The organism is Snodgrassella sp. (genome assembly GCF_024103505.1).
Lineage (GTDB): Bacteria > Pseudomonadota > Gammaproteobacteria > Burkholderiales > Neisseriaceae > Snodgrassella > Snodgrassella communis.
Genome location: NZ_JAGGIJ010000012.1, coordinates 1 through 43,558 on the forward strand (window position 1 = coordinate 1; position 43,558 = coordinate 43,558).

A 43,558-nucleotide genomic window follows, 5' to 3' on the forward strand; every position below is an offset into this window, starting at 1 on the left:
TTAAGTTTACCTTACCCCCTAAAAAAGTTGTATGAATTAGTGTAGCCTATCCAGTTTTTTATAGATAGGAATAATTGATGCGTGAAAATTTAATAGGTCATTGTCACTGGGACATATTAGGATTGTGCCCAGGAAAGAATGAATTCTTTAAATCTTTTATTATTGATGTAGAGGATAGCAATCAAAAAAACAATCTGTATATCACTATTGTAGTTTTTAGGTTGGATACTTTTGAGGCTTATTCATATTTTTATATTGATGCTGTTAATAAAAATAAAAAAGACAAAGAAGAATGGTATATTAAAACACATGAATACCTTAAACAGTTAGGTAGACCAGTTGACTGGCAAAAACCGCATCGCTACTGCATTGCTCGACATGCATTTATAATTTTAAGAAATGAAAAATTTAAAATAGATTTAGAGAAAAATAAGCTAAATAGCAATGATATTTATCGTTATACGCTAATCTCCCAATTTAAAGAGGCTGCATTCATAAAAAAATTAAATAGGTTGTCTGATGAAGAAAAAATTCAACTATTTACTTTGAAAGATTGGGAAATAAAACTAAAAGATAAAGAATTAAGTAATTACAGTAGAAAAGATATTTTATTTAATATTCATAGGCGAACATATTTGTATAAAAGATTATTGGATAAAGAAAAATTTAAACAATACTATATAGAATACAATAAAAAAATAGATCAGCTTTATGGTGAAAATTAGATATGGTAATGATTTTGTCAGGGAGGGATGGTTATATTAGCTCATACACTTTTTAGTGGGTAGTAAGATTATAATTTGAATTTTGTTTAATTAAGGATATTAAAATTTGGGTATCGGTAATGGAAAACTGTGGCCATCATTTTTTAAACAGTGATTATATTGGGGACTGTTGCAGTTGTAGGTGGGTGATATGAATGATAATGGAACCATAGGGTGTAGTAGCCGGAGGTATTGTCAAAAAATAGATTTATATTGTGCTTATTTAAAGCAATGGTAGAGCCAACGCGAAATATGGATCAAGAAAGGCATCAGAATGCAGCAAAAGCAGCTTATTTCTGGTTAAGCCAAGGTTTAACTTTACGTGGGATATTTGAACCAGCAATAGAAACTGGTCAGTGCAAGTATAATATAAAGATATAATTAACCTTTAAACTTGGATTGTTTTTGCAATCTATGTTTTTTATGGAGATGAAATATGAAGAAAATAATGTATATTTTTTTTGAGAAACTAAAAATTTATACAATAAATTTTGTAATATTTTTTTTACTGATAAAGATTTTTTTATATTTAATTTCATATTACGATATGAGATATGCGGATAAAGAAACTCTACATGGTGATTTTACTATAGTTGTATTTGATGATGAGACTTTTTATCCATTAAACTTAAGTAAACTTAAGGATTTTCAAAAGGAAGATTTTTCTTTTATTTCTGAAAAGAAAGTTGATCGTAAGGAATGGGATGCTGGTGATGATACGCCGTCAAGCTTTTCATATAGTATAAAGAAAATCGAAAATGGTCATCAAATTGAAACTGAATTTAAAGATCCAGAGAGAACTGTCTGGTCTACTTATCAAGTTGTGAATAATAATATAATACCTATAAAGTCAAGATTAGATACTTTTGATTATATAGTGCTGGCGATGCTACTGGCTTTTTTGACAATCTATGGATTAAATTACATTTGGAAGTGTTTTAGGATTAAATTAAGAGTTAATTAAGCTTTTATTTATGAAATTTAGTTATATGGGCCTTATTTGATTAGTAATATGATTTAATTAATCTTTTTTAATTATAAATAGCAGAACTTGGCGATGTCGTTATTTTTGGAGATTGTACTTTTCAAAGATGCTGGTACTGGGCTGTTATACAACTGCTTTTGTGATTATGATGAGTAGAAAGGATGATATATCCAAGGTGTTGGATAGGGTTGAATGACAGGGTGGTTACATACTCTTGCCATTCAGGTCAATATTTGATGGAGATATGGCTAATTAAGGAAAGTATATGAATTATGCTGCTGGTGGAAAAGTTGAATTAGGTGATGTAGTCACTTTTGGTGGAGGACTTGAAGGAATCATTATATGTTGTTTTGATACAAAAGAATATTTTCCTGATTTTGAGTACGAAACATTTACTGATGTATGTAAATCGGGGGTTATGATTAAGACATATGGTGGTGGGTTAGTCCATTATTCATATGCTGATTACGACTTGATTTTATTAAGCAGAGCTGATTCTAAGCCATAGGATTGAATAAGAATGATCGAATAGAAGTGATATATGGCTAGGTTTTATTATTTGATTAGAATGCTAGGTGATTAATATTAATTGAAATTTATTTAAGTATGGAGTTAAAATGAATTATCCAAATGGTGATGAAATAAGGGCGGGAGATAAACTTAGTTTAGAAGGAGGGATGACTGGTATAGTATTATGTTCTTTTGATTCAAAAGATTATCTTCCTGAATTTAATTATGAATCATGGATAGATATATGTAAAACTGGAATAATGGTAGATACTGATGTTGCCGGTTTAATTCATTATTCTGCACCAAACCCTGAGTTTAAATTATTAGAAAGAAAAAGGTTTTAATAGATTAAAGGGATGTATTTTTTAGTTAAAAATTAAATATAATTATCCTGCTATTTACTATATTGCGGGATAGTTTTTAAATGTTTGATTTAAAGTTGAAACTTTAGCTATAACGCCGCAGTGCGACTGAGTAAAGTCAGCAATACCAGCGGAGAAATAGCCAGCTACCAGTACGACCCGTTTGGCCGCCGCATCAGCAAAACCATAAACGGCAAGAGCATCTACTATATCTATGGCAGCGATGAGCTAATAGCTGAACAGGATCAGAATGGCAAAATGTGGGTAATGTTTGATTGGAAGCCAGATAGTGGCTGGGTCGCCAGCCTCTTGTGGCAGGCTAATCTGGGCGAAAGCCAGACACTGAAACCAGCTATCATTACCTGATAACTGGTCTGCTGGGCACGCTGTAACAGGCGATAAACGGTAATAGAGAACGGAGCTGAAAAATCAATAGCGTTGCAAATAATCTGATAATGATGAGCTGATACTTGCTGAGTCTCTACGGCGATGCCGCGACCGGAGGGCATACAATTCATTCCGTGATTGGGATGCGCAGACTGGGCGGTAAAGCCAGAGTGGTATGATAAGGTTGGCGGATAGAATAAGTACTTATGGTTATGCAGATGGGAGTTTGCTGTTGTACGGGCTATATGGTTTATCGTATTGGGGTTGTGTACTGAATAAATCTAAAAGAGGTTATACACAGGGAGCTGAATGAGGTGCTAAAGTGATATCTGTAATGGATGCTGCGACTAGTAGTGCTGTAGGTATCGCTGTGGGAGAAAGATTAAACAAAGCTGGATATACCTTGGTATTGTCTGGTGTGGGAACAGTTAGCTGTGGCGTAACAGACGCGGTAATAGGAGAGGCTGTAGGCAGTGCTATAAAACCGATAGTGATTGGGGGATAAAGGGTATTGCCGTTGGACTGGGAGGGAGCTTGTTTTAGATTATGGTTTTATTGATGGGGACGAGGAAAATTGCGAAGAGTTTGAAGAGCAATGAGGCTGTATAGTTAGGGAGATGGGCTGAGAAAGGTGTTTGGAAGAAGCTTTACTCAGTGGAAATAATGGATTTAAGTTTTGGATTTGCGGAAGAAGGCATTGGGAAGACAATGACTGCTAAGGGGTACTTATATGATAGAAAATCAAGTAGTTGCTCAAAATATTAGTGATTTGCTTTTAAAAACAACGCGTGAGTTAGATGAATCATTATTGCAGGTACAAGAGTGTTGTTCTGAAAACGAATTTATTGCTTATCGTAAGGTTGTTGCTCAATTGATGAGTATTATATATTGGGATGTTTTAAAAAATATATATATCAGACACCCGCATCTTAAACCTAAAGAACTTGATTAATTAAGATTTTTATGTAAATAAGTTTAGGTTTAAAGGCTGGCCAAAAATATGCCATTATATAATGTTATGACATGGTTTTATATTGGTTAGGTTTAATTGTGTGTTTATAGTTTGACTAGTAGATTTTTTAGCTGGAGGAAATTTGGCTAAGATTATATGTAACAGATATTAATCCAGTTAAGCAGTATGATTTTATGTTATAGGGGTAGGGTTATCGATATAGCTATTTATTATAATGGGTTGTGTTATTTTTAATTGATTTTCTTTGTAAATTAATGGAGTGATGCATGTGTAATAGATATTTAAATCACAAATATTGGCAATTAGTACCTGTGCGTGTAGGAAAAAATGAATATTTTGAAGCATATACTATGGATGTAGACGATGTTGATAATGGCATTAAAGTCGCTATTGTTGTTTATAGATTAGATACTCTTGAGGCTTATTCTTTTTTTGACTTTTATATTGAAAAACCGGATAAGAAAGAATGTGTTATCAGAGCTGATAACCATTTGAAGCAGTTAGGTAGACCTGTTGACTGGAAAAGCCCTCATCGTTTTTGTCTGGCTCGGCATGCATTCAGGATTTTAAGAAATGAAAAATTTAAGACTAATCTGGATAAAAATAAACTGAGTAATGAATATATTTATCGTTATATGACTATTGCCCGATTAAGAGAAACTGTATTAATAAAAAAATTAAATTTTTTGTCTGACTATGAAAAAATTCAATTATTTACACTCAAACAATGGGAAATAGACATTAAAGATTGGGAAATGGATAACTATAGTGGAAAAGATACTTTATATGCAATTTATAGAAGAACATATCTTTATAAACGTTTGTATGATAAGGAAAGGTTTAGAGATTATTATTTAGAATATAATCAGTTGATTGATGAGCTTTATGGTAAAGGTTAAATACGTAGGTAATTTGGCTAAGTGGAATGGCTATGTTGGGTTTTACGATTTTCTGGTGGGTAGTTATATTTTAATTGAGTCTTTCTGGTTAGTATTGTGGTTTGAGTAGCGGAGCATCTATTATGTAAAGGGCTACGGCGATTAGGATAAATGATGTATCAATGGAGACAGTAAGGTTATTGTCTAAATTGCTTTTGGGAACTGAGGGGCAATTATCTCAAGTTGAATATAAAATGCTGAAAAGAGCTGTGTGGATGATAATCGGGGAACTTCAGGTAAATATTTTAGACCTGATATATGAGCAATATCCGGAACTAAGTGATATTGATTAGTTTTATTGAGATAGCTATTTAGAGTGGCAATGGATATATTTGGTATATATCTGAAATTATTAAGAAGATGCTGTTCTGGTATCTGTTTGTATGTGCTGTTTGTGAAAGTATGTGCCAGTGAAAAAAATAGGCTATGGTAGTTGCTGATGTTGTAATAATAAGATGCTCAGGTGTAAATGGATGGCGTGATTGGTAAATTGATTGGCATGATTTTTAAGTTAAACATGTTTTGTTTACTATGGTGTTGAGAGGTATTAATGGAAGCTGGCTCTGTAAGTTTTATTTTCTTGATTGTAGAAGATGGAACAAGATTGGAAGAACAAGGTGAATTTATTCTGGAAGAGGAATACTACTATTTTAAATTTAGGGATAATGATGAGCTCAGGGAAAAGGTAATGGCAAAAATAGATTTTCTTAAGCAACAAAACCAACAAATTATTGTTCGGCAGCATAAGAAAGTCAGGAAAGTATTACTTGGTACTAGAAAATTTTGTTCGATAACAACTAAAGTAGATGGTGTTTTCGATGGTGTTTCAGATAGTGGTTGTGAACTGGCCTATTCATTATTTTATACAGATAGTCTGAAAAATGCGGCAAGGTTTGCGCAGGGTGATGAGGTTAGGTTGGATTATTATGATTATGGTAATGATTATCTGGCCAAAGCAATGGAGATGATGTAATGGGGTGGTTTGTGGTTGATATGGTTAGTACTACGTTAGCTACAGAAGATAATAAACAGCAGAAGGATTTTTCTATTGATGAGGAATTCCTTTTAATTCATGCAAATAGCAGAAGACAGCTTTATCGGCAGATAAAAAAGAATGTGAGCTTGGCTAACGGAGCTGGATGTGCATTTTTTAATTCGGAAACTCGAAGAGAAATTAATAATGATTCTTCTGGTGCATATGAAAGATGTTGGTATGGTGATGGTCTCGGGGTCTGTAAAGTATTGGGAATAAGGAAAATATTGCCTTTATCGTGGCAATCTTCTCGAAGGAACGATAAGGAGATGATACCTTTTGAGGACGGAGATTTGATTATAAGTTCTCGGTATAAGGTAAAGTCATTTGATGAGGTGAAGAGATTGTTGAATGGGGAGGTTGTTAAGTTTATTTATTTAAATGATGAAAATATCAATTTAGCCGGAAATAAGAAATTTAAATATTTGTATTTATCTAATAATGAAAATATGGATGAGTTATGAATGAATGGTTATTTTTAAGATTTGCTGGTAGGGATATTGCAATTTTTTATTTATGAGCTTTAGGTTGTGGTTATGTTTTGGGCTGTGATGGATTTGCTTTATAAAGTTTATGTTGTTGGATAAAAAATTTAATTTGATATGTTGTGCTTATGATGAAATACGGGATTAGAATGTGTTGTAAATGTTCTGGGGTATTTTAATGGCAAGATCTGCTTATAGTAAGAAGAAAGAGGATATTGAGTTTCAGTATCGGGAGCGATGTCGAAATCTGCCGGAAGATAAGTTGATTGCTTTGCTGGGTCATAATGATTTTATGCTGGCGATGGAAGCTGCAAAAATATTACAGCTAGAGGGTGGGCGTAGGGTTATTAAGCTGGCTCAGATGGATTGTTCAGATGGTAATTATAAGCGCAGAGCATTAGCTGCTTTTATTTTAGGCCAAATCAAGTTATCTACGTTTGAGGAAAAAGTATCTCTTGAAATACTTGGTCATTTAGCTTTAACTGATAAATCTGTTTTAGTCCGCTCTTATGCGGTGTCGTCTTTCGGACATCGTTGTCGCCGGAATAATAAAAATGCCGGTTTGTTATTGGAATTGGCTAAAAATACGGTATTGGATAAATCTGTAAATGTGAGAGAAAGTACGGCTTTTGCTTTATCAACTTTTGATAGTAAGGCATCAATACCGTTGTTAATCAAGCTATTGAGCGATAGTCATAGCTCAGTAAGAGGTTGGGCTGCATTTGCTGTTCATATGAACGGATATGATTCTCCTGAGGTTAGAAACTGTTTGGTTTTATTGTTGCAGGATGGTGATTTTGATGTTCGCTTGGAGGCTATGGTTGGTTTGGCTAAGTTGCGTGATAAGCGGGTAACTCAGGTATTGATGAATGAATTAGGTAAGGAACCGGTATATGATGACTTGGTTGAGGCAGCAGGAGATTTGGGTGATATTGCTTTATTGTCTGTGCTTTATAAATTAAGGGATGAGTTTGAACCTTTCGATGAGTTGAATACTTCGATTGAAATTTTGGAAAATTTAAAATCAAAATTATAAGTTTTTGAAATATGTTTGATATGAGTATTTTATTTGGCATGAATTCTGAGATTTATGTTTACTGGTGCGATAAAGGGATAGTATTTGAGTCGCTTTGTTTTAAAAATTTTGATATTGAATAGGTTAATATTTTCTGCTCTTATTCTGTGGTTGTACTCTTAGGGCTATTTATAAGTCTGATACTGTTGCATCAGGCTGATTTCTGTGCTGATATAAATGGAAATATTTTGCCGGTATGGTTTGGGTTAGCCATACGCCATTATCGGCCAGATAGAATTTATAGCCTGCTTGAAACATGGTTAAAGCGTTTATTTGCAAAATAATGGGTTTTCCATGACGCGCGCCGACTGTGGCTGCGGTTTCGGCATTGGTAGACAGATGTACATAATGACGGCTCCCCGGTAGCAGCCCTTGCTGGTTTATTGAGTTTAAGAATCTTGTAGCTGTACCGTGATATAGAAATTCAGGGGGTTTCTGCTCGCTATATGCTATATCAACCTGTTTGGTGGAGTGTCCTTGCGCTGCGCGGATGTTCTGGCCATTTTCGGAAATGGTGAAACGTTTTTTATCGCTGGTCTGTACTATTTGGTCAATTATTTCTCTGTTTAATGTTTCTCCGTGTAGATTTGCCTGTTTTATTAGGATATCGATGTTTACCCACCCATCTGGATTTAGGGTAAGACCTATGGCTTCGGGCTGGTGTCTTAATATGTAGCTTAGAAATTTACTGGTCTGGTTGGTTTTGTTCGTCATTTTGGTTTTCCATTTGTTGATGTTACTGATATTGATTTTATTGCGGAGATAATACATGCTTTGACAAGTGGCAGCCATATGCAGATGCTGCAATGTGTTTCGGATATTGTTAATGATGATAAGAAGTTTATGCGGTATGTGGATTCATATAAACGGGAATATCTGCAATTTGCTCTGGCTTTTGGGATGAGTTCAATCAGTGGTGTTATGAACGGATAGATGTGTAGTTTATTTGGAGTTGAATGAACAAATTATGTGACTGCGGGTGAGCTATGTTTATAGAACATAAGGTTTTATTGAAATACAATAATTGTTTATGTCGAGCAAATATTATTGAACGATTAGATGAGCACCAGTTTGCTGTGGTGACGCTGGATCATATTTATGAAGATAATGTGATTAAGAATATATTAGATCAGAAAAAATATTATTCCGAACAGGTTATTGCGGAAATAGACTCGCCTTTTCTGGCGTGGTTTCCTTCTATACAAGATGCACTGGATGATTTTTTGGATGGTGAATGGTAAATGATTCAGTTTAAATGGTTATAAGGTGGGTGGATGTTTTGTATGTAAAACGGGCTGAGGTTGATAAAATCCCTCGGCCCGTTTGTTGTTAAGGAGGTTAAGGAATGAGTACGGCTCTGCCTTTGATTTGCCCTTTAGAGAGTTTGTCGTATATTTCCAGGGCTTGAGACAAGGGATAGGTGGTGTATTCGATGTCGATAAGGCCTTTTCTTTTCAAATCCAGTACTTCCATCAGTTCGACGCGTGAACCCCAGTAAGGAGTACAGAGTGATGCGCCCCATGGCTGGTTCATGCAGTGCCAATCGAGTTTGCCGCCTCCCAGTCCGACTACTGTCCAGTCTCCGTTTAAGCCAACTGTTTGTGCACCTAAGGCCAGAGTTGGATTATTACCTACAAAGTCGAGTACAACGGCACATTTTTTGACGCCAGTGATGTGGGTAATTTCTTCGACGATGCTATTGGTGTCTCTATCGGTACGGACTACGTAATCTGCACCGTATTTTTTGGCTAATTCCAGTTTATCGTCAGCAATATCACCCGCAATAATGGTGGCAGAATATACTTTTTTCAGGATTTGTACGGCCATATGTCCTAAACCGCCAATACCTATGACGAAGACGAAAGATGAGGGTGTTATTTTGCTGCTGGAACGTTTGATTGCATGGTATGGGGTTAGTGCTGCATCGGAAAGGGGGGCAACTTGTTCTGGTTGCAATTCATGCAGAGGAATCAGTAAACGACTCGACGGGACAATCATGTATTCGGCCATGCCGCCATTGGTACCCAGACCGCCACCGAGAATGGGGGATTCGGACTGGTGTTCACAGTAGTTTTCCATGGATTGCTGACAGGGTGCGCAGTGGCCGCAGCCCCATGGTCCATAGACCATGACGGCTTCGCCTATTTGAAAGTCTGTAACTCCTTCGCCCAGCTCAGCAATCCAGCCGGCGTTTTCGTGCCCGAGGGTAAATGGTGGTGCTCCATCAGGTATGCCCATATGAATCAGGTGTAAATCGGAATGACAAACACCTGCTGCGCCGATTTTAATTAGTATTTCACCAGCTTTGGGTTTTGGTTTTTCGATTTCGTCTATCCGTATATCGTTTTTGGCATGTAGTCTGACGGCTTTCATGGTTTCTCTCTTTCATCTTATTGAGATAGGTATGTAGATAATTAGTTAAGCAATTTCTTTAATTAAAGTCAAGTATTGAATAATTTTATTAGTTATATTTAATGTGTTCACTATTGACAGATGGCGGTTAATTATTTTGATTGCTTGTTAAGCAGATGTTTTGGTAGGAGTTGAATAAAGACAGGGCTGCCGGATAAATCCGGCAGCCCTGTCTAATTGGTTTTGTTTATTTTCTTGCAATGATTATGAGTTAATGTTGATAACCTTTATTGTATTTTTTCTCCAGCGATGAGAAGAACCAGCTTAGGGCTATGGTCATAATCAGGTAAATGATGGCAATTGTGTAAAGTGGGGTGTCGTAGGTAAGGTAACGTCCGGCTGCGGCTCGGGCGGCAAAGGCGAGCTCGGCAACGGCGATGGCTGAAAGCAGGGAGCTGTCTTTAAGTAGGGTGATGAATTCGTTCCCAATCGGTGGCAGCATGCGGCGGATGGCTTGGGGCAGGATGACGTAGCGCATGGCTTGTGTGTAGCTGAGACCAAGGGAGCGAGATGCTTCAAACTGGCCGCGATCAATTGATTGGATGCCTGCGCGGAAGATTTCGGTGATGTAGGCACCAGAGTTAACGGAAAGTGCCAGTATACCGGCAATGAGTGCACCATAGTTGCGGCGCAGTTCGATGGCGAGATCGCCGCTGATAATCAGGCCGTCGGTGGGGTTGATAAGGAGCGGAAACCAGACGAAGTACCAGATGAAAATCTGTACGAATAAGGGTGTGCCACGAAAGATGGTGACATATAGTAGTGAGATCTGCCGCAATACCCATACTAGGGCTCGCACGGGTAAGCCGCCTTTTTCTATGCGGATTACGCGGGCAATGGCACATATTAGGCCAAGTAAGGTGCCCATCAATGTGGAGATTAAGGTGACGCCAAGGGTGGTAAGTGCGCCGTAATAAAACATTTCGCGGTATTCGTAGATGATGTCGAAACGAAAGGCCATTGTGTTACCTAATGTGGTTTTTGAGATGTTGCATGCAGTTGGCTGTGAGAAGCCTTAGCGCTAAATAACCGCTATTTTAGCAAGAAATGCTGTTTTATCTGTATGAAATTTGTTTGCTATTGAGAATAAAGCAGATTTGCAGGTTGATGGGGTGGGAAAATGCTGATTAATTACGCTGGCTAAGGTTGGCTGAAATGTTTACAATGGTGCGTTTTATTATTTGATTCATTCAAGAATTGTATGCAAGTTTGGTTGGGGAGCGGGCAGCAGCCGGATTGGTCTGGCGGTACGGCAGTAACAATCGGTAATTTTGATGGGGTGCACTGTGGGCATCGGCATATTTTACTGCGTTTACGTCAGGAAGCCTGTCAGCGCGGGCTTGGTTCGGTAGTAATGATATTTGAGCCGCAACCTCAGGAGTTTTTTGCGCAGCAGGCAGGGAAAACTTTGCCTTTCCGGTTGACGCCTTTGCGCGATAAGTTGAATTTGCTTGCTGCAAGTGGTTGTGTGGATGCGGTATATGTGTTGCGGTTCAATCAGCAGTTTGCATCTATGCAGCCGATGGATTTTATCAGGCAGATGCTGATGAAACAGTTATCTGCGCGCTATTTGCTGGTGGGTGATGATTTTCGTTTTGGCGCACACCGCAGTGGTGATTTTGCTTTGTTACAGGAGCAGACTAGTTTTGTAACGGAGCGTACGCCATCTGTGCTGGTTGAGGATGTGCGTGCATCCAGTACGGCGGTACGGATGGCGCTGGCAGCTGGTAATCTGGCTTATGCGCGGTTGTTGCTGGGACATGACTATACGCTCAGTGGCCGGGTGAAGCATGGTGCTAAGCTGGGGCGTGAGCTGGGTTGTCCGACAGCCAATATACATTTGCCAGCTTTGCATTATGCGCTAAACGGGGTGTTTGTGGTGGATGTAGTTGGTGCTTTCGGGCGTAAGCGGGGCGTGGCCAGTTTTGGTAAAAATCCAACGGTATCTGCGGGTAGTCAGCAGAAGCTTGAGGTGCATATTTTTGATTGTGCTGATGATTTATACGGGCAACGTTTACAGGTGCATTTTTTGCACAAGTTGCGTGATGAGTTGAAGTTTGATTCGCTGACGGCGTTGCAGGCGCAGATTTTTGCTGATATGGATGCGGCGCGAATATGGCAGGCTACCTGAATTGCCAGATGGTGTTTGGGTGGCCGTAAAAAATTGTTGAATTGTATTGTTATTGTATTATTAGATAATTAGATATATTTTGAAGAGAAGGTCATGACTGACTATAGTAAAACTGTAAATTTGTTGGATACGCCGTTTCCGATGCGCGGCAATCTGGCTAAGCGTGAAGGTAGCTGGCTGAAATCATGGTATGAGCAAAAGCGTTATCAGAAGCTGCGCAAGCTGGCTGCCGGACGGCCAAAGTTTATTCTGCATGATGGCCCTCCATATGCCAATGGTGATATTCATATTGGTCATGCTGTGAATAAGGTGTTGAAGGATATTATTATTCGCAGTAAGACGCTGGCCGGATTTGATGCGCCTTATGTGCCGGGCTGGGATTGTCATGGTTTGCCGATTGAGCTGATGGTAGAAAAGAAGCATGGCAAGAATATTCCGGCAGCAAAGTTCCGTGAGTTATGCCGTGAGTATGCGCACGAACAGATTGCGCGGCAGAAACAGGATTTTATGCGTCTGGGTGTGCTGGGTGACTGGGAACATCCTTATCTGACTATGGACTATCAAACTGAGGCAGATATTGTGCGTACTCTGGGCCGGATTCAGCAGGGTGGTTATTTGTACCGTGGTGAAAAACCGGTGCAGTTCTGTCTGGATTGTGGTTCTTCTTTGGCGGAGGCCGAAGTAGAGTATAAGGATAAGGTGTCTTTTGCGATTGATGTGGCGTATCAGTTTAAGGATAACGCTGCTGTGGCGCAGGCTTTTGGTTTAAATGAGGTATTGGGTGAAGCTTATGGTGTTATCTGGACGACAACGCCATGGACTTTGCCAGCCAGTCAGGCAATTTGTGTAGGGCCGGAGGTGGTTTATCAGTTGGTTGATACGCCTAAAGGTAAGCTGGTGCTGGCTAAGGAGCTGGCAGAAGCTGCTTTGGGTCGCTATGGCTTTGGTGCTGATGATACGGCGGTACTGGCTGAGGTAGCTGGGCGGAAGCTGGAAAATCTGCATTTGAATCATCCATTTTTGGATCGGGATATTCCGGTGTTGCTGGGTGAGCATGTGACTACTGAGGCTGGTACAGGTATGGTACACACGGCACCGGCGCATGGTTTGGATGACTATTTTGCCTGTCTGCGTTATGGAATTCAGTTGTATAACCCGGTGAATGCTGAAGGACGCTATATCAGTGATGTGCCACGCGTGGCTGGTATGACGGTCTGGGAAGGTAATCCGGTGGTGATTGACTGGGTGGCTGAAGAGGGTAAGTTGCTCTCTAACGGTAAAATTACGCATAGTTATGCGCATTGCTGGCGCCATAAAACGCCTTTGATCTATCGGGCAACCGGTCAGTGGTTTATCGGTATGGATAAGGATGGTGCTGATGGTAAAACGCTGCGTAATAAGGCCATGGATGCGGTTGATGCAACTGAGTTTTTCCCTGCTTGGGGTCGTGCACGTCTGGAGGCGATGATTGAAGGGCGTCCGGACTGGGTGGTATCTCGTCAGCGTTACTGGGGTACACCGATGGCGTTTTTTGCGCATAAGGAAACTGGCCAGCTGCATTCGCGTTCAGCTGAGTTGCTGGAAGAGGTAGCTAAACGGATTGAGCAGCACGGGATTGAGGCATGGTTTGCGCTGGACAAGCATGAACTGTTGGGCGCAGATGCAGACGAGTATGACAAGTTGCCGGATACGCTGGATGTATGGTTTGATTCTGGCAGTACTCATTATGCGGTATTGCGCCAGCGTCCAGAGTTGGCTTGGCCGGCTGATTTGTATCTGGAGGGTTCGGATCAGCATCGTGGCTGGTTCCAGTCTTCGTTGCTGACTGCCTGTGCTACGGTTGGCAGTGCTCCGTATAAACAGTTGTTGACTCATGGTTTTGTGGTGGACGGTAATGGGCAGAAAATGTCTAAATCTGTGGGCAATGTGGTCGCACCGCAAAAGGTGAATGACAGTCTGGGCGCGGATATTCTGCGTTTATGGGTGGCATCTACGGATTATTCTGGTGAGCTGGCAATTTCTGATGAAATTCTGAAACGAGTTTCTGAAAGCTATCGTCGCTTGCGTAATACGCTGCGCTTTTTGCTGGCCAATCTGAGTGATTTTAATCCGGATACGGATGCTGTGGCTGTTGCTGATATGCTGGAACTGGATCGTTATGCTCTGGTACTGGCACAGCAGTTACAGGAGCGTGTGGCTGGTGATTATTTTGCTCGCTATGCATTCCATTTTGCGGTACAGGATATTGTGCATTTCTGTTCTGAGGATATGGGTGCTTTCTATCTGGATATTCTGAAAGACCGTTTGTACACGATGCAGGCTGATAGTCATGGCCGTCGTAGTGCGCAGACTGCGCTGTATCATATTACGCGTAATCTGGTGTTGTTACTGAGCCCGATTCTTTGTTTTACTGCTGAGGAAGCATGGGCGGTATTGACAGGTGATGATGAGGACAGTGTGCTGTACCATACTATGCATGTGTTCCCGTCTATGGCAGAAGCTGAGGTGGCTGGGCTGATGCAGAAATGGCAGGCGGTGCGTGCGGTACGGGATACGGTGAATGGGGCAATTGAGTCGTTGCGTGCTGACAAGAGTGTTGGGTCTTCATTGCAGGCAGATGTAGCTATTCGAGTGCCGGCGCAAATGCTGCCTTTTGTAAGTGCGCTTGGTGATGAGCTGCGTTTTGTGCTGATGGTGGCTAAGGTAACGGTGGAGGAGGGCGCTGAGCTATCCGCTACTGTGACTGTGGATCAGGGCACTAAATGTGAACGTTGCTGGCATTATACGGATGATGTTGGTACAGACCCGCAGCACCCGACTATCTGTGGTCGTTGTGCGCTTAATATTGATGGTGCTGGTGAACAACGGCTGTATGCTTGATGCAGGATGATGGCTCTTTTGTTGCCAGTTATGCTGGTATGATTTGAATAACTCAGGCGTGGCAGATTTGGTCGGTCACGCCTGTTGTAGTTTTGGGTAAGGTTATGCAACGTAAAAAAATGTTTTTGTATGGTGCAATTATCATTTTGGGTTTGATAGCTGATCAGTTGTCGAAGTATATGATTTTGCAGCATGTGCAATATTTGGAAAGAATGCCGGTCATACCGGGTTTTTTTGATTTGACTTTGGTGTACAACCCGGGTGCAGCATTTAGTTTTCTTGCTGATGCGGGTGGCTGGCAAAAGTTCTTTTTTATGGGATTGGCGCTGATTATCTGTATTTACTTGCTGCAAGCTATTATCCGGGATGAATTCGGGGCGATGGGCAAGTTAGCTGCTGCGCTGATTATCGGAGGCGCTATTGGTAATGTAGTTGACCGGCTGGTGCATGGGCATGTGGTTGATTTTCTGCTGTTCTACTACCATAATTGGTTTTATCCGGCATTTAATGTTGCTGATAGTCTGATTTGTGTTGGGGCGGTGTTGCTGGTGCTGGAAAGTATTTTTCATCAAAAGAGAAAGGCAGTCTGATTGATTTGTCTGTGGTGAAATCGGCCAGATAACGGAAAGTTTAATGAGTAACAAGAAGATTTTGCTGGCCAATCCGCGTGGATTTTGTGCTGGTGTTGACCGTGCTATCAGTATTGTGGAACGGGCACTGGAGGAATATGGTGCACCGATTTATGTACGGCATGAAGTGGTACATAATAAGTTTGTGGTCGATAATCTGCGCAATAAGGGTGCAGTATTTATTGAAAATCTGGATGATGTGCCGCCGGAAGCAACGCTGATTTATTCGGCTCATGGTGTATCGCAGGCTGTACAACAGGAGGCGGTGGCACGTGGTTTTCGCATTTTTGATGCTACCTGCCCTTTGGTGACCAAGGTACACAAGGAGGTGTCACGGCTTGATGAGCAGGGCTATCAGATTGTGATGATTGGACATAAAGGCCATCCCGAGGTTGAAGGGACGATGGGGCAATTGCCGCCAGGTGCGATGTTGCTGGTGGAAACAGTGGCTGATGTGGCCGGTTTAGAGGTTCGTAATGAGGACAAGCTGGCACATGTGAGCCAGACAACGCTTTCGGTTGATGAAACCAGTGGGATTATTGCTGCGTTGAAACAGCGTTTTCCTAATATTAAAAGTCCGCATAAAGAGGATATTTGTTATGCAACCACTAATCGTCAGGAAGCAGTAAAGAAGCTTGCTGCGATCTGCGATGTGGTAATTGTGGTGGGTTCTCCCAATAGTTCGAACAGTAATCGTTTGCGTGAGGTTGCAGCTTTACTTGGTGTTGATGCTTATATGGTTGACAATGCCGGTTGTCTGCAAACGCAGTGGTTCAGCGGGAAGCAGCGGGTAGGCATTACTGCCGGTGCTTCTGCACCGGAGGTGCTGGTGAATGATGTTGTACAGACTATTGTTTCTTGGGGGTACCCAACAGTGACTGAGGATGCCGGTGTGGAGGAAAATATTATGTTTGTGCTGCCGAAAGAACTGCGTAGTTCATCATGAGTACGCTTGTTTTATCCGGTAAGGGTGTGTGTCAGCGCGCTCATGATGATGGCAGGATGCTATTGCAGGATATTGATTTTCAGCTTATGGCTGGCGCGCGTGTGGCTATCAGTGGTGCATCAGGGGCAGGAAAATCGGTTTTTTTGCGCACAATTTCCTTGCTGGATTTACCTGCTGCGGGTACGTTGTACCGTTATAATCAGCCTGTGCGCTTAAATGCACGCTGTATTGCGCAGCATCGCAGCCAGATTGCCTATGTCCGGCAACAGGCTATGCTGATTCCGGGAACTGTACGCGATAATTTGCGGCTGCCTTTTACTTTGCGTTTTTATCAGCAAAAGCAATTCCAGCCAGATTATGTGCAACAAGTATTGCAGAATTTGGGCAAGGATGAAAATTTTCTGGAGCGTGATGCAACGGATTTATCTGGTGGTGAAGCACAATTGGTATGTTTGCTGCGCATATTGCAGTTAAAGCCACCGGTTTTGTTGCTGGATGAACCGACCGCTTCGCTGGATGAAGACTCTGCCCGTGCGGTACAGAAACTGGTTAATCAGTGGCAGCAGGATAATCCTGAGGCTGCTTATATGTGGATTTCGCATAGTGAGCAGCAGGTGATGGAAGTAGGCGATGAAATCTGGTATCTGGATGCTGGTAGGATTACTCATACCCGAAAATCAGCACAGGCTGGGAGGTAATGATGCAAGGGGCTAATGATATTAGTATTGCGGAATTGGCTTTGGCTTCGCTACTGATTCTGGTGAGTGCCGGTGTTTCATTATGGCTGAGGCTGGGTCTGACCAAGCGTATTTTGGTGTCGGCAGTGCGGGCTGTGGTGCAATTATCGATTGTTGGTTTGCTGCTGAAATGGATATTTGCGGCTAATCAATGGTATTGGGTACTGCTGATTATTGTTGTCATGACTGTGATAGCCGGTTTTTCGGCGCGTTCGCGTGGGAGCTATGTTTATCGTGGTCTGACGCGGGATGCTTTATCTTCGGTTTGGCTGGCTTCGTGGCTGAGTGCGGCAGTAGGGCTGTATGCGGTGCTGCATATTCAGCCGTGGTATTCACCGCAATATGTGATTCCTATTTTAGGCATGGTGCTGGGTAATTGTTTGACGGCTGTAGCTTTGTGCTTGGATCGGTTAACGCAGGATTTACGCCAGCAACAGGCGCGGGTTGAAGTGATGCTGTGTATGGGGGCAACAGGCTGGGAAGCGTATAGGGATACTGCGCGCTCGGCGGTAGTGGCCGGTATGTTGCCAACGATTAATCAGTTAAGTGTGGTAGGGCTGGTAAGCCTGCCGGGTATGATTACCGGGCAGATTCTGGCCGGTGCTTCGCCGGATCAGGCAATTCGTTTTCAGTTGCTAACTATGTTTCTGATTTGTGCTGGTTCGGCTGGTGGCTGTTTGTTATGTGCGGTGTTGGTCTATCGCCATGTATTTAATCGCTGCTGGCAGTTTTGTAGCTGGCGTTTGCAACGCCGAAAAGTGGAAAAGGTTTAGGTTTTCCAGTTGGATAAGCTGGTTAGCTATAATGTCAGATAAATATTCTTTATTGTTAATCTAAACTCTAATTGATTAGTTTTTGCAGGGTAAGTAGTGCACAAAATATGCTGTAATTTCGATTTTAGTTTCCATTTTTAGAAGTTAGTTGTTTAAAGCACTGATTATTAGTTTAGTCAGTGCCATTTATTTTGTTGTTAAGTGTTATCCGTCAAGTTTAAATAGTTAATTTGTAGCTATAGTCTAATAAACTGATTATTTGTTCGAATGGTACCGAACCGTCTAATAATATTGTAAGCCAGTTATTTTTATTCATATGATAAGCTGGAAATAATCCGGAACTATTTTTTATGGTAGAAATTAATTCTGGATCGGATTTGATATTGATTATTTCCACTTTGTCATTAGTGTTAATGCCTAATTTATTTTTCTCAACTACCATAATTAAACCAAACCATTTACGATTACTCTTGTGTCGAAGTACTTTATAATCAGGAAATTTCTTAAACGGATGATCAATTTGAATATCAGTCAATGTTTGGGTGTATTCAATTAATCTGTTTTTAAGGCTCATGATTATTTCCTTTTTTCAATTCACTAAAGCTAATGTTTACTCCGTAGAATGGCTAATCGGTTTGGCTGCAAATAGTTGAGTGCTGTTGCCAAGATTAAGTTGTTGCTGGCATTGTGGTGGTTGGATGTAGTTAGACTCAGGCGGTCTCGTCAATCCATGCTTGCTGAATTGCTTCAAGTATGCGTTCGCCACAGTGTTCAGGTTTGTCATTAAATTCTGGTAAGGCCAGTATCAGTTCGCGCAATTGGGTAAAACGAATGTTGACAGGGTCAATGTCTTCGTGGCGGTCTGCCAGTTCTTCGGCAATGCGGTGTATATCAGTCCATTTCATGGTGTAAATCTGTATTGATGCGGATGATTGGCAAGGGAATATAAAGTTTCAGGGTAGTTTACCGATACGGTTTAATTTTAATGCTCTTCACGCGCGTGGTTAATGGTGTATTTGGGAATTTCAATTGTGACGTCATGGTCAGCCAGTCTTGCCTGACAGCTCAGGCGTGAATCTGCTTCCAGCCCCCAAGCCTGATCCAGTAAATCTTCTTCCTGTTCGGTTGGTTCAGGCAGGCTGTCGTATCCTGTTCGAATCAGAACATGACAGGTTGTACAGGCACAGGATTGCTCGCAAGCGTGTTCAATTTCAATATCATGCTCAAGTAATGCATCACAAATGCTGGTTCCTGAGGGAATGTTGTCTAATACTTTTCCTTCAGGACAGAGTTGAGGATGAGGCAGTACAGTAATTTTGGGCATGGTGGTTCCGTATTTCTAAATAATGCAGGCGTGGCTGGTTTTAAGAAGTGCAATTAGCCACGCCGAGGTTGGTATTAAATCAGTCTTTGAGCTTTCAATACAGCGGTGATGCCGTCATCAGCTTCTACGCGCTGATAAAATGCATTCAGGTTATGGTATTGGCTCAGGTCAATTTTACATCTTTGCGCCCAGCGCATTTCTATATAAACGTAAACATCGGCAATACTGATGCTGTTCCCGGTTAAGTAATCCTGTTGTGCCACAACTTGATCAATTCCAGCAAACATTTTGGCTACTGCATCACAGGCATTGGTTTTAAGCTTGTTTTGTGCTTCTTCGCCCTCAATCATTCTGGCTGCACCAAAAATAGGTTTGAATCCTGAATGTAAATCACTATTGGCAAAAGCTAACCACTGACGTGCTTTGGCACGGGCTTTAGGATCATTGTTGGCTGCGACACCATAAATACCTTTGTCGGGCGCAAGGTCATTAATGTAATCGATAATGGCTATGTTCTGGCTAAGTGCCCAGTTACCGTCTGTAAGTAAAGGTACTTGGCCTTGTGGATTCAAGGCCAGATATTGTGCCGATTTAACGGTGTCGCGACCTACTTCTTCAGCAGTGTATTGCAGCCCGCTCCATTGCAGGGCCACATGTGGGACGAATGAACAGGTACCAGCTATGTAATATAGTTTTAACATTTTGTTATCTCCTATGTATAGGCAAACATTTTGATGTGTCTGCGGGAAAATCTCAGATTTCACTGACGTTTTTGCCTTGTAGGGCGCGCTGAATATTGCGGTTCATGCGTCTGGCCGCAAACTCATCAGTTGCGTGACTCAGGCTATGTATGGCATCGCGGATATCCTGTGCATGGCCATGCTTAATCTGGTGTTGGGTTTGGTCAAGTGCTGTCTGAATGGCCTGCTGTTCTTCGCTGCTGAGTAAATCAGCATCCAGTGTCAGGGCGCTACTAACCGCTGCAATAATGCTTTCTGCTTCTACTGTGGCCTCAGCACGGGCACGCTGTTGGGCATCTGCCTGTGCATGGGTAAAACTGTCTTTCAGCATTTGGGTAATGACGGTATCGTCTAAGCCATACGATGGTTTCACTTCAATATGAGCTTGTACGCCTGTGGTTTGTTCGCGGGCAGATACCGATAATAAACCATCAGCATCGACCTGAAATGTTACCCGTATGCGAGCTGCTCCGGCTGCCATTGGTGGAATGCCGCGCAGGGTAAATTGTGCCAGACTGCGACAATCGCTAACCAGTTCGCGTTCGCCTTGAACCACATGGATCATCATAGCCGTTTGGCCATCTTTAAAAGTTGTAAATTCTTGAGCACGGGCAGTGGGCAAGGTGCTGTTACGCGGAATTACTTTTTCTACCAGCCCACCATAAGTTTCTAGACCCAGTGATAATGGGGTTACGTCCAGCAGCAACCACTCATCATCATTTTTATTGCCGGCCAGTACATTAGCCTGCATGGCCGCTCCTAGTGCCACTACTTCATCGGGATTGAGGTTATTCAGTGGTGTTTGACCAAAGAAAGTTGCTACAGCCTGCTGCACATGCAGCATACGGGTAGCACCACCTACCATGATTACGCCTTTGATATCAGTTTTGCTGATATTGGCATCACGCATGGCCTGTTTAACTGGTTCCAGTGTTTTGGCCACCAGTGGCTGGGTTAGCTGATGGAAGGTATCGCGACTGATATCAGTGAGAATCTGCTGGCCATTGGAGAGGGTAGCTGCAATGGTGGTTGATGCTTCATTGGTCAGGGCTTCTTTGGCTGCACGCGAGAGCGATTGTAATAGCGCACTGTCCTGCGCATTTAACTGAGATAGTTTATTCTGTTCCAGCAACCAGCAGAACAGACGTTGATCGAAGTCGTCACCACCTAGGGCACTGTTGCCATTAGTTGCTTTAACTTCAAATAAGCCGCGGCTTAGGGTTAAAACTGACACATCAAATGTTCCGCCACCAAGATCGTAAACAATGAATGTTCCTTCTGCGGCATTATCCAGACCATAGGCAATGGCAGCAGCAGTTGGCTCATTAAGTAACCGTAAAACATGCAAACCTGCCAGCCGGGCGGCATCTTTGGTTGCCTGACGCTGTGCATCGTCAAAATAAGCTGGTACTGTAATTACGACACCGGCAAGTTCTCCGCCTAAGCTATTTTCTGCCCGCGTTTTCAAAACACGCAGGATATCAGCGGAAACATCAATCGGGGTTTTATTACCGGCGCGAGTGTGAATACTGATGATGCGCTCATCATTTGTAAAATGATAAGGTAAATAGCGGGTTTCAGATTGATTTCTGATATCGTCTAGGCTACGGCCAATCAAACGTTTAGCTGAACTGATGGTGTTAGCTGGGTCAATCCGCTGGGCTTTTAATGCGTCTGTTCCTACTTCTGGAGGACAATCCTGTTGATAACGTACAACTGAGGGCAGTGTAATCCGCCCCTGTTCATCTGCAAGGCATTCTGCATGGCCACTGCGTATGGTTGCCACCAGACTATTGGTTGTACCTAAGTCAATACCAACAGCGCGACGGTGTTCATGCGGGGCAGAGGATAGGCCGGGCTCGGCAATTTGCAATAAGGCCATAATCTGAATTTTGTCCTGATTTTAAAAATGACTTAACGATTTGATTTTTTTCAAACCATGTTTGCTGCTATAACGATGATTATATCAGGGCAGTGCTGCCTGAATTTCTGTCTGTAATTTCTGTAAAAAACGACCCAGACGTACCAGCTCGGCCGCCTTTTCCAGTTGATTCTGCGTGAAAGCGGTAATCAGCTCCTGATTCAATTTGTTTTGCTCCTGCTGAATCGTAGCAGCCAGCTCATGTAGTGTTGCTGCATCCGCTTTGGCACGGGCGTCTTCCAATGTTTCACGCCATTGCATTTGTTGCATTAAGAAATCGGCTGGAAAATGAGTGTGTTCCGGTGCATCTGCGTCAATATTCTGCTGTTGTAACAGATATGCGGCACGATCTAAGGGATTGCTCAGGATACGATAAGCTTCGTTTATCGTAGTGGCCAACATCATTGCCTGTTTCTGTTCGAAAGCACTTTTGGCTGCAAATTTATCTGGATGGCACTGTGCGGCCAGCAGGCGATAATTCTGCTCCAGCTGTTTGTCGTCAATATCAAACTGTTCAGGTAATTGAAAAAGGGCAAAGTATTGGTTCATGCAGTTCACCTTGTGGTGACAACAGGGTTGGAGTAGAAATGGCCGAACGATAGTGGCTGTGGTTTTCTGGCAGATTTAATATCTTCAGAAAAAACAGCTATTGATTGCTTAAACGTGAAAGCTTTCACCACAACCGCATTCGTCTTTGGCATTGGGGTTGGCAAATTTAAAACCTTCCTGCAAACCTTCTTTGACGAAATCAAGTTCTGTTCCATCCAGATAGACATGGCTTTTGGGATCAATAAATACTTTGACGCCGTGTTGCTCAAAAAGTAAGTCTTCTGGCTGGATTTGGTCAACAAATTCCAGCGTATAAGCCATGCCCGAGCAGCCACTGTTTTTAACACCAAGACGAATACCTTCGCCTTTACCACGTTTGGTCAGATAGTTACTTATGTGCTGGGCAGCTTTTTCAGTCAGAGAAATCATGTTTTCTCCTGTTTAAAACTTTTCCTGAAATTTAACGCAAAGCATATTCAGGAATCGTTATGATTACGATTAAAACGGCGTTTATATGAAGAGAGAAAAAAGCGTTTAATTTCTATTTTCTCTTCACAATTAACGCAAAAGTGTGTACTAGAATATCGAAGCTGGTGTTCAGCTGATATCGGTTCACTACATTCCAGACAAGACTGTCTGGTACGCATTTTGGCATAGTCTGGATTTACTGTATTGATTTCATGATCATCATTTTTTTCAGTAGAGGATTCATTATCATTTACGGTACTGCCAAAAATCATCATACTACTCGTTATGTTTTTTCCGATAATCAGCTACAGCAGCCTTGATCGCGTCTTCGGCCAGAATAGAGCAGTGAATTTTTACCGGAGGTAAGGCCAGTTCTTCAGCAATAGCACTGTTTTTAATGGCCAGTGCTTCATCCAGACTTTTACCCTTTACCCATTCAGTAATCAGGCTGGAAGAGGCGATGGCTGAACCACAGCCATAAGTTTTGAATTTGGCATCTTCAATGATACCGTTATCACTTACCTTGATTTGTAATTTCATCACGTCCCCACAGGCAGGTGCGCCCACCATCCCTGTGCCTACATTCTGGTCGTTCTTTTCAAAAGAACCGACATTGCGTGGATTTTCATAATGATCAATGACTTTGTCACTATAGGCCATAAGAGTGTTCCTTATATTTTTGTCATTTTCGGCTTCGATAAAGATTCTTTGCCGTTAAATTATCTGTTAAGCACCAATCTGCCGATGTAAACACGGCAGTAGTCAGCTAATCAGTGAGCTGCCCATTCAACTGTATTCAAATCAATACCTTCCTGATGCATTTCCCATAACGGTGACAGCTCACGTAATTTACCGATTTTGGATTTAATCAGCTCTGCGGCATAATCTACTTCGGCCTCAGTGGTAAAGCGCCCGAAAGTGATGCGCAGTGAACTGTGAGCCAGTTCGTCATTGCGCCCTAATGCACGCAGTACATAGCTTGGCTCTAGGCTGGCCGATGTACAGGCAGAACCACTGGAAACGGCAATATCCTTAACCGCCATAATCAGGCTTTCACCTTCAACAAAGTTGAAGCTGATATTCAGATTCTGATAAACACGATGTTGCAGGTCGCCATTGATATACACTTCTTCCACATCTTTAATGGCATTCAGAAAGCGCTCGTGCAGTGCCTTGGCATGAGCATTGTCCTTATCCATTTCCAGCCGAGCCAGACGGAATGCTTCGCCCATACCGACAATCTGATGTGTGGCCAGCGTACCGGAACGAAACCCGCGCTCATGCCCGCCGCCATGCATCTGCGCATTCAGGCGCACACGCGGCTTGCGCCGTACATATAAAGCACCAATACCTTTAGGACCGTAAGTTTTGTGTGCCGACATGCTTAATAAACCAATCTGATTGGCTTTTACGTCGATGTGCACTTTGCCAGTAGCCTGTGCTGCGTCAACATGAAAAATAATACCTTTCTCGGCACAGATGGCACCAATCGCCGCAATATCCTGAATCACGCCAATCTCATTATTCACCCACATGACGCTCACCAGAGTTGTATCCGGGCGAATAGCTGCCTCTAGTTCGGTCAGATCAATCAGACCATTTTCCTGTACACCCAGATAGGTAACTTCAAAACCTTCGCGCTCAAGCTCGCGCATGGTGTCCAGCACGGCCTTATGTTCCGTTTTGACCGTAATCAGATGTTTACCCTTACTGGCATAAAATTGTGCCGCACCTTTTATGGCCAGATTATCGGATTCAGTTGCGCCAGATGTGAAAATGATTTCTTTTGAATCAGCACCAATTAATGCTGCAATTTCATTACGCGCATTTTCTACTGCTTCTTCTGCTTGCCAGCCAAAACTGTGGCTGTTAGAAGCCGGATTGCCAAAGAACTCAGTCAGGTAAGGAATCATTTTTTCTGCCACACGCGGATCAACCGGTGTAGTGGCTGAATAATCCAGATAAATAGGAAGTTTTACGGTCATTGTCGTGTTCTCTTTAATTTAATATTCATGGCAGCGCAGGAGTTAATGCAGATTTATTAGAGTAATCGGCTGCTCAAGGCTGCTTTTTTGTTCGTTACTATTCTTACGGTAGGTTTCTTGGTTCAAAATACATTGCAAAGTAATCCCACGCAGATAGCTGTCTATGGTTTTGTTCAAGTTGGCCCATAAATCATGCGTTAGACAAGGCGTGCCATCCTGACAATCAGCGCTGCCGCCACATAACGTCGCATCCAGAGTGTCTTCTGCCGCAGCAATAATGTCGGCAATATTAATTTGAGCAGCATCATGACTTAAAACATAGCCACCACCCGGACCACGAATACTTTCTACCAGCCCGGCACGGCGTAATTTGCCAAATAACTGCTCCAGATAAGACAGGGAAATGCGCTGGCGTTCGCTAATCGCCGTTAGGTTTACCGCACCAGATTGCGCATGCATGGCTAAATCCAGCATGGCAATAACAGCAAAGCGCCCTTTGGTGGTTAAACGCATGACAAAACCCGAAATAGATTGACAATAGATGAATTATCTAATACCCGACAATTTTAGTCAACTTTACTTATGGTTAAATCAAGGAATTATGCTGGAACTAATCTTATCTAAAATGAATAAAAGCTACTGAATATCCGCCAACTGTGGCCGCCAAAATGCTTTAGGCGATAACACTGGTCTGATGATTTACCGGTTACAGTCATTTAATCAGCGTGGTTAATCGCTTTTGCCCATTCTGATAAAGCCAACAAAATCGGACTAAGCGACAGGCCTTTATCAGTAAGCGCATAGTTGACCTGAATCAGCGGTTTATCCCCTTTTACTGTTCGAGAAATCAAACCATCTCTTTCTAGTTGTTTGAGCTGTAAGCTTAACGTCATCTCCGTAATATCGGGTATGTTTTTTCTGAGCTCACCAAATCTTTGTGACTTGTCACGCAAATAATAAAGAATCACGCCTTTCCACTTACCGCCAATCAAATTCATGGCCAGACTAATGCTGCAATGATAGTTTTTACTTAGATAAGAGATAGCACAACTGTTTATCGAATTCATGATGCCCTTCAACTCTCAAATTTGATAGTTATAGATTTTTTTGAAAAGAATGGATCATTATGGCACTTATGATTCTGGCTCACCCGGATTTTGATCATTCAATAGCGAATAAGGCAATCAGTGCAGAGTTAGTGTTAAAAATGCCTGATCTTGAAATCAGGAATATTCATCATTTATATCCTGGCTATCAGATTGATATCAGCGCCGAACAGGCGGCCTTACTCAGGCACAAACTTATTATTCTCCAGTACCCGATGTATTGGTTTAATATGCCAGCCATTTTAAAAATCCGGTTTGATCAGGTATTCACTTATCAATTTGCTTATGGTTCCAAAGGAAATAAACTGAAAAATAAAAAATTATTAGTGAGTATGACTGTTAAGCAGCCAGAAGAGAATTTTAAATTAGAAAATCATTTTCTTATCAATGATTTTCTGCAAGCTGTGAAAAAATCAGCAGAATATGCGCAAATGGATTATTTAGGCTATATTGCTTTGTATGGTGTTTCTCCTGTAGCAGGGATAGCCAAAGAAGAAAGGATAGCAAAAACAAAACAGCATAGCCTGAAGTTATTTAATCTTATTCAGCAATACCGCTAAATATGTAAAGATATTTCTAATCGTGAATATGCTGAAGATCAGCTGTAATCAGCGGAACCACTTGCGCACAGTATCAAGGCCACCAAAGCGCACGCTGATTGAAGTAGCGGCCTGTGTTTTTGGTTTTGCATGATAAGCCACACCAAAGCCGGCCGCCTGTAGCATCGGAATATCATTAGCTCCATCACCCATGGCCACGACCTGCAATTTGTCCAGTCCAAGTTTATCTCTATATTCAGCCAGTAAATCAGCTTTAGCCTGTGCATCGATAATCCTGCCAGCCAGTTCACCGGTTAACGCATCATTTTTTACCATTAACTGATTGGCAAAAGTGTAGTCAAGCCCGTATTGTCGCTGCAACCGTTCAGTAAAATAGGTGAACCCACCGGAAACCAGCATAAACTTCACGTCATACTCATGACACTGCTGTAACAGCCATTGAGCACCCGGTGATAATTTCAGCACATTTTCATATACACGCTGTAGTTCAGTAACCGGTAAACCTTTTAACAGAGCTACGCGCGCACGTAATGACTGTTCAAAATCAATTTCACCACGCATGGAACGTTCGGTTATAGCCGCAACCTGTGATTGCAAGCCCACACCGGCAGCAATTTCATCCACACATTCAATCGTAATCAGCGTGGAATCCATATCGCTGATAATCAAGCCCAAATCAGCAAAACTCTGGTCTGGCACAATGGCAAAATCAATCTGCTGCTCAAGTAATTGAGCCTGCACTGATTGAGCTAACTGAAAATCGGCACTTACCGGCAGACGCAGTACAGAATCATTAAATGTATACTCTGGTGCTGGCGGGATAATCGTATGTAAAGCGGATAAATCACACTGGCGCAAAGCAGCTTTTTGTAAAACCAGAACTAAAGACATGACAAATACACAGCTTGACAAAAATAGCTAGTATAGACACCGGCGTCATGGTTGACAATAAACAGCCAGAAAAGAAATCACCGTCGAAAAAGAAGAAAGATAGTGAGGATAAATTTAAATTTAATTAACATATTAAAAAAATAAAAAAACATAATTTACACTACATTCTTAAAATCTAAAGAAAAAACACAAACCAGTTTGTACAATGCAGCTTTTTGTCCAAAATGGCGGTCATGCAAGGATAAATTAATATCCAGAAATTTTAATATTATTGCTATCATTCTGGGTCGCATCTTTATGGAGTTATTACATGCAACACCCCTCAACCACCTCATCGGCGGTCGATCAATACCGGGAGCTTACCATTCGCGGTATGATCTTAGGTGCGTTAATCACAGTAATATTTACTGCATCTAACGTGTATCTGGGGCTGAAAGTTGGCCTGACATTCGCATCATCCATACCTGCTGCCGTGATATCCATGGCTGTACTGAAATGTTTTCAGGGCTCAAATATTCTTGAAAACAACATGGTGCAAACACAGGCATCCGCTGCCGGCACCTTGTCGTCAATCATTTTTGTTTTACCTGGTCTGCTAATGATTGGCTACTGGCAGGGATTCCCATTCTGGCAAACAACTCTTATTTGTATTGCCGGTGGTATTCTTGGTGTTATCTTCACTGTTCCATTACGCCATGTGCTCGTAGTCAACAGTGATTTGCCCTATCCGGAAGGTCTGGCGGCAGCCGAAATTCTCAAGGCTGGTGACCACAATCAACCACAGGAAAGCGAAGACGACACACCGCAAAGCGGGGTTAAACAGATTGTTGCCGGCGGCATACTATCAGGTATTTTCAGCTTTCTGGTTAGTGGCTTGCGTGTAGTCAGCGAAAGTGCCAGTGCCTGGTTTAAAGTAGGCAGTGCAGTGTTTCAGGTACCAATGGGATTTTCTCTGGCCTTATTGGGTGCCGGCTGGCTGGTTGGCATTACCGGCGGTATTGCCGTATTGCTGGGTATGTTTTTCTCATGGGGCATCGCTGTACCGTATTTCACCAGTACTACCCCTATGCCAGAAAATGCTACGATGGTGGATTTCGCCATCAATCTATGGGTTACCAAAGTCCGCTATATTGGTGCCGGTGCCATAGCTGTAGCCGCAATCTGGACATTAATCACCCTGTTCAAACCCATGCTTGAAGGCATGAAATTATCTTTTCAGGCCTTTAGTTCCGGCTCAGATACTAACCAGTCACAGGAACGGGTAAATCAGGATTTATCACCCAAAACCATGTTACTGATAATACTGATAACCCTGATTATTCTGGTTGCTACCTTTTACAGTTTTATTGCCAGCGCCCCGATTTCTTTTGGTTTGGCCTGTGCTTTAGTGGCCTGTGCCACTACTATGGCCTTTATCATTGGTTTTCTCGTAGCCGCAGCCAGTGGCTATATGGCCGGCCTGATTGGTTCCTCTTCCAGCCCGATATCCAGTATCGGTATCGTATCCATCGTTATCATATCTCTGGTATTTATGGTAATTGGCCAGTCTAGTGGTATTTTTGCCATGGCTGGCGGCAATCAATTTATGACCGCACTGGCACTGTTTACCGCATCAGTAGTCATGGCTATTTCCACTATCTCCAATGATAACCTGCAAGATTTAAAAACTGGCCATCTGATACAAGCCACACCGTGGCGGCAGCAGGTAGCACTGATTATTGGCAGTATTGTTGGTGCCATCGTTATTTCACCAGTACTGGAGCTGCTCTACAACGCTTATGGTTTTACCGGAGCCTTGCCACGATCTGGCATGGATCCTACTCAGGCACTCTCTGCCCCGCAGGCAACCCTGATGACTACCATTGCCAAAGGCATTTTTTCGCATAATCTGGAATGGATTTACATCAAGGCTGGTGTATGTTTAGGTATATTCCTGATTGTTCTGGATATAGTAATAAAACGTCTTCGCCCGGGCTGGAGCATACCTCCACTGGCAGTAGGCATGGGCATTTATCTGCCTGCTTCCGTTAATATGCCTATCTTTATCGGCACCGTACTTTCATATTTCTGTATGCGGCATATCAGAAAACGTCATACAGATCCGAAAATTCAGGAGCGTGAATTGAAAGCGACAGACCGTCGCGGTACCTTATTAGCAGCCGGTCTGATCGTGGGTGAAAGTATCATTGGTGTAGCAATGGCAATGATAATTGTTGCTTCCATTGCCTTAGGAGAGGGTGAAGCACCTCTGGCACTGAATCTGCACAACTGGGATAAAATTGGTCAATTATTGGGATTGGTTTTCTTTGTTTCAGCTATAATGATACTAGTTAGACAAATTATGAAAAAATAATTGTGTTATTTAAAACCATAAAAAACAGCGCTTTAAAAGCGCTGTTTTTTATGGTTACTTACAAAAAGCTATTAATTCAAGCTTTTATTACGGTTATAAATTGTTTCAAATATTTATTTATATAGTGCTCTATCCATTTGCACAAATAGTGTTATCAACTCAATTATTTCTGATCTTGAAAAGAATAACAATACTTAGTAAAAAATAAAATCCAATTTAATTCGATTTTGGCACGCCTACAGGGATTCGAACCCCGGTTGCCGCCGTGAAAGGGCAGTGTCCTCGGCCACTAGACGATAGGCGCATAAATATTAAATGGGTGTGGATTATTCCTTAAGTGCGCATATATGTGCCAATTAATTTATTTGGTCAGGTTTATATCTTCGATATCTGACATTCGGTAGATAATTTTAGCAGATTTAGCTACTACAATAAATAAGTTTTAATACAATTACTATATTGGCATTTTGTAGATTTTGATATTGCTTTATTTATCCTGAGGCAGAATTAAGAATTTTAAAATTATATTTAAATGAACTCTTTTTTCACAAATTAATAATTAACTTAAGGTAAATATAACTTAAATCTATTTAAATAAAAACTTGGCTTATTAGTATAAATTTGCTATTATATTATTAATATGTAAATATTAATTTTTAAAGGTGGTTGAAATGGTTTATTTTACAGTTACTGCAACCGATGGTAATAAGGCAATTATTAATGGTAATATGATTAATAAAGTGATTGATTATGGTTCCTATCGTGCCATATACCAAGGCAGTGATACTAATCACTATGCAGTTCGGGATAGTTTATCTAGCATTCAGGCTGCTTTGAACAGGTAAGCAAGAGCTATACAGGTTTAATTTTTATCTTTTGATGGGGGAATAAAGAGAATGAAAACTGGTTTAACTTACATTGCAATGATAATGTTGTTCTCATTCTCAATTAGCAATGTATTTGCATATAACCCCTCTCAGTTTGATAAAGTACGCTTAAAGCAGAGTTGTAAAAACGAGCTGGAATCACCGTTTAAAGATTTTGCCGGTACGCCCAGTTGCGATAAGCTGAAAAAAATCGAAGCTGAGGAAAATCAACCCACTTACCGGATAATACATGAACAGTAATTGTTAAATTTATTTCTGGTAAATCTGTTATTAATCGTAGCCTGATCAGATCAGTCAGATTACTACGCTACCAGAAATGTGCTACTGAAAGCGCATGACGTTGTAAGTTTGGTGCAGCTAACTTTATTGATAAATAGGCTGATGAATTCAATACCCTACATGTGTTCAGCAGTCCGAAGGACTAGACAAATCAAGCGTTAATGTTTTGTGTTTTATATGGTTCGTGTGTATAGGCTATTTAATGAGCTTTCAAATGGTAATCAATAGCAGTGAAGCTTCGTTCTGCTAGTTCTGGTCTGTCAATTCCGCTATTGTTTGCCACTACAAATTGGCAGTTGAGCTTAAATTGTTTTATTTATCCTATAATTTTCTTTATATTCTTCGCTCCCAATAATTCTTTTCTTTATAAGATTTAATATCATTTTCTTTAATTTTTTGCTTTAAATATTTCTTAAAATTCCTTGTTCTTTTTTCAATAGCATACCTATTTAATACACTCTTAAATTTGAATTTCCTATGTGCAACTATTGTTTTTCATATTAATAAGTTTTCTGTTTTCCGTAGCTATTCCATGCTTACCGGTAAACTGACCGTAATATCAATGTCTAATGCTTCACGATTAAAATTATCAATGACATTGAAGGTTCTAAACCTGCCTTGATTGCGACTGCTGTCACTCATAAAATCCATTGACCAGCACACCTAGCTTATTGGGTACTGATTGCCTTTCTGGACTCAGGGGAGGAATACATTTTTACGCTTTATCCTAGGATTAAGCTTTAATTTAGTAATAAACTCGACAAACGTGTTTATAATATCCAAGCTTTCTAAATACGATTAAACCATTTAGGAAAATTTTAGTGAAAATGCCTATTGGTGATTGATACTTAGGTTGATGAGCTAAGGAATCTAGTGTATTAGTTTGATTTAAAGAGTTGAATCTAAAACTTTTTACAAATTGAATGATTTATATATAAACCATTCAATTTGATATTAAATTTCAATCATGTATTCAATTTACTCTGTTTTTTTATATTATCATTTTTCTTTTCTGAAGATTTATTAGATGAAATTTTTTCAATAATGTTGTTAAACATATGCTCGTATGGTGTATTTGAAATTGATTCATCCTTAACTAATCGCAAAGGTTCATCATTGATTATTTTTAGTAATGATTTAATTAGATCTTGCTGAAGCTCTGGAGAAATATCTGAAGTTTCTTTTCTATAACCTTCATAACTTTGGCTTACAGATGATTTAAATCCGTAATCTTCCGCAAGTTTGAATAATTTATTGATTTGCGTTGTTGATAGCCAAGCAAACCATAATGGTGCAGAAATACTTAATATTGTTGTCAAAGCTTGTAACAATATGGCTATTGAAGAAATATTTTGTTTATCGTATAAATTTTTTAAGTCTTGTACTTGGTTTCCTCCTATCCACCATAAAGCTAATAGTGATAAAATCAGCCCTATAATCCAACCATACGTAGAATAATTTAAAAATTTAGCTCTAGCTTTAAAAGAACCTGCTAAACCGTTTGTAATTGCTATTCCGTAAGCCTTGGCAGAATCATCTCTGGATTTTTTACATTGGTTAAGCATTTCTTCTGCTTGGATATTTTGTTGGTTTAATTCATCTAGAGATTCCTGTGCTTTTATTTTTATATTTTCTAATTCTTTTTCAAAACCACCAATTGATTTATTGATTTCAGATTTAGAATTTTCTTCGAGTTTAGTTAGCTCATTGCTTAAATTTAAATATTGTTTTTTAATTGAGTTTAATGAATCTGATATTTCTTCAATATTATTTATTTTTTTTATTACCGATTGCATTGATTGTACAATATTTTCTAATCTATAAATATTAGATCTTTGACTATCTATATCCTTGTCTAATTTAATTAAATTTCTTTTAAAATGCGAGGTTGTTATATTATATGAGGATATGGTATTTTCAAGCAAAATCAATGTTATAATTAATGAGTTAAAGTACTGAAAATTTCTGGGATTTTTTAAATTTAAAATTAATTTCTCTCGACAATTAATAATTTTTTGTATAAAATAATCTAAATTATTATTCAAATATTTTATAATGGTATTAACGTTTTCACCTTTTAATTGTAAAATTTTATTTATTAAATTATCTATTAAATCATAAATTTCATTTAAACTTATTGCAGGAAATGCTTCGAAATTAGAAAAATTGCATAAATCTTGATTTTTATCTATAAATATTTTTTTATTAGAAATTTCTTGATCAAGAAAGTATTTAGTTTTTTTTAATTCATTTATTAGTATATTAGCAACTTGGTGGTTACCATGCATTGATGAAAATAATTCGTTGTGAGACATATTTTTTCCTTTATTAAGCGTATATTAAATAGAATAATTGGTACAAACCATTTATTAATTTTTTTCTATAGAATTCTTTAAAAATATCAAAAGTAAATTTAAATATTTTATACTATTATTTCAATTTACATAGAAATTAGTTTAGATAATATTAATTATTGTTGTTTAATTGATACTATTTTAAAATTATTTTCTTAAATTAAAAATTTAAGTATTACTTTAAATCCTTCCTGTATACCTTGATTATTTCTCAGGTTAGTCAATTTTATTTCCAGCCCATGCAATTGCGCAACACTATCTACAATAGACAATCCCAGTCCGCTGCCGCTACTTTCCTGTCCGGCCGGGCGGAAAAAGCGTTCGCGCAGGCGTTGCAGGTTTTCGGGGGCAACGCCGTTGCCGGGATTAGTGATAGTGATATGATCGGCAGCCAGTATTATGTTGATGGCGCTGTATTTGGGGCTGTAGCGGATGGCGTTATCGAGCAGATTGCGGATAAGAATGGTAAGCAGGGTAGGGTCGCCGGATAGTGGTAGCACGGCTGCTGGTTCACTTTGAAACTGACGCTGGACGCGGCAATGGCGTTCGCGTGCATACAGGTTGACGCTTTCTATGGCCTCGCTGGTGATGTCTGTCCAATTTACTTTAGCGGTGTAGGGCGGTGCAGTAAGGGGGTCGAGTCGGGAGAGGGTAAGGAGCTGGTCGACCAGGTGGGTGGTGCGGTTTATGCTGTGCTCAATATTGCGTACGCGCTGTTGCTGGGTGTCGTCCAGATTGGTTAGAGCAAGGACTTCGGTTTGTACTTTGAGTGCAGCCAGTGGACTGCGTAGTTCATGGGCGGCATCGGCAGTGAAGCGTAATTCGCGTGCGCGGGTTTGTTCGATGCGCTGGAGTAAGTCGTTCAGTGCGGTAATTATGGGCTGGATTTCGGTTGGTACGGTGCCGGATATCGGGCTAACGCTATGCGGGTCGCGCTGGTACAGGGTTTGCGCTAGATGCTGGAGGGGTTTGGTACCACGGCGTACACCCCATGCGATTAGCCAGAGCAGTAAGGGCAGGGCAAGGATGGATACGGCCAGTTGTGACCACACGGCGCGTAATACGGTTTGCAGGCGTTCATGCATACTGAATGATACTGCCACTTGCAGTTGCAACTGCGGGTCATGCAGGTAAAAGATACGCCATGCATGGCTTTGCCACCAGTATTCCTGATTGACAAAGCCCTGATAATTGCTTTTATAGGCAATGGTCTGGCCGGTTTGATCGGCATTAATTAGCTGCCCTTTATACCAGATGGCATAGCCAGATTCTTTGCTGTCGATAAGACCTCGCTGTGATTTGGGTATAGGTGGTAAGGTTGGGTTGTAGTTGCTATTAAGGTTAATCGGGGTATGCATCAGGCGCTGTGCCAGCTGGCTCATCTGAGTATCGCTGGCTTCGTTTATTTCGTGCATGACGGCTGCTGCGCTAATAAATGCGGTGACTATCCATAGTATGGGTAGGGTGATACCAAGATAAATAAGTAAACGCCGGCTAATGGCTGTGGTTGGTTTCATGGTACCTCTCCGAGCTGGTAGCCAAGCCCACGCCGGGTACGGATGATCGTGGTGCCGATTTTTTTGCGTAAATGGTGTACGTGGACTTCTACGGCATTGCTTTCAACTTCCTGTTCCCAGTTATACAGTTTGTCTTCAATCTGGGCGCGGCTGAATACCTGCTGTGGATGAGTTATAAGTAGTTGTAATAGCAACCATTCGCGCTGGGTAAGATTCAGTGGCTGGCCGTGTAAACTGGCACTACAGCTATTCAGGTTAATGCTAAGCTGGCCAAAGCTGATTTCTGCATGGCTGATACCTTGGCTACGACGGATAAGGGCATGTAAGCGGGCAATTACTTCGTCAAGGGCAAAGGGTTTGCCCAGATAGTCGTCAGCACCAGCATTGAGGCCGGCCAGCCGATCAGGTAAGGCATCGCGGGCGGTGAGAATCAGCACTGGTGTGTTAATTCCTTGATTGCGCCAATGCTGAAGCACTTCCATGCCGTCTGTTTCTGCCAGACTTAAATCGAGTATTACCGCATCATATGGTGCTGCACTTAAAGCCTGTTCGCCCAGTCGGCCAGATGCAAAGATATCACAAACCATGCCATGCTGGTTCAGGCCGGCATTGAGGCCATCTGCGATATCACTGTCGTCTTCAAGAATCAGTATACGCATGTTTTTTCAGATAATAATACCGATAATTCGTCCTATCATACTGGTGAATGCGAGTGCAAGGATGCCTAGTATGGCTATTCGAATTACGGCAGGGCGTTTGGGTGCTCCTCCCAGATGGGCTGATATACAACCAAGAATACCAAGACCAATTATGGTCGTGATGGACAGTATGCTCATTAGCCATACGGTGGAGCTTAATAAAGATAGTAATACTGGTAATAAGGCACCGCAAGCAAAAGACAAAGCTGAGGCCAGTGCTGCCTGCAAGGGATTGGCTTTGCTAACTTCAGTGATACCGATTTCTTCCCGTGCATGGGCTTCAAGGGCATTGTGTTCAGTTAAGGCGACTGCAACCTGTTGCGCCAGTGTTTTGTTCAAACCACGCTGACAATAAATATTGGTGAGTTCTTCCAGTTCCACTTCCGGATATCGAATGAGAGAATCTTGCTCTTTACGTAAATCCGCAGCTTCAGTATCGCGCTGGCTGGAAACAGAAACATATTCACCAGCAGCCATGGATACTGCACCGGAAACGAGAGCAGCAATGCCGGATATGAGTAAAGTATGCTGATTTGGTTCAGCAGCAGCCAGTCCCATGAGCAGGCTGGCGGTAGAAATCAGGCCATCGTTTGCGCCCAGAACACTGGCGCGTAACCAGTTATTACGATTGGAAAAGTGCTGTTCCTTATGCCATGATTGACTCATTTCAGACTCCTGATAAGTACAGAATCGCACATTACAGACATATTGTGCTACGGTATCACAATGCTACTGTCTGGTGTTGCGCTTTACCTTAAGCTTTACTTAAGGCTGTTTATTTACACTAGCCATTGTTTAATCAACAGGGGCTGGCGATGCAGTCAAAGTGGGTATTAAGCAGTAATCAGATAGTGCTATTGCTGAGCGCTTATATTCTAGTGATATTGAATATGGGTTTCTGGCATTATCTGTTTCAGCATGTAAGTCTGAATCATAATGTCATTTTTTGGTTAACAGTGCCCATATTGATGTTGGCAGCAATGAATTTCTGTATGCAGTTGTTGTTCTGGCCATATTTGCACCGGTTCATGGTGCCACTGCTGTTATTACTGAGTTCTGCGGTAAGCTATGCAGTGATGATGCAGAATGTTTATTTTGATGCCAATATGCTGCAAAATATTCTTCAGACTAATCTCGGTGAAGCGGGTGCCTGGTTAACGCCGCAATTTTGGATGTGGCTGGGAATCACTGGTTTGTTACCGGCACAGTGGTATTGCTGGGGAATAAGTATCTGCTATGCCAATTCGTGGTATTGTGAGCTGGGCAAGCGATTGATTGCCATAACTGCTTCACTGGTTCTAGTTATCGCTATTATTCTGCTGGCCTATGGCAGCTATATTTCTTTTTTTCGTAATAATAAGGCAGTTAATCATTTAATTGTGCCCACAAATATTATTGGGGCTACGCTGAAAACCGTTTACAACGTATATGATGCACATCGACCCTTACAGCGTATCGGGCTGGATGCCAGCCATCAACGCCATGGGCAAAAGAGGTTGCTGGTGCTGGTGGTGGGTGAAACCACGCGGGCGCAGAGTTGGGGACTGAATGGCTATTCTCGTCAGACTACACCAGCATTAGCAGCAATGGGAGAGAATGTAATTAATTTTCCGCAGGTAACTTCCTGTGGTACCGCCACAGCAATTTCCTTGCCGTGTTTATTTTCTAATATGCCACGCCACCACTATAAAGCCAATCTGGCCAAACATCAGGAAGGCTTGCTGGATATTCTGCAACGCGCAGGTGTGGATGTGCTCTGGCGTGATAATGATGGTGGCTGTAAGGGAGTATGCGAGCGTATCCGTCATGTGGATGTGCGGGATTGGGCTCCTGATTTAAAATGCACTGGCGATGGCTGTCTGGATGAAAGTATATTGATTAATTTGCGTGCCGTCATTGCGAAATTACCTGATGATGCAGTGCTGGTGTTGCATATGATGGGCAGCCATGGCCCGGCTTATTACCAGCGTTATCCCGATGTATTCCGGCATTTTATGCCTACCTGTGATACCAACCAGATTCAACAGTGTACGACTGAACAGTTACGCAATACCTACGATAATACGGTGCTGTACACTGACCATATACTGGCAGAAATCATTAGACTATTGCAAAGTCAAACCGGTTTGGCCAGTGCGATATGGTATTTTTCTGACCACGGTGAATCACTGGGAGAAAATGGTATGTATCTGCACGCTACACCTTATACTATTGCACCAGCGGAACAAACCCATATACCTATGCTGTTGTGGGCTAATCATGATTTTGCCCGCACAAGCAAGCTGAATATGAACTGTCTGCGCCAGCATGCGTGGCAGCAGGCGTTTTCACACGATAATATTTTTCATTCGGTATTGGGATTAATGGATGTGAAAACCAGCGAATATCAGACACAACTGGATTTATTTACACCGTGCCGGCAAAAATAATTTCGAGGATTTGATTGTAATATAAGCTGTTAAATGACCTTTTTAGCTGTGATTTTAATCGTTAAGATTTATGCTTGGCTGAGTTCAGGCTCGGTATCGGCAAATTGCTGTAACCATTTTTGGGTTGCCGATATATCAAAAGCCTGACTTGCATAGCCCATCAATTGCAGATTTTCAGGCAGATAAGAATCATATTTTTCCCGTTTTCTTTCTGATACCATTTCCGCAAGTGTCCAGGCTTCACCCCATTGGGCTTGAGTAAGTTGTTGCAATACGGCTTTCACCTGTTCAATAGAAGTATCAGCTATGGTAATGATTCCCGCATTGATATCTACTGATAGTTTCTCCCGTAGTAGTTAGACTATTACTTTCAAATATAGGCGGTATTCCGCCTATAGTATGCCGAACAAGAATAATATTCTCCTCGGTGCCGATATCAATTATTCGCCAGTGTTGTCCGGTAAAATGATATTTTTCCCGCTGGTAGGCAACTTTTAATGTACAGCAAACAATACAAAAATTTCTTACATATTAATTGATAAATATTATCTAAATTCAATTAGACCATCAATTTCTTCACTTATTACTTTCATGAGCTCTTGTATTTCATCATCACCATTAATAAATATGTAAAAAGTGTCTAAGCGTGGATAGTATTTTTTAAAAAATTTGCCTTTTGGAGTGCCTGGGGGACAAAAATTAAATGAAAGTACAGTAGAATTTGCCATTATGCACATAAAATCATCCCAATGAAAAACCCCTTCCATATCATCAGCTTTAATTAAGAATCCTTCTGCAAAAAAAGCACAATAACTTTCTATCGGCCATTCTAAATTGTTGTATAATTTTTTTAATCTTCTTATTTCCGAAAAGACAGCGAAGTAATGTGAGATAATCGAGATGACAAGTCCAATAATTGCAAATGCTAAAATGACAAGACCTTGAACAGCAAGCTTATTTGGCCAGATAAAGAAAACACTTGCCAAAAAATATACAGGCCAGGCCACTAATAAACCAATCAATAACTTTATTCTTTTTTTGGGAAAATAAAGATGGCGTACCATTGCAGGAATTTGAGAAAAAAGAGTCTCTTTAGATTCTAATTTAATGTTACGTTCAAACAGAAATGTTGCCTCTTGGGGATCAAAGGCAACATACACATTTTTGACATATTTTTTTAACACTGTAAAATTTCCTTATATTATTTTAATTTTAATTATTAAAAGTCATATTATAAAAGATTTTGAATTGGATTGTAAAACTCAATTATTAAAATGCCAACTTATAAAAATTGATCAGAGAACTTGCATCCAGCTTGTTGCATATAGATATATATTTCATTAATTTAGAATAAAATTCTTCGTTTGTCTTCTATTGGCATGCAAATTTACAAATTTCTGTTCCAGAGCAATTGCGTGTACTACATTCATAAAAGACATTTTGTCTGAAGTATAATCAATCTGAAAGCAGCATCACCACAAATATTCTGTATCATGGCGTTTAGTTCATTAACACAGCCTACCTAAATATGTAGTTTACCGATTTTCGGGGTAAAGCCTGATTTCAGAAATGAAGTAACGGCTTCTCTTTTTTTGTACCGATTCTTTTTCAATCATTATTTTATCAGTGTAGTTTAACCAGTATTTTAAAATCTATATAAATATCATTATTATCTTTGATCAACAATGCATCTACATAGTCATAAGCCCATTCATTGGTGCTTTCAATCGCACAATCTGACAACAAATTAAACCGTTTACAGGGCTCTATATGCTTATTGCGTATTCTGGTGCTCTTTACAGCATTGTGCAGTTGAACTGGAATCATATTCCGGTGAGCAGTGCAACCAGTCCAGTGCCAAACTGGCTTTTATTGGCTTTTCATTTTTTACCGGTACTACTAGAATCAATTTAAAAAATAATTCATTTTTCAGTTGTGGGTAGTAATAGGCGTATCTAGTGCTAGCCATCGGCTTTCTACCGTATTCTCAAGACTAGAAATTTTGGTACGGCTGGCAGAGGTAATCGTAAAAGTTGCCAGTTCATCATCTACTGCTGTGTCCGCAGATTCATTATTCTGTACCATTAACTTAGCAATTGGTGCACTAACATTAGCTTGGGCAGAAGATTGTTGCGACAGGCTGTTATTTGCAGGATTTTCTGGTTTATTGCCAACGTTGTGGAGTGTGGCGGTAGCTTTATTTTTATTCGTACGATTGCGTGGCTTAGGTGCTGGCTGTATATGGTTTTTTTACTAGAGAATATCACCATTAAAATACCAACAATCACAATACAAGTAAACATGCCATTCCACTATAATCCAAAGGTTAAAAAACTATCTCAATTGAACATAACAGCTTGATAAAAAATTAACTGGAAAATACAAAATGATTGCAAGTATATTATCAGGTAGTACAACAGTATTTATGCCTAAGCCAAATATATTGTCGATTTCAAAGCTGAAAATCGGATATTTAGAGTTCGTGCTGTTTTCTGTACAAACCGTTTACATGACCAGAAGCATTAACTAATAAATAAATTGTTAACAGCAATAACCATTGAAAAGTGTTAAATACACTTAATACCGGTGATCTAATCATATCGATGAATGATTATTGATTTTGCCAGACTGTATGGGTAGTACACTTATGCTCAAGCTGCCGTATAATCTCTCCTTTCCCTGTTGGATGTGAAAGAAACAACGCATGTGGTTTAAACAATTAAGTATTTATCCGCTAAATAAAGAAAATTTGCCGGAGCTGGAAACATTAGTAGACAAGCTGATTGAAGCTGAATTCAAACCCTGTATGGGACTGGACTGGGACAGTATTGGTTTTGCCAGCCCTGTGTCATTTAGTCCAGAAATGGTATTTCCGGCACAAAATATCTGGCGTATTGCGCTGAAAAAAGAAGAAAAAGTATTACCGGCAGCAGTAGTACGCGATATTCTCGAAGAAAAAATTAATGAAATCCGCGAAGCCGAAGGCCGCAATGTTGGTCGCAAAGAAAAGATGGAATTGAAAGAAACCATCACCGATGACTTGCTACCGCGTGCATTTACCAAAAGCAGCAAAACTGAAGCAATGATTGATACCCAGCGTGGATTATTGTTGATTAATCAGGCTAATGCCAATCGGGCAGAAATGCTGCTTACCAAATTGCGTGATGCGCTTGGCGGACTGGAAGCAAAATTACCGCGTACCCAGCAATCACCGGGTAGTCTGATGACCGAATGGTTATTAAATGGCACAGCCGCCGGCCATTTTGAGCTGGATAGTGATTGTGAACTCAAAGGCCTTGGCGATGCAGCACCAGTAGTGCGCATTAGTCATCAGGATTTAACGGCTGAGGAAGTGGTTAATCTAGTCAAAAACGGCAAAGTTGTGACACAGTTAGGGCTATGCTGGCAAGATAGAGTACGTTTTGTATTGACACAGGACTTTACTTTGAAACGTATTCAATTTCTGGACGTGATTCAGGAAGAAGCGGCTGGGCAGGGCGATGATATGCAAAGCGTCACCTTTGCCTCGCAGATTCTAATGGCTGAAGCATTGGGTGACTTACTGGCTGAGCTAGTTCATCATCTGGGTGGCTGGTTACCTGAATAGTGGCGTAAATTGACGCAATTTGCCTGCAAAGACAGCATTGGCTTCGGTATAATGCACTAAATTTATCAAGAGTATTGTCATGAGTATTAAATCCGACAAATGGATACGCCGCATGAGCGAAGAGCATGGCATGATTGAACCGTTTGAACCAAATCAGATTAAACAGGTAAACGGTGAAAAAATCATTTCCTATGGTACTTCCAGCTACGGCTATGATATCCGTTGCGCACGCGAATTTAAAATTTTTACCAACATCAACAGCACCATAGTTGACCCGAAAAATTTTGATACACGTAATTTCGTTACCGTTGAAGACGATTTTTGCATTATTCCGCCGAACTCCTTTGCATTGGCACGTACCGTAGAATATTTCCGCATCCCGCGTAATGTTCTAACCGTGTGTCTGGGTAAATCTACCTATGCGCGTTGCGGTATTATCGTCAATGTTACTCCGTTCGAACCAGAATGGGAGGGATATGTGACACTAGAGTTTTCCAACACCACACCGCTGCCAGCAAAAATCTATGCCAACGAAGGTGTAGCACAAGTACTGTTTTTTGAAAGTGACGAAGAATGCGCCACTTCCTATAAAGACCGCGCTGGCAAATATATGGGGCAAACCGGAGTGACTTTGCCGAAAGCCTGATGGGTATTACCAGAAAAGGACGCAATAGCGTCCTTTTCTTTAGCCAATTAGCGTTTGAAAGCAAAATACACCGCGCCAAGTATACAGCCAAAACTGAGCAGATAATTGAGGCGAAACTCATCTTTCAGATAAAGAACAGCAAACAGAGTAAACACCACCAGTGTCACTACTTCCTGAATAATTTTCAGCTGAAACGGCTTGATACCCCAATATGCCCCCAGATGATTGGCCGGCACAGCCAGACAATATTCAAATAAAGCCATTCCCCAGCTAATCAGAATAATTTGCCACAGTGGAAAACTATAGTTACTGGGTTTAATGTGCCAGTACCACGCAGTAGTCATTACCAGATTGGAAGCAGTGAGTAAGCCGATAACGATTAAGTAGGGCATATTAATATCAACAGTACAATTAAACAGATACCTTAAGTTGTAGCTGCCCTGAACATAAATATCAACCATTCTAGCTTAACTGCAACCAATATTTTTTGCAAAGATAAATACATTAATACATTATAAATTCTTAACTACAATAGCTTCACAGTGATATAAATTTGCCACAAATACCTACTAAACTGCTTTATTTAGCATGTATTGATATTAACACATCAACTTAAACTACCATTTAAAGCGTAGACCGTCCATAAGTTTCCAGACCAATTACCTGTTATCTTTCCACAACACTTATTTATAATATCCTGATACTTTGCATAGTACACGGTTTATTTTATTTATCGAAATTGGTAGAATGTTAAGAAATAGTAATGACATAGATTGTAGTAGTCATTAAATTTGTAGAATATTTACAATAAGGAGTTGTGAGATGAATCAATTCAGATATTTATTATTCGGTATACATTGATGGTTATTTAAGATTAAATAATCTCCTGCAAAGAATTTATCATTACCTGAGCAGTCTATAAGGTAATGACATATAGCTGGGTGATTGTTTATGCCATTTATTTAACCACCATTATATGTTAAGAAATATAGCACAGCCGGTATTCTCATCGTTCCTGTAAAGATCAACTAACAGTATCTAAACAGTTTCCAGCGTGCAACACTGTTAACACAAAATTTAGCCAATTAAACCAAGCGTATTAACTTTATCTAAATCAAGAGCAGCGTAAAAACATCATTATCAACCAGTTTCAATTAGCACAATAGGTGTAAAAATGAATAAAAACCGCTATAAAGTCATCTATAACAAACATCGCGGACAAAT

At 40.9% G+C, this 43,558-nt stretch carries 50 protein-coding genes, 1 tRNA gene and 1 pseudogene; 25 read left to right on the top strand and 27 right to left on the bottom strand.

The genetic code is table 11. The annotated features are described in order from the left end of the window. The first annotated feature begins 77 nt into the window (after positions 1 to 77). The 11 genes from J6578_RS09710 (at position 78) to J6578_RS09760 (ending at position 7,473) form a co-directional block, all read left to right on the top strand. On the top strand, positions 78 to 725 hold the full coding sequence (locus J6578_RS09710) for a hypothetical protein (protein WP_287954526.1): 648 nt from the start codon (positions 78 to 80) through the stop codon (positions 723 to 725). A gap of 475 nt (positions 726 to 1,200) precedes the next feature. Next, positions 1,201 to 1,728, top strand: a complete 528-nt coding sequence (locus J6578_RS09715; protein WP_287954527.1) for a hypothetical protein — start codon at positions 1,201 to 1,203, stop codon at positions 1,726 to 1,728. A 286-nt stretch (positions 1,729 to 2,014) separates the two neighbouring features. Next, positions 2,015 to 2,257 carry a hypothetical protein gene (locus tag J6578_RS09720; protein WP_239427998.1) on the top strand — a complete coding sequence of 81 codons (243 nt, stop codon included), beginning with the start codon at positions 2,015 to 2,017 and terminating at the stop codon, positions 2,255 to 2,257. A gap of 109 nt (positions 2,258 to 2,366) precedes the next feature. Then, complete coding sequence (locus J6578_RS09725; RefSeq protein ID WP_287954529.1) at positions 2,367 to 2,603, top strand: hypothetical protein; 237 nt, start codon at positions 2,367 to 2,369, stop codon at positions 2,601 to 2,603. Between the two features lie 120 nt (positions 2,604 to 2,723). Next, entirely contained in the window at positions 2,724 to 2,987 is a 264-nt protein-coding gene (locus tag J6578_RS09730) for an RHS repeat domain-containing protein (protein WP_287954531.1), read from the top strand. Positions 2,988 to 3,342: 355 nt separating this feature from the next. After that, positions 3,343 to 3,513, top strand: a complete 171-nt coding sequence (locus J6578_RS09735) for a hypothetical protein (protein ID WP_287954533.1) — start codon at positions 3,343 to 3,345, stop codon at positions 3,511 to 3,513. A gap of 225 nt (positions 3,514 to 3,738) precedes the next feature. Next, on the top strand, positions 3,739 to 3,960 hold the full coding sequence (locus J6578_RS09740) for a hypothetical protein (protein WP_085166152.1): 222 nt from the start codon (positions 3,739 to 3,741) through the stop codon (positions 3,958 to 3,960). A 287-nt stretch (positions 3,961 to 4,247) separates the two neighbouring features. After that, positions 4,248 to 4,880 (top strand): hypothetical protein, encoded by a 633-nt coding sequence (locus J6578_RS09745; RefSeq protein ID WP_100113706.1) that lies wholly within the window; start codon positions 4,248 to 4,250, stop codon positions 4,878 to 4,880. 589 nt (positions 4,881 to 5,469) lie between these two features. Beyond that, positions 5,470 to 5,892 (top strand): hypothetical protein, encoded by a 423-nt coding sequence (locus tag J6578_RS09750; RefSeq protein WP_239427994.1) that lies wholly within the window; start codon positions 5,470 to 5,472, stop codon positions 5,890 to 5,892. Beyond that, positions 5,892 to 6,416, top strand: coding sequence for a hypothetical protein (locus J6578_RS09755; RefSeq protein ID WP_239427993.1), 525 nt, complete (start codon positions 5,892 to 5,894; stop codon positions 6,414 to 6,416). Before J6578_RS09750 ends, J6578_RS09755 begins: the two co-directional genes overlap by 1 nt. A gap of 181 nt (positions 6,417 to 6,597) precedes the next feature. After that, positions 6,598 to 7,473: a hypothetical protein gene (locus J6578_RS09760; protein ID WP_287954539.1), complete on the top strand. Its 876-nt coding sequence runs from the start codon at positions 6,598 to 6,600 to the stop codon at positions 7,471 to 7,473. Positions 7,474 to 7,641: 168 nt separating this feature from the next. On the opposite strand, the gene J6578_RS09765 is transcribed toward J6578_RS09760, so the two are convergent. Next, positions 7,642 to 8,226, bottom strand: coding sequence for an RNA 2'-phosphotransferase (locus tag J6578_RS09765; protein ID WP_093092277.1), 585 nt, complete (start codon positions 8,224 to 8,226; stop codon positions 7,642 to 7,644). A gap of 272 nt (positions 8,227 to 8,498) precedes the next feature. Here J6578_RS09765 and J6578_RS09770 point away from each other — a divergent pair, with 272 nt between their 5' ends. Continuing rightward, positions 8,499 to 8,753: a hypothetical protein gene (locus J6578_RS09770; RefSeq protein WP_287954541.1), complete on the top strand. Its 255-nt coding sequence runs from the start codon at positions 8,499 to 8,501 to the stop codon at positions 8,751 to 8,753. Positions 8,754 to 8,850: 97 nt separating this feature from the next. Here J6578_RS09770 and J6578_RS09775 read toward each other — a convergent pair whose 3' ends face one another. Together J6578_RS09775 and J6578_RS09780 are read right to left on the bottom strand one after the other, a co-directional pair. Continuing rightward, positions 8,851 to 9,885, bottom strand: a complete 1,035-nt coding sequence (locus J6578_RS09775; RefSeq protein ID WP_287954542.1) for an NAD(P)-dependent alcohol dehydrogenase — start codon at positions 9,883 to 9,885, stop codon at positions 8,851 to 8,853. A 250-nt stretch (positions 9,886 to 10,135) separates the two neighbouring features. Beyond that, the gene (locus J6578_RS09780; RefSeq protein WP_093092254.1) at positions 10,136 to 10,885 is read right to left on the bottom strand and encodes an amino acid ABC transporter permease; all 750 of its coding nucleotides are present in this window, start codon (positions 10,883 to 10,885) and stop codon (positions 10,136 to 10,138) included. Positions 10,886 to 11,125: 240 nt separating this feature from the next. Between J6578_RS09780 and ribF the strand changes: the two genes are divergently transcribed. The 6 genes from ribF (at position 11,126) to J6578_RS09810 (ending at position 18,020) form a co-directional block, all read left to right on the top strand. Next, the gene (gene ribF / locus J6578_RS09785; RefSeq protein WP_100102596.1) at positions 11,126 to 12,055 is read left to right on the top strand and encodes a bifunctional riboflavin kinase/FAD synthetase; all 930 of its coding nucleotides are present in this window, start codon (positions 11,126 to 11,128) and stop codon (positions 12,053 to 12,055) included. A 93-nt stretch (positions 12,056 to 12,148) separates the two neighbouring features. Continuing rightward, on the top strand, positions 12,149 to 14,935 hold the full coding sequence (gene ileS / locus J6578_RS09790; RefSeq protein ID WP_287954543.1) for an isoleucine--tRNA ligase: 2,787 nt from the start codon (positions 12,149 to 12,151) through the stop codon (positions 14,933 to 14,935). 104 nt (positions 14,936 to 15,039) lie between these two features. After that, positions 15,040 to 15,525 (top strand): signal peptidase II, encoded by a 486-nt coding sequence (lspA, locus tag J6578_RS09795; RefSeq protein ID WP_037404887.1) that lies wholly within the window; start codon positions 15,040 to 15,042, stop codon positions 15,523 to 15,525. 43 nt (positions 15,526 to 15,568) lie between these two features. Beyond that, positions 15,569 to 16,510: a 4-hydroxy-3-methylbut-2-enyl diphosphate reductase gene (gene ispH, locus J6578_RS09800; RefSeq protein ID WP_093092248.1), complete on the top strand. Its 942-nt coding sequence runs from the start codon at positions 15,569 to 15,571 to the stop codon at positions 16,508 to 16,510. Then, positions 16,507 to 17,208, top strand: a complete 702-nt coding sequence (locus J6578_RS09805) for an ABC transporter ATP-binding protein (RefSeq protein ID WP_037490121.1) — start codon at positions 16,507 to 16,509, stop codon at positions 17,206 to 17,208. Before ispH ends, J6578_RS09805 begins: the two co-directional genes overlap by 4 nt. Beyond that, positions 17,208 to 18,020 carry an ABC transporter permease gene (locus tag J6578_RS09810; RefSeq protein WP_287954545.1) on the top strand — a complete coding sequence of 271 codons (813 nt, stop codon included), beginning with the start codon at positions 17,208 to 17,210 and terminating at the stop codon, positions 18,018 to 18,020. The genes J6578_RS09805 and J6578_RS09810 overlap by 1 nt, the downstream gene beginning before the upstream one ends. Positions 18,021 to 18,237: 217 nt before the next feature. On the opposite strand, the gene J6578_RS09815 is transcribed toward J6578_RS09810, so the two are convergent. From J6578_RS09815 to J6578_RS09870, 12 genes are all read right to left on the bottom strand, one after another. After that, on the bottom strand, positions 18,238 to 18,594 hold the full coding sequence (locus J6578_RS09815) for an MmcQ/YjbR family DNA-binding protein (RefSeq protein ID WP_037404891.1): 357 nt from the start codon (positions 18,592 to 18,594) through the stop codon (positions 18,238 to 18,240). Between the two features lie 136 nt (positions 18,595 to 18,730). After that, positions 18,731 to 18,925, bottom strand: coding sequence for a Fe-S cluster assembly protein IscX (gene iscX, locus J6578_RS09820; protein WP_239349207.1), 195 nt, complete (start codon positions 18,923 to 18,925; stop codon positions 18,731 to 18,733). 77 nt (positions 18,926 to 19,002) lie between these two features. Further along, positions 19,003 to 19,344 carry an ISC system 2Fe-2S type ferredoxin gene (gene fdx / locus J6578_RS09825; protein WP_100102591.1) on the bottom strand — a complete coding sequence of 114 codons (342 nt, stop codon included), beginning with the start codon at positions 19,342 to 19,344 and terminating at the stop codon, positions 19,003 to 19,005. A 74-nt stretch (positions 19,345 to 19,418) separates the two neighbouring features. Then, complete coding sequence (locus J6578_RS09830) at positions 19,419 to 20,045, bottom strand: glutathione S-transferase family protein (RefSeq protein ID WP_287954548.1); 627 nt, start codon at positions 20,043 to 20,045, stop codon at positions 19,419 to 19,421. Between the two features lie 52 nt (positions 20,046 to 20,097). Next, entirely contained in the window at positions 20,098 to 21,966 is a 1,869-nt protein-coding gene (gene hscA / locus J6578_RS09835) for a Fe-S protein assembly chaperone HscA (RefSeq protein ID WP_239423536.1), read from the bottom strand. Between the two features lie 84 nt (positions 21,967 to 22,050). Then, entirely contained in the window at positions 22,051 to 22,554 is a 504-nt protein-coding gene (gene hscB / locus J6578_RS09840) for a Fe-S protein assembly co-chaperone HscB (RefSeq protein ID WP_287954549.1), read from the bottom strand. A 108-nt stretch (positions 22,555 to 22,662) separates the two neighbouring features. Continuing rightward, a complete protein-coding gene (gene iscA, locus J6578_RS09845; RefSeq protein ID WP_037404897.1) occupies positions 22,663 to 22,983 on the bottom strand; it encodes an iron-sulfur cluster assembly protein IscA in 321 nt (106 codons plus the stop codon). Between the two features lie 47 nt (positions 22,984 to 23,030). Then, on the bottom strand, positions 23,031 to 23,297 hold the full coding sequence (locus tag J6578_RS09850) for a TraR/DksA C4-type zinc finger protein (protein ID WP_239427986.1): 267 nt from the start codon (positions 23,295 to 23,297) through the stop codon (positions 23,031 to 23,033). Between the two features lies 1 nt (position 23,298). Then, positions 23,299 to 23,682: a Fe-S cluster assembly scaffold IscU gene (iscU, locus tag J6578_RS09855; protein WP_093092231.1), complete on the bottom strand. Its 384-nt coding sequence runs from the start codon at positions 23,680 to 23,682 to the stop codon at positions 23,299 to 23,301. Positions 23,683 to 23,792: 110 nt separating this feature from the next. Next, on the bottom strand, positions 23,793 to 25,007 hold the full coding sequence (locus J6578_RS09860) for an IscS subfamily cysteine desulfurase (RefSeq protein WP_239427985.1): 1,215 nt from the start codon (positions 25,005 to 25,007) through the stop codon (positions 23,793 to 23,795). Positions 25,008 to 25,049: 42 nt separating this feature from the next. After that, complete coding sequence (locus tag J6578_RS09865; protein ID WP_100102585.1) at positions 25,050 to 25,520, bottom strand: Rrf2 family transcriptional regulator; 471 nt, start codon at positions 25,518 to 25,520, stop codon at positions 25,050 to 25,052. 203 nt (positions 25,521 to 25,723) lie between these two features. Beyond that, positions 25,724 to 26,005, bottom strand: coding sequence for a winged helix-turn-helix transcriptional regulator (locus J6578_RS09870; protein WP_287951499.1), 282 nt, complete (start codon positions 26,003 to 26,005; stop codon positions 25,724 to 25,726). Positions 26,006 to 26,142: 137 nt separating this feature from the next. On the opposite strand from J6578_RS09870, the gene J6578_RS09875 reads away from it, so the two are divergent. Beyond that, positions 26,143 to 26,673 carry an NAD(P)H-dependent oxidoreductase gene (locus J6578_RS09875; protein ID WP_287951504.1) on the top strand — a complete coding sequence of 177 codons (531 nt, stop codon included), beginning with the start codon at positions 26,143 to 26,145 and terminating at the stop codon, positions 26,671 to 26,673. A 48-nt stretch (positions 26,674 to 26,721) separates the two neighbouring features. Here the strand turns inward: J6578_RS09875 and serB are convergent, their stop codons facing one another. After that, positions 26,722 to 27,564 carry a phosphoserine phosphatase SerB gene (gene serB / locus J6578_RS09880; protein ID WP_287951500.1) on the bottom strand — a complete coding sequence of 281 codons (843 nt, stop codon included), beginning with the start codon at positions 27,562 to 27,564 and terminating at the stop codon, positions 26,722 to 26,724. Between the two features lie 310 nt (positions 27,565 to 27,874). On the opposite strand from serB, the gene J6578_RS09885 reads away from it, so the two are divergent. Next, positions 27,875 to 29,917: an OPT family oligopeptide transporter gene (locus J6578_RS09885; RefSeq protein ID WP_239427982.1), complete on the top strand. Its 2,043-nt coding sequence runs from the start codon at positions 27,875 to 27,877 to the stop codon at positions 29,915 to 29,917. A gap of 228 nt (positions 29,918 to 30,145) precedes the next feature. Here J6578_RS09885 and J6578_RS09890 read toward each other — a convergent pair. Beyond that, positions 30,146 to 30,221: transfer RNA gene (locus J6578_RS09890), tRNA-Glu, on the bottom strand. A gap of 367 nt (positions 30,222 to 30,588) precedes the next feature. Here J6578_RS09890 and J6578_RS09895 point away from each other — a divergent pair. Continuing rightward, positions 30,589 to 30,762 (top strand): hypothetical protein, encoded by a 174-nt coding sequence (locus J6578_RS09895; protein ID WP_176715071.1) that lies wholly within the window; start codon positions 30,589 to 30,591, stop codon positions 30,760 to 30,762. 51 nt (positions 30,763 to 30,813) lie between these two features. Continuing rightward, the gene (locus J6578_RS09900) at positions 30,814 to 31,044 is read left to right on the top strand and encodes a hypothetical protein (RefSeq protein ID WP_093092221.1); all 231 of its coding nucleotides are present in this window, start codon (positions 30,814 to 30,816) and stop codon (positions 31,042 to 31,044) included. 582 nt (positions 31,045 to 31,626) lie between these two features. Here J6578_RS09900 and J6578_RS09905 read toward each other — a convergent pair. The 5 genes and pseudogenes from J6578_RS09905 to J6578_RS09925 all read right to left on the bottom strand — a co-directional run. Then, a pseudogene (locus J6578_RS09905) lies at positions 31,627 to 31,740 on the bottom strand (IS3-like element ISLbl2 family transposase); the annotation flags it as partial. Between the two features lie 308 nt (positions 31,741 to 32,048). Continuing rightward, a complete protein-coding gene (locus tag J6578_RS09910; RefSeq protein WP_287954550.1) occupies positions 32,049 to 33,398 on the bottom strand; it encodes a transcriptional regulator in 1,350 nt (449 codons plus the stop codon). A gap of 194 nt (positions 33,399 to 33,592) precedes the next feature. After that, positions 33,593 to 34,954, bottom strand: a complete 1,362-nt coding sequence (locus J6578_RS09915; protein WP_287954551.1) for an ATP-binding protein — start codon at positions 34,952 to 34,954, stop codon at positions 33,593 to 33,595. Then, positions 34,951 to 35,613 (bottom strand): response regulator, encoded by a 663-nt coding sequence (locus J6578_RS09920; RefSeq protein ID WP_037408171.1) that lies wholly within the window; start codon positions 35,611 to 35,613, stop codon positions 34,951 to 34,953. The genes J6578_RS09915 and J6578_RS09920 overlap by 4 nt, the downstream gene beginning before the upstream one ends. Before the next feature lie 6 nt (positions 35,614 to 35,619). Beyond that, positions 35,620 to 36,318: a VIT1/CCC1 transporter family protein gene (locus J6578_RS09925; RefSeq protein WP_287954552.1), complete on the bottom strand. Its 699-nt coding sequence runs from the start codon at positions 36,316 to 36,318 to the stop codon at positions 35,620 to 35,622. Between the two features lie 149 nt (positions 36,319 to 36,467). On the opposite strand from J6578_RS09925, the gene J6578_RS09930 reads away from it, so the two are divergent. Continuing rightward, positions 36,468 to 38,081, top strand: a complete 1,614-nt coding sequence (locus J6578_RS09930) for a phosphoethanolamine transferase (RefSeq protein WP_287954554.1) — start codon at positions 36,468 to 36,470, stop codon at positions 38,079 to 38,081. Between the two features lie 68 nt (positions 38,082 to 38,149). Here J6578_RS09930 and J6578_RS09935 read toward each other — a convergent pair whose 3' ends face one another. From J6578_RS09935 to J6578_RS09945, 4 genes are all read right to left on the bottom strand, one after another. Further along, the gene (locus J6578_RS09935; RefSeq protein ID WP_287954556.1) at positions 38,150 to 38,353 is read right to left on the bottom strand and encodes a hypothetical protein; all 204 of its coding nucleotides are present in this window, start codon (positions 38,351 to 38,353) and stop codon (positions 38,150 to 38,152) included. Positions 38,354 to 38,626: 273 nt separating this feature from the next. Further along, positions 38,627 to 39,265, bottom strand: a complete 639-nt coding sequence (locus J6578_RS09940) for a hypothetical protein (protein WP_239365323.1) — start codon at positions 39,263 to 39,265, stop codon at positions 38,627 to 38,629. 439 nt (positions 39,266 to 39,704) lie between these two features. Continuing rightward, positions 39,705 to 39,908 carry a tellurite resistance TerB C-terminal domain-containing protein gene (locus J6578_RS10355; protein WP_353736172.1) on the bottom strand — a complete coding sequence of 68 codons (204 nt, stop codon included), beginning with the start codon at positions 39,906 to 39,908 and terminating at the stop codon, positions 39,705 to 39,707. Positions 39,909 to 40,010: 102 nt separating this feature from the next. After that, entirely contained in the window at positions 40,011 to 40,166 is a 156-nt protein-coding gene (locus J6578_RS09945; protein WP_239365326.1) for a hypothetical protein, read from the bottom strand. Positions 40,167 to 40,785: 619 nt separating this feature from the next. Here J6578_RS09945 and J6578_RS09950 point away from each other — a divergent pair. Both J6578_RS09950 and dcd read left to right on the top strand, forming a co-directional pair. Further along, the gene (locus J6578_RS09950; RefSeq protein WP_037408185.1) at positions 40,786 to 41,688 is read left to right on the top strand and encodes a recombination-associated protein RdgC; all 903 of its coding nucleotides are present in this window, start codon (positions 40,786 to 40,788) and stop codon (positions 41,686 to 41,688) included. A 79-nt stretch (positions 41,689 to 41,767) separates the two neighbouring features. Further along, positions 41,768 to 42,334: a dCTP deaminase gene (dcd, locus tag J6578_RS09955; protein ID WP_037408187.1), complete on the top strand. Its 567-nt coding sequence runs from the start codon at positions 41,768 to 41,770 to the stop codon at positions 42,332 to 42,334. 47 nt (positions 42,335 to 42,381) lie between these two features. On the opposite strand, the gene J6578_RS09960 is transcribed toward dcd, so the two are convergent. Then, positions 42,382 to 42,726, bottom strand: a complete 345-nt coding sequence (locus J6578_RS09960; RefSeq protein WP_239365332.1) for a DMT family protein — start codon at positions 42,724 to 42,726, stop codon at positions 42,382 to 42,384. Positions 42,727 to 43,558 lie beyond the last annotated feature (832 nt).

What these genes read in the sequence shown, in the direction of transcription:
- J6578_RS09710 (WP_287954526.1), top strand. Translation starts at nt 78, where the DNA reads ATGCGTGAAAATTTAATAGGTCATTGTCACTGGGACATATTAGGATTG.
- J6578_RS09715 (WP_287954527.1), top strand. Translation starts at nt 1,201, where the DNA reads ATGAAGAAAATAATGTATATTTTTTTTGAGAAACTAAAAATTTATACA.
- J6578_RS09720 (WP_239427998.1), top strand. Translation starts at nt 2,015, where the DNA reads ATGAATTATGCTGCTGGTGGAAAAGTTGAATTAGGTGATGTAGTCACT.
- J6578_RS09725 (WP_287954529.1), top strand. Translation starts at nt 2,367, where the DNA reads ATGAATTATCCAAATGGTGATGAAATAAGGGCGGGAGATAAACTTAGT.
- J6578_RS09735 (WP_287954533.1), top strand. Translation starts at nt 3,343, where the DNA reads ATGGATGCTGCGACTAGTAGTGCTGTAGGTATCGCTGTGGGAGAAAGA.
- J6578_RS09740 (WP_085166152.1), top strand. Translation starts at nt 3,739, where the DNA reads ATGATAGAAAATCAAGTAGTTGCTCAAAATATTAGTGATTTGCTTTTA.
- J6578_RS09745 (WP_100113706.1), top strand. Translation starts at nt 4,248, where the DNA reads ATGTGTAATAGATATTTAAATCACAAATATTGGCAATTAGTACCTGTG.
- J6578_RS09750 (WP_239427994.1), top strand. Translation starts at nt 5,470, where the DNA reads ATGGAAGCTGGCTCTGTAAGTTTTATTTTCTTGATTGTAGAAGATGGA.
- J6578_RS09755 (WP_239427993.1), top strand. Translation starts at nt 5,892, where the DNA reads ATGGGGTGGTTTGTGGTTGATATGGTTAGTACTACGTTAGCTACAGAA.
- J6578_RS09760 (WP_287954539.1), top strand. Translation starts at nt 6,598, where the DNA reads ATGTTCTGGGGTATTTTAATGGCAAGATCTGCTTATAGTAAGAAGAAA.
- J6578_RS09765 (WP_093092277.1), bottom strand. Translation starts at nt 8,226, where the DNA reads ATGACGAACAAAACCAACCAGACCAGTAAATTTCTAAGCTACATATTA.
- J6578_RS09770 (WP_287954541.1), top strand. Translation starts at nt 8,499, where the DNA reads ATGTTTATAGAACATAAGGTTTTATTGAAATACAATAATTGTTTATGT.
- J6578_RS09775 (WP_287954542.1), bottom strand. Translation starts at nt 9,885, where the DNA reads ATGAAAGCCGTCAGACTACATGCCAAAAACGATATACGGATAGACGAA.
- J6578_RS09780 (WP_093092254.1), bottom strand. Translation starts at nt 10,885, where the DNA reads ATGGCCTTTCGTTTCGACATCATCTACGAATACCGCGAAATGTTTTAT.
- ribF (WP_100102596.1), top strand. Translation starts at nt 11,126, where the DNA reads ATGCAAGTTTGGTTGGGGAGCGGGCAGCAGCCGGATTGGTCTGGCGGT.
- ileS (WP_287954543.1), top strand. Translation starts at nt 12,149, where the DNA reads ATGACTGACTATAGTAAAACTGTAAATTTGTTGGATACGCCGTTTCCG.
- lspA (WP_037404887.1), top strand. Translation starts at nt 15,040, where the DNA reads ATGCAACGTAAAAAAATGTTTTTGTATGGTGCAATTATCATTTTGGGT.
- ispH (WP_093092248.1), top strand. Translation starts at nt 15,569, where the DNA reads ATGAGTAACAAGAAGATTTTGCTGGCCAATCCGCGTGGATTTTGTGCT.
- J6578_RS09805 (WP_037490121.1), top strand. Translation starts at nt 16,507, where the DNA reads ATGAGTACGCTTGTTTTATCCGGTAAGGGTGTGTGTCAGCGCGCTCAT.
- J6578_RS09810 (WP_287954545.1), top strand. Translation starts at nt 17,208, where the DNA reads ATGATGCAAGGGGCTAATGATATTAGTATTGCGGAATTGGCTTTGGCT.
- J6578_RS09815 (WP_037404891.1), bottom strand. Translation starts at nt 18,594, where the DNA reads ATGAGCCTTAAAAACAGATTAATTGAATACACCCAAACATTGACTGAT.
- iscX (WP_239349207.1), bottom strand. Translation starts at nt 18,925, where the DNA reads ATGAAATGGACTGATATACACCGCATTGCCGAAGAACTGGCAGACCGC.
- fdx (WP_100102591.1), bottom strand. Translation starts at nt 19,344, where the DNA reads ATGCCCAAAATTACTGTACTGCCTCATCCTCAACTCTGTCCTGAAGGA.
- J6578_RS09830 (WP_287954548.1), bottom strand. Translation starts at nt 20,045, where the DNA reads ATGTTAAAACTATATTACATAGCTGGTACCTGTTCATTCGTCCCACAT.
- hscA (WP_239423536.1), bottom strand. Translation starts at nt 21,966, where the DNA reads ATGGCCTTATTGCAAATTGCCGAGCCCGGCCTATCCTCTGCCCCGCAT.
- hscB (WP_287954549.1), bottom strand. Translation starts at nt 22,554, where the DNA reads ATGAACCAATACTTTGCCCTTTTTCAATTACCTGAACAGTTTGATATT.
- iscA (WP_037404897.1), bottom strand. Translation starts at nt 22,983, where the DNA reads ATGATTTCTCTGACTGAAAAAGCTGCCCAGCACATAAGTAACTATCTG.
- J6578_RS09850 (WP_239427986.1), bottom strand. Translation starts at nt 23,297, where the DNA reads ATGATGATTTTTGGCAGTACCGTAAATGATAATGAATCCTCTACTGAA.
- iscU (WP_093092231.1), bottom strand. Translation starts at nt 23,682, where the DNA reads ATGGCCTATAGTGACAAAGTCATTGATCATTATGAAAATCCACGCAAT.
- J6578_RS09860 (WP_239427985.1), bottom strand. Translation starts at nt 25,007, where the DNA reads ATGACCGTAAAACTTCCTATTTATCTGGATTATTCAGCCACTACACCG.
- J6578_RS09865 (WP_100102585.1), bottom strand. Translation starts at nt 25,520, where the DNA reads ATGCGTTTAACCACCAAAGGGCGCTTTGCTGTTATTGCCATGCTGGAT.
- J6578_RS09870 (WP_287951499.1), bottom strand. Translation starts at nt 26,005, where the DNA reads ATGAATTTGATTGGCGGTAAGTGGAAAGGCGTGATTCTTTATTATTTG.
- J6578_RS09875 (WP_287951504.1), top strand. Translation starts at nt 26,143, where the DNA reads ATGATTCTGGCTCACCCGGATTTTGATCATTCAATAGCGAATAAGGCA.
- serB (WP_287951500.1), bottom strand. Translation starts at nt 27,564, where the DNA reads ATGTCTTTAGTTCTGGTTTTACAAAAAGCTGCTTTGCGCCAGTGTGAT.
- J6578_RS09885 (WP_239427982.1), top strand. Translation starts at nt 27,875, where the DNA reads ATGCAACACCCCTCAACCACCTCATCGGCGGTCGATCAATACCGGGAG.
- J6578_RS09895 (WP_176715071.1), top strand. Translation starts at nt 30,589, where the DNA reads ATGGTTTATTTTACAGTTACTGCAACCGATGGTAATAAGGCAATTATT.
- J6578_RS09900 (WP_093092221.1), top strand. Translation starts at nt 30,814, where the DNA reads ATGAAAACTGGTTTAACTTACATTGCAATGATAATGTTGTTCTCATTC.
- J6578_RS09910 (WP_287954550.1), bottom strand. Translation starts at nt 33,398, where the DNA reads ATGTCTCACAACGAATTATTTTCATCAATGCATGGTAACCACCAAGTT.
- J6578_RS09915 (WP_287954551.1), bottom strand. Translation starts at nt 34,954, where the DNA reads ATGAAACCAACCACAGCCATTAGCCGGCGTTTACTTATTTATCTTGGT.
- J6578_RS09920 (WP_037408171.1), bottom strand. Translation starts at nt 35,613, where the DNA reads ATGCGTATACTGATTCTTGAAGACGACAGTGATATCGCAGATGGCCTC.
- J6578_RS09925 (WP_287954552.1), bottom strand. Translation starts at nt 36,318, where the DNA reads ATGAGTCAATCATGGCATAAGGAACAGCACTTTTCCAATCGTAATAAC.
- J6578_RS09930 (WP_287954554.1), top strand. Translation starts at nt 36,468, where the DNA reads ATGCAGTCAAAGTGGGTATTAAGCAGTAATCAGATAGTGCTATTGCTG.
- J6578_RS10355 (WP_353736172.1), bottom strand. Translation starts at nt 39,908, where the DNA reads ATGATTCCAGTTCAACTGCACAATGCTGTAAAGAGCACCAGAATACGC.
- J6578_RS09945 (WP_239365326.1), bottom strand. Translation starts at nt 40,166, where the DNA reads ATGGTACAGAATAATGAATCTGCGGACACAGCAGTAGATGATGAACTG.
- J6578_RS09950 (WP_037408185.1), top strand. Translation starts at nt 40,786, where the DNA reads ATGTGGTTTAAACAATTAAGTATTTATCCGCTAAATAAAGAAAATTTG.
- dcd (WP_037408187.1), top strand. Translation starts at nt 41,768, where the DNA reads ATGAGTATTAAATCCGACAAATGGATACGCCGCATGAGCGAAGAGCAT.
- J6578_RS09960 (WP_239365332.1), bottom strand. Translation starts at nt 42,726, where the DNA reads ATGCCCTACTTAATCGTTATCGGCTTACTCACTGCTTCCAATCTGGTA.